The 57,671-nt window shown below is 38.9% G+C and carries 37 protein-coding genes and 1 pseudogene (2 of these 38 cut by a window edge); 9 read left to right on the top strand and 29 right to left on the bottom strand.

What is annotated here, in order from left to right:
- Nucleotides 1-1,000, bottom strand: the 5' portion of a protein-coding gene (locus tag LC455_RS19830) for a spore germination protein (RefSeq protein ID WP_223593315.1). 431 nt of this gene lie to the left of the window's left edge; only the first 1,000 of its 1,431 coding nucleotides appear in the window; its start codon is at nt 998-1,000; the stop codon falls past the left edge of the window.
- A gap of 326 nt (nt 1,001-1,326) precedes the next feature.
- Between LC455_RS19830 and LC455_RS19835 the strand changes: the two genes are divergently transcribed.
- The 4 genes from LC455_RS19835 (at nt 1,327) to LC455_RS19850 (ending at nt 6,469) form a co-directional block, all read left to right on the top strand.
- Nucleotides 1,327-2,766 (top strand): spore germination protein, encoded by a 1,440-nt coding sequence (locus LC455_RS19835; RefSeq protein ID WP_223593316.1) that lies wholly within the window; start codon nt 1,327-1,329, stop codon nt 2,764-2,766.
- Nucleotides 2,763-3,866, top strand: coding sequence for a GerAB/ArcD/ProY family transporter (locus LC455_RS19840; RefSeq protein ID WP_223593317.1), 1,104 nt, complete (start codon nt 2,763-2,765; stop codon nt 3,864-3,866). Before LC455_RS19835 ends, LC455_RS19840 begins: the two co-directional genes overlap by 4 nt.
- Nucleotides 3,863-4,960: a Ger(x)C family spore germination protein gene (locus LC455_RS19845; RefSeq protein ID WP_223593318.1), complete on the top strand. Its 1,098-nt coding sequence runs from the start codon at nt 3,863-3,865 to the stop codon at nt 4,958-4,960. The genes LC455_RS19840 and LC455_RS19845 overlap by 4 nt, the downstream gene beginning before the upstream one ends.
- Before the next feature lie 288 nt (nt 4,961-5,248).
- The gene (locus tag LC455_RS19850; protein ID WP_223593319.1) at nt 5,249-6,469 is read left to right on the top strand and encodes a helix-turn-helix domain-containing protein; all 1,221 of its coding nucleotides are present in this window, start codon (nt 5,249-5,251) and stop codon (nt 6,467-6,469) included.
- Between the two features lie 149 nt (nt 6,470-6,618).
- Here the strand turns inward: LC455_RS19850 and LC455_RS19855 are convergent, their stop codons facing one another.
- The 5 genes and pseudogenes from LC455_RS19855 to LC455_RS19880 form a co-directional block, all read right to left on the bottom strand.
- A complete protein-coding gene (locus LC455_RS19855; protein WP_223593320.1) occupies nt 6,619-14,568 on the bottom strand; it encodes a S8 family serine peptidase in 7,950 nt (2,649 codons plus the stop codon).
- A gap of 452 nt (nt 14,569-15,020) precedes the next feature.
- Entirely contained in the window at nt 15,021-23,621 is an 8,601-nt protein-coding gene (locus LC455_RS19860; RefSeq protein WP_223593321.1) for a S8 family serine peptidase, read from the bottom strand.
- A 587-nt stretch (nt 23,622-24,208) separates the two neighbouring features.
- Nucleotides 24,209-24,388 (bottom strand): annotated as a pseudogene (locus LC455_RS31940) (transposase); the annotation flags it as partial.
- A gap of 123 nt (nt 24,389-24,511) precedes the next feature.
- Nucleotides 24,512-28,063 carry a S8 family serine peptidase gene (locus LC455_RS31750; RefSeq protein WP_317851456.1) on the bottom strand — a complete coding sequence of 1,184 codons (3,552 nt, stop codon included), beginning with the start codon at nt 28,061-28,063 and terminating at the stop codon, nt 24,512-24,514.
- Between the two features lie 635 nt (nt 28,064-28,698).
- Nucleotides 28,699-32,244, bottom strand: a complete 3,546-nt coding sequence (locus LC455_RS19880) for a S8 family serine peptidase (RefSeq protein WP_223593323.1) — start codon at nt 32,242-32,244, stop codon at nt 28,699-28,701.
- Between the two features lie 954 nt (nt 32,245-33,198).
- Between LC455_RS19880 and LC455_RS19885 the strand changes: the two genes are divergently transcribed.
- On the top strand, nt 33,199-33,942 hold the full coding sequence (locus tag LC455_RS19885; protein WP_223593325.1) for a hypothetical protein: 744 nt from the start codon (nt 33,199-33,201) through the stop codon (nt 33,940-33,942).
- Between the two features lie 3 nt (nt 33,943-33,945).
- A complete protein-coding gene (locus LC455_RS19890) occupies nt 33,946-34,392 on the top strand; it encodes a fibronectin type III domain-containing protein (protein ID WP_223593327.1) in 447 nt (148 codons plus the stop codon).
- Nucleotides 34,393-34,545: 153 nt separating this feature from the next.
- On the opposite strand, the gene LC455_RS19895 is transcribed toward LC455_RS19890, so the two are convergent.
- The 5 genes from LC455_RS19895 to LC455_RS19915 form a co-directional block, all read right to left on the bottom strand.
- Nucleotides 34,546-35,247 (bottom strand): anthrax toxin lethal factor-related metalloendopeptidase, encoded by a 702-nt coding sequence (locus LC455_RS19895; protein WP_223593328.1) that lies wholly within the window; start codon nt 35,245-35,247, stop codon nt 34,546-34,548.
- A 377-nt stretch (nt 35,248-35,624) separates the two neighbouring features.
- Nucleotides 35,625-36,203 (bottom strand): TerD family protein, encoded by a 579-nt coding sequence (locus LC455_RS19900; RefSeq protein WP_223593329.1) that lies wholly within the window; start codon nt 36,201-36,203, stop codon nt 35,625-35,627.
- Nucleotides 36,204-36,216: 13 nt separating this feature from the next.
- On the bottom strand, nt 36,217-36,831 hold the full coding sequence (locus tag LC455_RS19905) for a TerD family protein (protein ID WP_223593330.1): 615 nt from the start codon (nt 36,829-36,831) through the stop codon (nt 36,217-36,219).
- Nucleotides 36,832-36,849: 18 nt separating this feature from the next.
- Nucleotides 36,850-37,953 (bottom strand): toxic anion resistance protein, encoded by a 1,104-nt coding sequence (locus tag LC455_RS19910; RefSeq protein WP_223593331.1) that lies wholly within the window; start codon nt 37,951-37,953, stop codon nt 36,850-36,852.
- Between the two features lie 3 nt (nt 37,954-37,956).
- Nucleotides 37,957-39,597 (bottom strand): YceG family protein, encoded by a 1,641-nt coding sequence (locus LC455_RS19915; protein ID WP_223593332.1) that lies wholly within the window; start codon nt 39,595-39,597, stop codon nt 37,957-37,959.
- A 211-nt stretch (nt 39,598-39,808) separates the two neighbouring features.
- Between LC455_RS19915 and LC455_RS19920 the strand changes: the two genes are divergently transcribed.
- Nucleotides 39,809-40,048: a hypothetical protein gene (locus tag LC455_RS19920; protein WP_223593333.1), complete on the top strand. Its 240-nt coding sequence runs from the start codon at nt 39,809-39,811 to the stop codon at nt 40,046-40,048.
- Here LC455_RS19920 and LC455_RS19925 read toward each other — a convergent pair.
- The 17 genes from LC455_RS19925 to LC455_RS20005 all read right to left on the bottom strand — a co-directional run bounded on the left by LC455_RS19925 (nt 40,029) and on the right by LC455_RS20005 (nt 56,024).
- Complete coding sequence (locus LC455_RS19925) at nt 40,029-40,835, bottom strand: hypothetical protein (RefSeq protein ID WP_223593334.1); 807 nt, start codon at nt 40,833-40,835, stop codon at nt 40,029-40,031. The two genes, LC455_RS19920 and LC455_RS19925, sit on opposite strands and share 20 nt — an antisense overlap.
- On the bottom strand, nt 40,835-41,953 hold the full coding sequence (locus LC455_RS19930; protein WP_223593335.1) for a cysteine protease StiP family protein: 1,119 nt from the start codon (nt 41,951-41,953) through the stop codon (nt 40,835-40,837). Before LC455_RS19930 ends, LC455_RS19925 begins: the two co-directional genes overlap by 1 nt.
- A gap of 1 nt (nt 41,954) precedes the next feature.
- Nucleotides 41,955-43,301, bottom strand: a complete 1,347-nt coding sequence (locus LC455_RS19935) for a phosphoribosyltransferase domain-containing protein (RefSeq protein ID WP_223593337.1) — start codon at nt 43,299-43,301, stop codon at nt 41,955-41,957.
- Complete coding sequence (locus LC455_RS19940; RefSeq protein WP_223593339.1) at nt 43,243-44,439, bottom strand: HpcH/HpaI aldolase/citrate lyase family protein; 1,197 nt, start codon at nt 44,437-44,439, stop codon at nt 43,243-43,245. Before LC455_RS19940 ends, LC455_RS19935 begins: the two co-directional genes overlap by 59 nt.
- A 77-nt stretch (nt 44,440-44,516) precedes the next feature.
- The gene (locus LC455_RS19945; RefSeq protein WP_223593341.1) at nt 44,517-45,296 is read right to left on the bottom strand and encodes a TerC family protein; all 780 of its coding nucleotides are present in this window, start codon (nt 45,294-45,296) and stop codon (nt 44,517-44,519) included.
- A 78-nt stretch (nt 45,297-45,374) separates the two neighbouring features.
- A complete protein-coding gene (locus LC455_RS19950) occupies nt 45,375-45,956 on the bottom strand; it encodes a TerD family protein (protein ID WP_223593342.1) in 582 nt (193 codons plus the stop codon).
- Nucleotides 45,957-46,061: 105 nt separating this feature from the next.
- Nucleotides 46,062-46,655: a YpjP family protein gene (locus LC455_RS19955; RefSeq protein ID WP_223593344.1), complete on the bottom strand. Its 594-nt coding sequence runs from the start codon at nt 46,653-46,655 to the stop codon at nt 46,062-46,064.
- A 138-nt stretch (nt 46,656-46,793) separates the two neighbouring features.
- Nucleotides 46,794-47,567 (bottom strand): class I SAM-dependent methyltransferase, encoded by a 774-nt coding sequence (locus tag LC455_RS19960; RefSeq protein ID WP_223593346.1) that lies wholly within the window; start codon nt 47,565-47,567, stop codon nt 46,794-46,796.
- Between the two features lie 55 nt (nt 47,568-47,622).
- Nucleotides 47,623-48,057, bottom strand: a complete 435-nt coding sequence (locus LC455_RS19965) for a BrxA/BrxB family bacilliredoxin (RefSeq protein ID WP_223593348.1) — start codon at nt 48,055-48,057, stop codon at nt 47,623-47,625.
- A gap of 71 nt (nt 48,058-48,128) precedes the next feature.
- Nucleotides 48,129-49,265 (bottom strand): conserved virulence factor C family protein, encoded by a 1,137-nt coding sequence (locus tag LC455_RS19970; RefSeq protein ID WP_223593349.1) that lies wholly within the window; start codon nt 49,263-49,265, stop codon nt 48,129-48,131.
- A gap of 255 nt (nt 49,266-49,520) precedes the next feature.
- Nucleotides 49,521-51,410: an ABC-F family ATP-binding cassette domain-containing protein gene (locus tag LC455_RS19975; protein ID WP_223593351.1), complete on the bottom strand. Its 1,890-nt coding sequence runs from the start codon at nt 51,408-51,410 to the stop codon at nt 49,521-49,523.
- Nucleotides 51,407-52,048 (bottom strand): HD domain-containing protein, encoded by a 642-nt coding sequence (locus tag LC455_RS19980; protein ID WP_223593353.1) that lies wholly within the window; start codon nt 52,046-52,048, stop codon nt 51,407-51,409. Before LC455_RS19980 ends, LC455_RS19975 begins: the two co-directional genes overlap by 4 nt.
- Nucleotides 52,049-52,121: 73 nt before the next feature.
- A complete protein-coding gene (locus tag LC455_RS19985) occupies nt 52,122-52,277 on the bottom strand; it encodes a hypothetical protein (protein WP_223593355.1) in 156 nt (51 codons plus the stop codon).
- Nucleotides 52,278-52,337: 60 nt separating this feature from the next.
- The gene (locus tag LC455_RS19990) at nt 52,338-53,186 is read right to left on the bottom strand and encodes a DegV family protein (RefSeq protein ID WP_223593356.1); all 849 of its coding nucleotides are present in this window, start codon (nt 53,184-53,186) and stop codon (nt 52,338-52,340) included.
- Nucleotides 53,187-53,295: 109 nt separating this feature from the next.
- Nucleotides 53,296-53,787 carry a glutathione peroxidase gene (locus LC455_RS19995; protein WP_223593358.1) on the bottom strand — a complete coding sequence of 164 codons (492 nt, stop codon included), beginning with the start codon at nt 53,785-53,787 and terminating at the stop codon, nt 53,296-53,298.
- A gap of 3 nt (nt 53,788-53,790) precedes the next feature.
- Nucleotides 53,791-54,327, bottom strand: a complete 537-nt coding sequence (locus LC455_RS20000) for a hypothetical protein (protein ID WP_223593360.1) — start codon at nt 54,325-54,327, stop codon at nt 53,791-53,793.
- A 14-nt stretch (nt 54,328-54,341) separates the two neighbouring features.
- Nucleotides 54,342-56,024, bottom strand: coding sequence for a formate--tetrahydrofolate ligase (locus LC455_RS20005; RefSeq protein ID WP_263297849.1), 1,683 nt, complete (start codon nt 56,022-56,024; stop codon nt 54,342-54,344).
- Nucleotides 56,025-56,250: 226 nt separating this feature from the next.
- On the opposite strand from LC455_RS20005, the gene metA reads away from it, so the two are divergent.
- Nucleotides 56,251-57,159, top strand: a complete 909-nt coding sequence (gene metA / locus LC455_RS20010; protein ID WP_223593363.1) for a homoserine O-acetyltransferase MetA — start codon at nt 56,251-56,253, stop codon at nt 57,157-57,159.
- A gap of 80 nt (nt 57,160-57,239) precedes the next feature.
- The gene (locus LC455_RS20015) at nt 57,240-57,452 is read left to right on the top strand and encodes a DUF3892 domain-containing protein (protein ID WP_223593365.1); all 213 of its coding nucleotides are present in this window, start codon (nt 57,240-57,242) and stop codon (nt 57,450-57,452) included.
- A gap of 29 nt (nt 57,453-57,481) precedes the next feature.
- Here LC455_RS20015 and mntR read toward each other — a convergent pair whose 3' ends face one another.
- On the bottom strand, nt 57,482-57,671 hold the final stretch of the coding sequence (gene mntR, locus LC455_RS20020) for a transcriptional regulator MntR (protein ID WP_223593366.1). Its footprint extends 233 nt past the window's final position; 190 of the gene's 423 nt are visible here — the last part of the coding sequence; its start codon lies off the right edge, out of view; it ends in the stop codon at nt 57,482-57,484.

Raw genomic sequence — 57,671 nt, forward strand, 5'->3', positions numbered from 1 at the left:
GGATTTCGAGTATGACCAACATCGTTATCGCTTCGAGTACGGGCGGCAGTGCGATATATTGCATAGAGCTTTGCAGTGTCAGTGCGATTTCGAACGGCACAATCCGGGGATCGAAGGTGACAAGGGCCACGTAAAGGCCGGGCAAACTGATCGTCAAAAGGAAGCCGATGACCCGAAGAAACCTTAGGCTGCTGCCAAACAGCCAGCCGACTTGGTAATCGTCCGGGCTTTGCAAAAATGCCCAAAACGAGACCGGAACGATCAGGCAATCTGGTGAACCGTCCGTCAAAATAGCGATTTTTCCATCCATCAGGTAAGATCTTACCCTGTCCGGTCTTTCAGTTACGAGTATTTTTGGAAAAACAGAGAATTTTTTATCTTCGATCAACTCTTGGAGAAAGCCAGGGGCTTCCACATAATCGATGTCGATAGTTGAAATCCTGTGCTCAAATTCCTTTATGACCTCTTTATTGGCGAGAGAATGCAGGTAAAGTACGGCGACTTTTGTGTTCGACCTGCGGCCAACCTGATAAAACTTTACAACAAGATCGGGCGACGCAATCTGCTTGCGCATTAAATTGAGATTGGTATCCATGTTTTCGATTAACGCTTGGTTGGAGCCACGCAGCACCCGTTCGTTCACAGGAATGTTTACTGCTCGTTCTTTACTAAGCTCGGATCCAAGCAAATACAACTTCGCTTCGCCTTCTATTTGGACTACCGTCTTTCCTTCGACCAGCGCTGTCGACCCAACCGAAATAAGATCAGTCTCGCTGTAATCGAGTATGGACACGGCTTCGCGTACGCTAACGTCCCCGTTATGAAGCAATGGGCGAATAATATGTTCCTGTACTACAGCAAGCTCAATCATTGTATCCAAATAAAAAAGCCGAAAATGTCGGTCACCGGCCACGAAATCACTCGATTGGAAGTCTGAACTATGGAAGAGCATTTCCTGTAGCGACTTCTCGGTTATGTCTAGAGATCGGTCAGCTTTCATTCGAGACTCCTCTTTTCTCCAAATCGGAAATTTAATCCTATTTTCCCCAAGATTTCTTTTCATATTCCGTTTCGAAGGCATTGTTAGGAACATCTCGCAAACCGACCTTCGACTCAAAATTCTCTACCGAACCATCTACTTTGTATGTTTTATACCTTCTAAAATTTTTCACGATGTAATTTGCTATTCAAATTGCTTAATTCTGCTCTCAATCTTGCCCAAAGTAATAGCCGCCCAGTTGGTCCAGATTAGAAAAAAATGTATAGTCACAGATGAATCTGGAAAAGGTAAAAATGCTACTTTAATATTTATGAAAGGAAGAGTATATGAAACCCAGTTCTTCCGTTCAAGACACCTACCAGTATTTCCAAGAAGCTTTTTCATACAGCACGGATTTAACGATGAAAACAATGAGCTTTCCACAATACGAATATTCGCTTTTTTTCTTGGATACGATGGTCGATTCGCAGGTTTTTCAGGAACACATTGTAAAGCCGTTATCACTAAGACCTGATGCAAATGCCCAAGAAGTCATCACCGTCCAGGATTTGAAGGAGACCGATGACATTCATGAGGCCGTGAAGGCCCTCGCTCATGGGAAGACAGTATTGCATAAGGAAGGGGAGAGTGTTTTATTACTTCTCGGAACTGAGCTGCACAAAGAGCGTCAGATTAATTTTCCTACGAATGAACGGGTGCTTCGGGGGTCGAGAGAAGCCTTCGTAGAGACTTTGGAAACGAACATCAATCTGCTAAGAAAGCGGATTGCTTCAGCAGATCTTGTCGTAAAATACTACACCATAGGACGTGTTTCGCAAACCAAGGTTGCTGTAATTTACATTAAGGGGATTGCAAATCCCGAAGTTACTAGCTTAATTGAACAAAGACTGCAAAGGATAGATATAGATAATATATATGCCCCTGGGCTCATCCAGGAATACATTCAAGACAGACGATTTAGTTTATTTCCGCAAATGCTGACATCAGAGCGGTTAGATCGGACGAGAGCGTATTTGATGGAAGGCAAAGCCGCTATCATCGCAGAAGGCTCTCCTGATGTGTCTATTATGCCGGTATCGTTCTGGGCTTTTTTTCAATCTCCGGACGATTATCAAATCAATTGGATGGTTGGCAGTGTGTTTAGATTGTTGCGTATCGCCTGCTTTTTTATTGCTATCGGATTACCCGGATTGTATACTTCGCTTATTGTATTTCAATCGTACGTTCTTCCATTGAAAATGGCTTTGACTCTTCAAGGCGCATTAAAGTATATCACGTTTAATCCCGCGTTTGAGTTGATACTCTTGCTGCTAGCACTAGAAATATTAAGAGAAGCGGCGGTGCGGCTTCCAAGTCCTATTGGGCAAGTGACAGGGGTAGTGGGGGGGATTATCATCGGAACAGCGGTGGTCCAGTCCAATCTGTTTTCCAATACGGCTGTTGTTGTCGCTGCGTTTACTGGCATGGCGTCATTTCTCATACCTTCTTACGAAATGAGCAGCTCGGTCAGGCTCATTAATATTCCAGTGACCTTGCTTTCAGCTCTTTTCGGGCTGATAGGTCTTGTTTTCTCATTTCTAATGCTGAATATTTATTTGTGTCGAATGAACTCCATGGGGCTTCCTTATTTTTATCCGGCGTTCGCGGACAGCGGAGTGAAAGATACGGTTATAAGAGCGCCCATTTGGAGCTTAAGAAGACGTCCGAAGGAAGCTGCTCCAGTCAATCGGCATCGACTCGGAAATCCCGAGGGGTGGAAGGAATGATGAAAGAAGAGACTATTTCCAACCGACATCTTCTATTTCTTGTTCTACTTATTCAAATAGGCAGCAGAATATTGTCTTTGCCTTACACAGAAGCGAAATATGCAGGTACTTACGGATGGATGGCTGCTCTTATCGGAGGAGTTGCCTCTCAATTAAGTATTATCCTGATTTGGAAGCTTGGAAAACGGTATCCAAATCAGCATTTCTTTCAATATGTTCATACTATTGCAGGCAAACCAATCGGCGGTGTCTTAACCCTCCTATATGCAGTGTACTATTCCTATTCAGCGCTCATTGTCACACTTTTATATATAGAAAAGCTAACCCGATGGGTCTTGCCAAAGACACCCTGGTGGGTGCTGCTTCTCTTATTTTTCATCGGTAGCGGTTATGCGGCCATGTCTTCATTGCGCGTTCAGTCTTTTATCAGTCTTTCACTGGCACCGATCCTCGCCGCAGGATATGTAATGATAGTAGTCAGCGGGCTTAAAGAAGCTGATGTCCGTAATCTTTTACCTATAGGGCATAGCGGAGGCTCTTCATTTGCAAGTGCCATATTTCAAGTCTACAGTGCTGGTTTCGGATATGACCTGCTCTTGTATGCGTTTCCTTATGTAAAAAGCCAAAACAGTAGAAAGCTTCTGGGAGCGATGACTTGGGCGAATGGCCTGACAACCCTATTTTATGTAACGGTCGTTTTGATTTGTTCTTTAAACTTCACTCCCGACCAAATAAGCAGGATACCGGAACCAACTATATTCATATTAAAGCAATTAAAATGGGATGTTGTGCAAAGCATAGATATGTTGTTTATTGCGTTATGGTTTACCATTCTTTCGGCTACCGTATATGTTTATCTATTTTTAGCCTCTAAAGCAATAAATCATATCGGATCCGTTGACAAAGAAAAGCATGTCCGCTGGGTTTGGATATGCACAGGAATCTGCTATGTAATTGGATGCTGGTTACCAGAAAAAAGTGTAATTGAAACAGTTTCGGGAAAGTCATATGAAATAATGAGCGTGGTTTGTGTAGTTTTCATTCCGCTCCTTTTATTGCTCATACCTAACCTTTCACGTTTGAGGGGGAGAAATATATGAAAAAGCTCACATTATCCTTTTTGATATTGCTAGTGTTGAGCGGATGCTGGGATCAGCAAAATTTTAAGGACCTCCAAATGATTGATATGATTGGATTTGACAAGGCGGAGAAAGAAGAACAAATGAAATTAAGTCTCGCCATTTCCTCACTATATGAAGCGCATCAAGGCGGAGGGAAGCCCGCTATGGAAGTGACTACGGCACAAGGTTCTAGTTTAGCAGATGCCATTGAAAACACAGATTTCAAGACTCCTGGGCAGCTGACTTTCAATCAAACCCGTTTGTATATCATGAGTAAATCGTTCGCATCCGACAAGCCAATCGAGAAAATGAAAGTCTTAGGACAGGTCTCCACCTGCCCATTAACATCAAACGTCGTTATGTATGACGGTAAAGTTTCCGAATTGCTGGCAAGAAAGAAACTAAAGGGTAAAACGATGGCAAATTATTTGACCATTTTGTTAGAAAGTACAGAGGTTACGAACTACATGCCCAAAGAGACGCTACTCCGGTTTATTTTTGAAAAAAATGACCCCTATGTTGATGTTGCATTGCCATTAATTCAGTCTAGAGGCGATAATATTCAGCTGAATGGGTCTGCTTTATTTCGGGAAGGAAGCTATTCAGGCGTAGATTTGTCTCCAACTCTAACAAAAATAGCTCAGCTTATGAAAGGAGTAGCGCGGCCGGGCATCCATCTCATTGTGGAAATGGACGGATCCCCTTACGATGTATTGATCAAAAAGGCCAGCAGAAAAATTGTAGTTAACTCCAAAGACAATAAGGTTTCTGAAATCATGCTGCCTTTAAAAATACAGGCACAATTACTGTATTCACAAACAAGCAAAAAAGCACTGACACAAACAAAGTTGAACAACCTAGAGAAGATGCTGACGGAAGAAATAAACAAGCAAGCGCTTCAAGCAATCCAGACCTTACAGAAAGCGAATTGTGACTATCTTGGATTCGCACGCGAAATTCATGCTTATTATCATAAGGAATGGAGTCATATGAACTGGCGAAAGGAATATCCGAGATTACCGATTCGGCCTGAAGTCAAACTTCAGATTTTAAACTCTGGAGTGATGCTCTAGAAGACATTATATCCTGCATGTAATATTGAAGCCTTGTAGATTTTCCACAAGGCTTTTAGGGTGTCATCCACCAAATTCCTCCCTCTCCTTTCTCCAACATTAAACCGTTATTTTCGTCCTTTAATGTGATAAATTGAGCTACTTAATAAAGTGGCAGCTTTTATTGTTTGTACATTCGGAATTTATTCTTAAGTATTACTTCACATGATACTCCATTTTTTTAAATGTACTTAATATTTAGAAGAATGTAGAATGTATTAGGGTTACTCGGCTAAGGAGGAAATTATTATGTATGAGGGGAAAATCATAAAATTTTATCGAGAAAAATACAAACTAACCCAAGAACAATTAGGAAAAGATATATGTTCCGTAACACATATTAGTAAAATCGAATGTGGTCAAACAACGTTCGCATCCGAGATCATTTCTTTATTATCTAAACGGCTTGGAATAAATATGGAGATAGAAGTCAAAAAACTTATTAATATAAAACAACAAATATTCAATTGGCATGAAGCGATCATGATTCAATTATTTGCTGATACCGAAAAAATTAATAGTGAACTAGAGCAGGAAGAATTAATCCAAATTTCAGAATATTTTAATATGTATGAATTGCTTCGTGCCAGGTACCATTTAATGCATAATAATTGCCAAGAGGCATTTAAAATCATAAAAAAAATTCGAAAAATAGAAAATAAATTAACACCTTATGAAACCAATTTATTAAAACATGTTTTGGGTATCTATTTTATAGAAAAACAAGACTATATTACAGCAATTGAAACATTAAAAACCATACAAAATGAGAATTATAATAATCCAGAATATTACTATCACTTGGCAATCGCTTACCACACTATTCAATCACCCGTAATGGCATATTATTATGCTGAAAAATCTCATCAATTTTTTAAAGATATGAATAACTATCTAAGAGTTATTGATGCTGAATTGATTATGATCATTCAAATTGAGGATGATGAAAATAATGAAGAAATACTAAACCGTTTTAAGAAATTAATCAAAAGCTGCGAATTATGTAATGCCCCAGATCGAAAAGCAAAAGTAATGCATGACTTAGCTTATGCATATTATAGAAGAAGAAAATATGATCTTGCCAGTATGTATTTTAAAGAATCCATGTCTTTAAAAGAAAAAGAGTCTCCTTCATTCTTACTTTCATTAGAAAGATACATCCGGAGTTCGTATGATGGAGGGCTCCTTCCTAAAGATGAATTAATACAACAAGCAGAAAATGGGTTAAGGATGGCATTAAATAATAATCAGTTATTATTTATTCATATGTTTAGACTACTTCTTTATTTATTAAAATCTAAGGAAGATCAATACTACCAATATTTATCCAATAAAGCATTACCAATGTTCACCAAGTTTGGTTTCACTCATTTAATCGAGCGTTCTAAGAAGGAATTGTTCAATTATTATTTTAAAATGAAGTTAAAAGAAGACGCATTGGAACTAGCACAATTAATAATCAATACTTGAATAGTTAATTGTGTTCATACAAAAACATTCAAGACTAAAGGCATTCGGATGTCTTTTTCATTTTATGGTCTTTTTTAAATGTTTAAATTTCATTTTTCATTGCACAAAAAATACCCCTGAAAATTTATTTCAGGGGTATTTTTTGTTTCTTATTTCTTCACAGTTACTTTTGTCGCATCACTTTCGTTGCCAGCTTCATCTTCCGCTGTTACGTAAAGTTTGGTGCTTACTTTTTGTTTTTCTATGGAAACCGTGAAATTACCATATTTATCGGCAATTCCAGTTCCAATTATTTTTGACCCTACTCTTACATATATCTTAGTTCCTGATTCTGCAGTACCTGTTACTAATGTAGTTGTAGAAGTCACTTTATTCACAAATGGTGCTTTCGGTGCTGTTTTGTCAATTGTAAATTTCACGGTTGTTACATTACCAGCAGCATCTGTTACCACTAATGTGTGATCACCCTCGCCCGTTACTTTCGTTCCACTTGTGAAAGCTTTGCCATCTAATTTAGCTGTAGCTTCATTAAACGTAATGATGACATCCTTGTTGTATTGCCCATTATTTTCTACACCTGTTAACCATTTTGCATAAAGAATAACGTCGCCTTCAACTTTATCAGTCGCAAAATTCCATGGTGTTTTACCTGCAGCATCCTTATACCAACCAAGGAATGCATAACCCTCTCTCGTTGGCGTTGTTGGAGCTGTGGTTGTCTTGTTATAATCTGCTGTCTTACTCTCTACTAAGCTTCCATCTTGTTTATCGAAGATAACAGTAAACTTATGAAGTGACCATTTTCCATAAATTGTTTTTGCAGAATAAATGGAGCTTGTGAAATCCCAGGGAATTGTACATGCCTCATCTGCGAACCAAGTTAAATCATAACCATAAACATTCGGTGCTGTTATTCTGCGTGCTACAATTTGATCTTTTGCTGCATCCTTGACCACAGTAGGAGCATCACTTGGAAGTACGAAATGTACATTATATCCATTAACCACTTTTTGGGTAACTGATACATCCGCATAATCAGTTGCACTGATATTGATAGCGATATCTCCAGCTTTTGTGAAGAGACTCTTATCCAATGTAATCGTATGTGCAGCAGTATCTACTTTGAATTTCGTTCCATCGACAATAACCGCACCAACCTTGATTCTGGAAATAGCCTTGGCCCAGTCAGAATCAATGAATTCAAGTGTCACATCGTTTCCGAGACAGTTATCTGTAGTATCTGGTGTAACTAGAGATCCTGCTAAAGCATATTTGGCATAAAGCGTAATTGGTTTTGTCACAATGCTGGCAAAATCAAATGGAATTGTTAAATTTTGATCCAAATACCAACCGTAGAACTTAAATCCGACCTTTGTTGGATCTAATGGCTTCGTAGCACTTCTATCTACGATTTGAGCCGGAACAGGATCACCGCCATTTGATTCAAATGTTATCTTATAACCGATAACTTGATCTGTAACGACTGCATCCGCATAACCTTCTGAAACAATCACCACATTTACCTTTTGTCCTGCTGTAAATAGGTCATGGTTAAGGGTAATGGTACTATTGGTTAACGTATAATCCTGATCCAAAACCAATTCTTTTGAACCAATTTTTACTTGTTTGATATTATTTTTCCATGTTCCATCATCAGTAAAGTTTAACGTAATATCGCTTCCTACAATGTTTCCAACTGTATCCTTTAAAACGGTTGGAGGAGTTTTAATCCAACATAAATAGTAGGTTGCATTGTCGGTTAGGAAAATGCCGTTGTTTTGTGAAATATCCGAAACCTTGTCACTTGAATTCGCACTGTCCAGATATAATTTTTCACTTAGTGAAAGAGTTCCATTTGTTACACGTGATACTGCTGTTTGCATATTAGGTGCAGTAGCTTTACCATTAACAAGGGTATCGGCAAAGTATAAATCAGTTGAATTCTTTAACGTTCCACCGTTTAAGTCAATGTGACGTCTGTAACCTAGCTTAATATCCGGAATCTCTATCGTTTCACCAGTTGTTGCTGTCACTGTTAACTTATACCCTCTATATGGGCTTCCGTTAGTTAAGCTTGGTGCTGCACTAAAGGCAAACTTTTCATTTGGATGTGCCGTTGCATAGCTTTCCGTTGCAGTTGTAAAGGAAAGCGTTCCAATAGCACCGTCAGAAGACATATCAAATGTGCTTGGATCTAACGTATACGTTGTAGGTGTAGCCTCCGTTGATCCATCGCTCTTTAGTTTATAGTACGATGCTTCAATTTTAGCAATTTTATCCTTACCTGTTAACCAAGGAATATTAGCTGGATAGTCTGGAATGGTGATTTTAAGATTTCCTTCACCAAGAACCCAACCAATTCCGCTAGCACCACTTGTTCCGTCGAACTTGATACCATTTGGTTTCGATATGTCAATTGGTGAATAGTTTTGTGAGTAACTCATTTGCCATTTAGCATAGACGGTTTTATCTGCATTATGCGTAATGCCTACGTTCCACTGACTTGTACCTGCTGGCTCGTTAAACCAACCGATAAATTTATATCCAGGTCTTGTTGTACTAGGATTTACAAGATTCCCAGGACTGTTTGTAATAAAATCCACTCCATTTTTGGTTTTTCCTGGATTATATCCAAACGCTAGCGGATTAACTGGTGCACCACCTTGACTATCGAAAGTAATGCCATACCCAACTGCTTGTTGAATACTACCATCTGAATCAATTCCTATCGTTTTAAGCGGGTAAATTGTACCATCAGTACCCGTTGAACTGATATCAAACTTGTACAACTGAGGTAACCAGTTTGTTCCACCGGGATTGATTGCCGATGTAGGACCAGCAGGTGATGCATTCGTTTTAAATAAATCTGCCTTAAAGGTAATTTGCCCTGGAACACTGATGTCGTAATATTTATTCCCACTGCCATCTTTTAAATCCGTAATATCAAGAACTGTTGAGTTTAATGTTTTCACCTTGATATTATTAATTCCTTGACGCCAATTCGCATCATCCGTAAAGGTAAAGGTTAAATCCTTTCCTAAATGTGCTTTTGCTGGGTCAGTTACTAATGGAATCGCAGGCGTCGGAATAGGTACCGCGGAAACCGTAAAGCTAGTAGTTACATCTTGATAGCCAGCAGCCTTAACGGTAACTGTGTAATTAGCAGCCGTCTTGAATAAAGACCCAGGTAACGTAATTTTTGAAGGCATTGTCTGTGTTACACCATTTTGGTCAAAGTACGTATAGGCTGCTGTGATGTTTACTAAACTTGTTACGTCGGTTGTACCGACCATCACATTCGTGATTGCTTTTCTCCATACCACATCATCAACGAAAACATCGCTTTGAGGGATAAGGGAAATGGTCGCACCATTTTCTAAGTCTTGTAACTTTGGAATGGTCGTTTCGAACATTTTTTGTTTTGGACCTGCAAAATTGAGTTTTTGGATAACCTGTTGTAGCGTGTCTCCCGCATTTAACGTGATGGAACCACCATACTGAGTTGTAATGGTCATATCTTGATCTACTGTCATTTGAGCAGTTGGAACCGTTAAACCTGCATCAATCGCACTTTGATTTTGCTTACCAAAGTTTTTAAAGATGAAATAGAAGTCATTATAATCAATTCCATAACCAAACGCTGTTGGCTTGATCCAATATATATCCGCATTTCTGTTTGTGTTCAAGAATGCCGTTTTGTTGGCAACCGTATTCGCTGGATTATTAAAATTACTTAAGTTCTTATATTGATAATAAATATTGATTTCATCTTTCAAGTCCTTCATGTCAATGACATTGTCGCCATTCACATCTCCACCTAAAAGAATTGGGAAAAGACCTGGAAGATCTTTTATAGTTCCTGATTGATAACCGAATTTGTTTTCACCAATTACTGGAGTTTGAGCATATCCCGTGAAATGACCTGGGACACTCGCTTCAACGGAATATGGCGAATCACTTACATCCATGGTTACGGAATAATACGGGTTGATAAACGCATAAGCCATTGTATTATTTGGGGTTGTAGGGTTATCCGTTGTAAAGCTTTTACCCTTCCCGTCTTTAACCGTCACCTTCGCTCCTGCATCCACTGTAAATTGAGGATATTGATTGTTTATTGTGTTTCTTGCGAAAGCTTCTGCTGCCACACGACCTCTAAGTTGGGATGTGGATTGCCTCAAATAAGGTACATTGGTCGGGAACCATGTAACTTTAGTATTCTCTCCGGACAAGATTAAATCTGCTTTTAATAGCGGAAATTCAAATGGTCCTACAATCGGTTCAATGCTTGTATAGGTTACATCGGCTTCTAAAATATTCATATCATGGTCAAGCGCACCATTTGCACCAATTCCAGATATCGTAACATCCGTGTTTAGACCTATTCCATAAACTGCATGTTTATACGGCTCACCTACGGTTAGAACTGAAGTAGGGTCAATCCCTTTGCTGATTAGAAAGTTTTTATACTCATCTGAAAGTCTGATATTGCTAAAAGAATATACACCAGCATCATTGAGAGTAATTGTACCGCCTGTCATTCCTTTTCCATATTTCGTAGCGATGGCCGTCTTGAAAGGTTTATTCGCATCGACTACAAGCTTATCTTGGTTGCCCTGACCTGCATCCATACCTCCAGAAGAGGTAAGTGTTAGATATGGGGTACCTTTTTTGATAAAATAATATTCCTGTCTTGTTATACCTGGATCTCCATTTCCAGCATAATCATATGGATAGATCCAAAAAGAGCTGCCAAATTTGGAAGCTACGTCCTCAGGAGTAATTCCAAAATGGAAACGTCCCTTCTCATCAGTATCGAAGAATACAGTTGGGAGATAACTATCTTGGAATCCCACAACCCCGTTCAATGCCTGATCTACAGGTACAGGTGTTATACCATCTTTTGGACTTGGCACCGAAGTTTCACCATTATTCTTCATAACTTCGACGTTAGAATCGTAGACTGAACCATAAAATCCTTTTATCTCTTGCCCAGGTTGATAGCCTGTAGGGTCGATTTCATAAATTCCTGGCTTTGAATCACTGTCCATTGCGATTGTTGGCGGTGTTGCGTCTACATAGAGTGTATCTTCTGCTGTGTAGCGTTTCCCACCTTTGTCAGTCGCTATCATCTCAAGAGAATAAGAACCTTCTTTTATCACTTCGGTTTTAGCTGCTAGACCCAATTGATCATACGAGCCCTCATATGGCTTTGTAAATGGAAGATATTGTCCAAATAATAGCGTTAAAAAAGGACCGTATTGGACACCTGGGGAAATCCCACTAGCACTAGTTAAAGTGTTTGTTACTCCTAAATAATTTCCGTTCTTATCTTTTAATAAAATATAGAAATTTTCCATTGCACTATTTACCGAGAAGCGATATCCAGATGTTGAACTTGGTGACATCGCTTTGGATGCAACTTTAAAAGAATCAATTCCTTTTTCCGCAACAATAACAGTGAACGGAATGCGATAAGATTCCGATGAGTCCGCCTTATTTACGAGGTTAATATAACCCTCGTAACTGCCCTCTAATGCGTTTGACGGAACCGTAATTTTTGCTGTTGCGTTAACGGTACTGCCTCCGACCACATTAATGGAAGTAACGTTTGTTCCACCGGTAGAAAAATCGATGTTGACATCATTTCCTGTGCCAGCTCCAACCTTATTGGATCCAGCAAATTTTGTTGAAATAAACTGAGAACTTACATTAAAAGTTTTACTGCTAGTTCCTTGATTGGTTACGGTAAAATCCTTTGATGAGATCACATCATCAGAGCCGTTCGCAGCCCCTTCTCCTCTACCTTTAAAACCAAAGAACATGCTTCCTGTAAGGCTATCAACTTGCCGCAGTGTTGATGAATTGGAATCAACGGTATATGCTTTATCTAAAACTTGAATTTTGACATCCGCATGAATCGCACGAGCAGGATCAACACGTCCTGCACCAACTTGGTAAACACTATAATTCTTAGAATCTGTGCTAATATCCTTAGCTGTATTCATTAATGCCGACTTAACATCTGCCGGAGTATAGTCTGGATGAGCAGCTAAAATCAATGCTGAAATACCTGCAACGTGAGGCGTTGCCATTGAAGTTCCGGACATTATTTCATAAGAATACTTATAATCTCTATTTTCTACACTTACACCAGCTTGTGGCTCCCAAACGTCATATGGGACTGTAGACGAAATGTCAACACCAGGCGCTACCACATCTGGCTTGATTGACCAATCTTTTACCGGTCCAGTTGAGCTAAAGTTTGCCAACTCGTCGCCTTTCTTTGCGACAGGTGCATCAAGTGTATTTGGGAACGTAATCGTTGCTGATTTAGGATCCTTGTAAATGGCATCAGATAGAGCTTGTCCCTGCGATTGAGTCAATGAAACAGAATATACATTATCCATGCTAACGCCTAAACCGTTTGTTATATATCCTTGGTTATCTGCTTCGGCATTATTGTTCCAAATAATCATACCTGCCACGCCGGCTTTATGTGCATTTGCCATTTTTGTCGATAAATACTCTCCGCCACGTTTTACAAGAGCTATTTTACCAGACATATTTAATCCATTATAATCCGCCGCACTACCTAAACCGACATCAACAATAGGAAATGTTTGTCCTTTAAATGCATCGTCAGCTTGTGAGAAGTTTTTACCAAATAAACGAGCTTGATAGGAAGCTGAGCCGTCCTTAAGTGTCATGACTGGAATATCTCCAGGAATCGAACTTGCACCAACCGTTATCGCTAATGGAGATGTTCCTGGTGAGCCTACAGTAGCTGAACCTGGACCAGCATTACCTGCTGCAACATCACACACAACACCAGCTAACGTAGCATTGTTTATAGCGATACTGGTTGGGTAAAGCGGATCATTAACCGTTGCTCCAAGCGAAAGATTGATGACATCCATATCATCCTTAACTGCTAGATCAATACCGTTTAATACAGAGTCTGATGTGCCGCGTCCACCTGGCCCTAGTACACGATAGCCATAAAGGTCTACATCTGGTGCTACACCGTTTGCTGAATAAACGTCGTTATTATTTGTCGTATTTGCAGCAATGGTTCCTGAAACGTGACTTCCATGTGATGTAATATACAGCTTATAATCTGCAGGAGGTGGTCCATAAGCATCTGGATTCGCTTTCGCAGCTACCCAATCATCATAAGTGGTTTCCATTGGGTCAAGGTCATCCACATATTTGATATTTCCATTTGCATCGAATCCTACATTATGGACTAAGTCATGTCCACCTTTATATACAGCCTTCAAATCAGGGTGGTTGTAGTCAATACCAGTATCTAGTACACCAACCTTAATTTTTTGGCCTGCACGAGGACCTGATTTGATAATACCTGTATGGCCTTCAGCTTGAAGTTTATCTAATCCTAATAATGAAAGCCCTATTGTAGGCTTGCCTATAGATGCATTTGCCTCTACTGCTTTTGGAGTAGATCCTTCAGCAACCGTATATTCTACTTGAGACCAAACAGAAGCTACTTCTGGATTTTCAGCAATTTTTTGAACTAAATTTGCAGGTAGTGATAAAGCTACTCCATTAAAAGCTTCTGAATATTCTCGCGTAACACTCATAGCCGTTTTAACAGATTTCCCGCCTATTATTTGCGTTTTAGGCTGTTCATTCACAAAGCTTTTAAATTTAGCATGAGAATCTTTAACCTTTTTTTGTGCGTCTGAATATGCGCTTGCAAAAGCTTGACTATTTACAGTTGCCCTACCTTTAGCCAACGATTGCTTAATGATTTGTATCTTAGCTGGATCCTCTTTAAATTGAACAATCACATTAATATTTTTTTGACTACGCAAATCTTTTTGATCCACATGGATTTTTTGAGCGTTATCTGCTCCAGTGAGTTTATTAATATTTGCCTTTTGCTCAGGAGTAAGACCGTCAAGAATACGATTTACTTCTTTTGCATTAAAGGTTTCACTGGATGTACTTTGCTGACTTGAGTTTGCAGCAGCATGTACGAGTGTTAAACTGTGTGGCAGCGCAAAGTTTAATAGCATAGCAATCAACACAGAGATCGATAACATTCTCTTTTTTCGTCTGATTCTGTTAGTCATTTTTACCCTCCTATTAAAAATATAAAAATAGTTGTTTTGATACCTAAAGCCGTTCATTTTTACATTTAAGTAGTGATTATTTTCTCAATACTTAAATATATTTTAATAGTAATTGAGATTACAAAATTCGTATATTGGGGGAAAATAGGTCTATTTATTTGACAATTTTCGCTAAACTCCGAAGTTTTTTAATTTAAAATGGTAACTTTATTAAAGAGACATCAAATAAATTAAGGGGAATTTTAGTTTAAAATGGAAATAGAAGACTATTAAAATTTGGGGGAATTTTAAATAATCTAGGAGAAAATATTTTTAATGTTTTGCTCGTACCATTATTTACAACCGATTAATTAAGACGAATTTCGTACCAATTTTGAAATTGGATACTAGGTACCAAATAATCTTCCATCAAAAAAATATCCCTGAAAATTATCAGGGATATTTCTTGTTCCTTATTTGCTAACCGTTACTTTTGTCGCATCACTTTCGTTGCCAGCTTCATCTTCCGCTGTTACGTAAAGGCTTGTGCCTACTTTTTGTTTGTCTATGGAAATAGTGAAATGACCATATTTATCAGCAATACCAGTTCCAATTATTTTTGACCCAACTCTTACATAAATCTTTGTTCCTGGTTCAGCAGTACCTGTAACTAATGTAGTTGTAGAAGTCACTTTATTCACCATTGGTGCTTTTGGAGCAGTTTTATCAATGGTAAATTTCACGGTTGTTACATTACCCGCAGCATCTGTTACGACTAATGTATAGGTTCCTTCTTTTTTAACAATGGTTCCACTTGGTATTGGTGTTCCATTTAATAATCCGCCTAATTCATTAAATGAAAGGGTAACATTATGATTGTAGAAACCATTGTTCACTACGCCAGCTACTACAGGAGCAGTTTTATCGATGATAAACTGAACAGTTGTTACATTTCCAGCTTTGTCAGTTACCACTAATGTATGTCTACCTTCTGTACTAACTGCAGTTCCGCTTATGAAGTTATTTCCATCTAATGTAGCAGTTCCTTCATTAAACGTAACGATCATATCTTTGTTGTAAAGTCCATTGTTGTTGACGCCAGTTACGACTGGAGCTGTTTTATCAATCGTAAAGTTTACGGTTGTTACATTTCCAGCAGCATCTGTCACGACTAATTGATAGGTTCCTTCTTTTGAAACAACCGTTCCATTAGTTACTCGTTCACCGTTTAATAATCCAGCCGGTTCATTAAATGCTAGGGTAACATTATGATTGTAGAAACTATTGTTTTCTACACCTGAAACCGTTGGAACCGTTTTATCAATGGTAAACTGAATAGTTGTTGCGTTACCAGATGCGTCCGTTACCACTAATGTGTGATCACCCTCGCTAGTAACTTTCGTTCCACTTGTGAAAGCTTTGCCATCTATTTTAGCTGTTGCTTCATTAAATATAATGGTTACATCCTTATTGTAAAGTCCATTGTTTTCAACACCAGTCGCCCATTTGGCGTAAAGGATTGTATCGCCTGTTACTTTATCTGCCGCAAAATTCCATGCAATTTTACCTTCAGCATCTTTATACCAACCAAGGAATGCGTAACCTGGTCTTGTTGGTGCTGTTGGAGCTGTAATCGTCTTGCCAAATTCTCCAGTTTTGCTATCTGCTAAGCCACCATCTTGTTTATCAAACACAAATGAAAACTTGTGTAGTGACCATTTGCCATAAAGCGTTTTTTCAGAATAGATGGAGTTTGTGAAATTCCATGGAATTGTACAATCCGCATCTAAGAACCAAGTTAAATCATAACCATAAACGACTGGTTCTGTTATTCTGCGTACAACAATTTGGTCTTTGACTTCAAATGGAGCATGATCAAGTACAAAATGTACATTGATTCCGTTAACTACTTTCTGACTAACTGTTACATCTGCATAATCCGTAGCACTGATAACGATAATGTAAGATCCTATTTTTGTGAAAAGACTCTTATCTAACGTAATCGTACCTAAAGTAGAATCTACTTTGTATTTCGTGCCATCAAGGGCATACCCGTTAATGGTAATGCCGGAAATAGCCTTTGCCCAGTCAGCATCACTGAATTCAAGTGTCATATCGTTACCAAGAGCGTTATCTTTCGTATCCGGTGTGACAATCGATGCTGCTAAAGCATATTTGGCATAAAGTGTGATTGGCTTTGTCACAATGCTTGTAAAATCAAATGGTGTTGTTAATGCTTGATCTACATACCAGCCAGCAAACTTATAACCAGCTTGTGTTGGATCTTCTGGTTTGGTTACACGTGAATCGACAATTTGAGAGTCAACTGCATCGCCGCCGTTTGATTCAAACGTTACCTCATAACCGATTACTTGGTCTGAAACGACTGCATCCGCATACCCTTCTGATTGAATGACCACATTGAACTTTTGTCCAACTGGGAATAAAGCTTTATTCAACGTAATCGAATTATTCGTCATGGTGTAGTCGTTATTCTGAACTAATTCCTTTGAGCCAATGAACACGTGTTTGATATTATTTTTCCACGTTCCGTCTTCCGTGAACGTTAACGTAATATCGCTGCCCACAGTGTTTCCTACGGTATCCTTAGATACGGCTGGCGGAGTTTTAATCCAGCATAGATAGTAAGTTGCATTATCGGTTAAACTTACCAAATTTGATAAATCGAGAGCCTTACTGCTTGTTCCTTCACGGTCAAGATAAAGGGTATTGCTAATGGATAGACCACCATTTTCTACATAAATTTTAGCATTGGTCATATCCGGTGGGGTTCCTTTTCCATTCACAAGACTATCATTGAAATAGACATTTCCAGTAGGCAACACTTTTAACGTTCCGCCATTTAAATCAATGTGACGTCTGTAACCTAGTCTAACGTTATTAATCTGTGACGTTTGACCACTAGTAGCTGTCACCGTTAACTGATAGCCATTATAAGGAGCTTTTATGGCTGGTGCCGCACTAAAGGCAAACTTTTCATCCGGATGGGCCAATGCATAGCTTTCAGTTGCCGTCGTAAAGGAAAGCGTTGCGCTGCCGTCTGCGTTAGCGATTAAATCATACGTGCTTGGGTCCATCGTATAAGTCGTTGGTGTCGCTTCGCCTGTTCCGTCACTTTTTAGCTTGTAGTACGTTGCCTGAATATTGGCAATACTATTTTTATCGGTTAACCATGTCAGGTTTGTTCGATAATCTGGAATGTTGATTTTCAAATTCCCTTCCCCAAGTACCCAGCCCATACCTGAAGTAGCCGAATTACCGTCGAACTTAAGCCCATTCGGGTTGTTTTGGTCAACTAGTGAATAGTTTTGGGTAGTGTTCATATCCCATTTCGCATAAACCGTTTTGTCAGCCGTCAATAAAGTAGATGGATTAAAAGAAGTCGTAGCGGCAGGCTCGTTATACCATCCCATGAAGACATATCCAGGCTTCGTCGGTTTTGGATTACTAAATCCTATCGTTAAATCACTTGCGTTTGTTCCATACTTACTCAAACTAGGTCTGTAACCAACCGCTGTCGTGTTAATTGCAGATCCACCCTGAGAATCAAACGTGATTCCATAACCAACCGCTTGAGCCGCATTCAACCCTGAGTCACCTGTATTTGTCCCAACGGTTACAAGTGGGTATACCGTTCCATCCGTGCCTACAGAATTGATTTCAAATTTGTATAATGCAGGCAGATAGTTTGCTCCACTTGGATTGATTGTTGCGTTACTATAGGTTGTTGCATCACTAGTTTTAAGGACTGCGTCTGTCTTAAATAAATCCGCTTTGAACGTAATTTGACCTGGTTGGCTTATATCATAATATTTGTTTCCACTTCCATCTTTTAAATCCGTAATATCTAGACCGGTTGTCACTCCATTTTTCTTCACCACGATTTTATTAATCCCATTTCGCCATTTCGCATCATCGGTAAAGGTATAGGTTAAATCTTTACCTAAATGGGCTTTTTGTGGATCGGTTACTAATGGAATCGTCGGCGTCGGAATCGGTAAAGCTGAAACCGTAAATGATAACGTGACGTCTTGATATCCTGTTGCTTTTACGGTGACCGTTTTATTACCTGTATTGGCAAATAACGAGCCATCTAAGGTAATGGCGGCAGGTACATAAGTCGCCGGGCTGCCATAAGAGTATGCTGCCGTGATCGTCACTGCTTGTTTTGAAGTATTTGGAACCAAGGCATTCGTTACATCGGTTGAGTCAATCAAAATGTTCGTAATCGCTTTTCTCCAAAAGATATCATCTAGATAAACGGTATCTTTTGGGATTAAGGTAATTGCAGTGCCATTTTGCAATTCTTCCAAGGTTGGAATCTTTAGAGCTGTCGTTTTTAGTAATGGGCCCGCAAAATGAAGAGCAGCCAATACTTTATCCAAACCATCTCCAGCTTTTAATTGCACCCCATTAACCAAAGTGTCTTCTGTTAATGTCAGCTGTGGACTTGGCACGTTCACTCCTGCATTGATGGCACTTTGATTCACTTGGTTAAAGTTTTTGAAAATATAGTAAAAATCATAGTAATCAATTCCATAACCAGAAGGATTGGTTGTTGGAACCCAACGAATATCATATTTTCTGTTAACAGGGTTATTTAGGAATGACTTTTTATCTGTTGTCGTCGTAAGGGCTGTATAGTTTTTGTAAGCCTCTACTTCCGCCAAAAGGTCCTTCATGTCAATGACGTTGTCACCATTAACGTCTCCACCTAACAACAGAGGTGTATCATAACTTGCTCGATCAAAGTAACTTCCTGTTATATAACCATAACGGTTTGAACCAATTACAGGCGTTTTAAAATAGTCTTTAAAGTGGCCTGGCATGGAAACTTCAACGTCGTATGGCTTATCGCTTGCATCCATTGCAACCGAATATGTGCCCGCTGTATTCCCAAGATAGGAAACAGTGTTATTGCTGGTCGTTGGATTATCAGTTGAAAAGGATTTACCATTTGCATCTGTAACTGTCACTTTAGCACCTGATGCCACTGTTTCATTCATGAAATTACCACTAAGTATATTCGCTCGGAAACTTTCCGCAAATATACCACCCGTCATCATGGAAGTTGGCGTTTTCAAATACGGCCAATTGGCAAGGAAGGTAGGAACCTTCGTGTCTTTACCTGAAAACCTAAAACTTGATTTTGTGACATCGAATTCATTTGGTCCAATTAAAGGATCAGGATGAATAAAGGTCACATCTGCTTCTAAGATGTTTATATCGTGATCGAGCGCACCAGCAGCATCAATTCCAGATATCGTAATATCGATGTTATTACCGCTTATTTCTGGAGATAGATATGGCGCACTTACGGTTAAAGTAGGTGTAATACCTTTGCTTTCTAAATATTGCTTATACGCATCTGAAAGTCTGATATTACTAAATTGGTAAAATTTTGCATCATTGATCGTAAATTGACCACCTGTCATCCCCACCCCATTTTTCGTTGCGAGTGTTGCTTTAAATGGTTTATTCGGTTCAATGACGACCTTACCTTGACTTTCAAGACCTGAGTCTACACCACCTGAGGATGTAAGCGTTACATATGGTGAACCTTTTTTGATAAAGTAATACCGCAGTTTGTTTAAGAAATGGCCGGCACCTGCATAATCGGTTGGATAAATCCGAACTTCACTTCCTTCTGGTCTAATGTCCTCAGGGGAAATGCCAAATTGGAAACGCCCACTCGCATCCGTTGAGAACGAAGCAGTTGCGTAATCAAAATCTTGGTAAAGCCAAACCGTATTCAAACCCTGGTTTACAGGCACTAGTTTTGACGGATCAGCAAGACCAGGTACCGAAACTTCGCCATTATTTTTCATGACATCGATATTCGAATCATAGACAGTACCACCAAACGTTTTAACCGTCTGTCCTGTTTGATAACCCGTAGGGTCGATTTCATAAATGCCTGGTTGGGCATCCGAATCCATTTTCATCGTTGGTGCTTGATAGTCAACATAGACGGTATCTTCATCTTTGTATTGTTTTCCAGTATTGTCGGTTGCAATCATCTCGACTGAATAAGCACCTTCTTTTGCAGGAACGGGTGTTGAGGCAATTCCGGACTGATCGAGTGAACCGTTATAAGACTTCGTAAATGGAAAATATAATCCGTTTGGAAGCATTGGCTTATTATTGTAAATGACACCTGGAGCCCCATTGATTCCCGTTACATTTTGTACAAGACCTAAATAGTTACCTTCCTTGTCTTTTAACAACAAATACATACTTTTCATTTCACCGTTGAAAGAGTAGGAATAAAGTGACCCAGGCGCACCACCCATTGGATTATAGTTACCTGTATATCTCTCTGTAAGTGTCGTTGCCTTAACTTGTACTTTAAAATCAATTCCTTTTTCAGCTACCGTAATGGTGAAAGGAATGCGATAAGACTCTGTTGAGTCAGAAGCATTGACAAGATTTAAATACCCTTCGTAAGTGCCTTCCATTGCGTTTGATGGAACCAACATTTTAGCCGTTGCTTTAACGGAGCTCGCTCCGCCGACCGTTATGCTTGTCGTATTGGCATTATTGACGGAAACATCCACTTTCACATCGTTCCCTGTTCCAGGACCTACTGGATTCGACCCAGCAAATTTGGTGGAAATAAAGGCTGAACTTACCTTGAACGTCTTACTGCTTGTTCCTTGATTGATGATGTTAAAGTCTTTCGTTGATACCACATCATCTGAACCATCTTTCGCGCCTTCTCCTCTACCTTTAAATCCAAAGAAAATACTTCCCCTAATGTCATCTATTTGTGTCATGGTAGCGTTAGGATCATATTGATATCTTGGATCATCATAGTTATTAGCTTTGTCTAACACTTCGATTTTTACATCCGTATTAATGGCACGAACAGGATCCACACGTCCAGCACCGACTTGGTACACACTATAAGTCGTTGATTCTGTGTTTACATCCTTCGCCGTATTCATTAAAGAGGCTTTTACATCTGCCGGTTTATAATCCGGGTGAGCGGCTAAAATCAAAGCGGCAATTCCTGCTGTATGAGGGGCGGCCATGGATGTACCTTGCATGGATTGATAACAATACGTATAATCATGCGTTTGACCTTCCTGAGGCTCATAAACATCAAAAGGAACGGTGGAAATAATATCAACACCTGGTGAAATGACGTCTGGCTTCATATCATAGTTCTTAACCGGACCGGTTGAACTAAAGCCTGCTAGTTCATCCCCGTTTTTCCAAATGGATTCATCTAGTGAAGATGGGAAAGTCATGGTTGCAGTCGTTGGATCATTGTGAATCGCATCCACAAGAGCTTGACCTTGTGCTTGTGTGATGGAAACAGAATAAATATTATCCATGCTTGTTCCTAAGGTCGGGACCATATAACCTTGGTTGTTTTCATCCGCGATATTATTCCAAATAATCATTCCTTTGGCGCCAGCTGCTTTGGCATTCGCCATTTTGCCTGTTAAAAGCCCATTTCCGCGTTTCACGAGAGCCATTTTCCCAGCCAAATCTTTTCCTTGGTAATCCGACGGACCACCTAAACCAACATCCACAATCGGAAGGGTTTGTCCTGCAAATGGATTGTCATTGTCTTTAAAACTTTTACCAAATAAACGAGCTTGATAAGGAATCGTCCCGTTTTTCATCGTTAATACAGGAACCTCTACTGGAATCGTACTTGCACCAATCGTTATGGCTAGTGGTGCCGTTCCCGGCGAACCAACCGTTGCCGCACCTGGACCATTATTACCTGCTGATACCACACAGGTAACACCTACTATCGTCGCATTGTTAATGGCGATACTGTTTGGGCTTAATGGGTCATTAGTCGCTGAACCTAGCGAAAGATTGATGACTTGCATCCCATCTTTCACTGCTTGATCAATCCCATTCAATATACCGTCCCCTAGACCACGTCCACCTGGACCAAGAACACGATAGCCATGAAGCTCCACATCTGGCGCAACGCCATTTGCGGAATAGGTTGCGTTATTGTTTGTTGTATTGGCAGCAATGGTTCCTGAAACGTGCGTTCCATGCTCTGTAATATAATCTTTGTAATTTTGTGTCGGCGGATTTAGCACCATATTCGGATTTGCTTTCGCATACAACCAGTCTGAATAGACCGTTTCCATTGGGTCTTTGTCATCGATGAATTTTACATTGTCACTTGAATCGATCACTGAATTGACAAAGTCATGTCCACCATATAGATTTCCGTTTGCATCGTGTGTCGCTTTGTAAAGGTCCGGGTGATTGTAGTCAATACCCGTATCGAGCACTCCAACCTTCACTCTTTTCCCAGCATTTGGACCTGACTTAAAGAACCCTGTGTGACCTTCTGCTTGAAGTTTGTCAAGCCCCAATAATTTAAGCGCAGACGTCGCTTTCCCTACAAAACCGCTTGCCTCTGCCGCATTTACTGTGTTACTTGATTCTGGAACTTCTATTGTTTCTACAGACCAAATGGATGCCACTTCTGGATTCTCTGCCAGACTTGTTAAGAGGTTTGCCGGTAGAGATAAAGAAACTCCATTGTATGCTTCAGAGAACTCTCTTGTAATTTTCATCGCCTTGTTAACAGGTTGTCCGCCCATGATTTGCGTTTTAGCCTGTGCATTCAGAAAGTTTTTGAAATTAGCGTGAGAATCGGCCACCCTTTTCTGTGCCGCCGAATACTCATCCGCAAAGGCTTGGCTATTTAAAGTGGCACCGCCGTTTTTTAATGCTTGCTTTATGATTTGAATCTTAGCTGGATCTTGCTTAAACTGAACGATGACATTAATGGGTTTGGAGCTTCGGAAATCCTTTTGATTCACATGGATTTTTTGCGAATTTTCTGCTCCAGTCAGCTTATTAATGTTTGCTTTTTGTTCTGGAGTAAGACCGTCTAGAATACGATTTACTTCTTTAGCATCAAAAGTTCCACTTGACGGACTTTGCTGACTTGTATTAGTAGCAGCATGTACGAGTGTTAAACTCTGAGGGAGCCCAATGTTTAAAAACATTGCAATCAACATAGAGACAGATAATATTTTCTTAGTTCGTCTCATTCTCATACTCATTTTTACCCTCCTTTAAAAATATAAAAATAGTTATTTTGACATCCCTGATCGAGCTTTTTTCTAGATCTCAAAATCATTTAAATATATTTAAGTAGTGATAATGTTCACACTATTTAAATATATTTAAATAGTAATCGAGATTACAAAATTCGTACATTGGGGGAAAATAGTCCTTTTTATTCGACAATTTTTGATGATTCTCTAAGATTTTTTATTAAAAATGGAAACTATTATTATAAACATCAATCAAATTAAGGAGAACTGTAATTTAAAATGGAAATAGAAAACTATTTAAATTTGGGGGAATTTTAAAGAATCCACGAAAAATTATAATTTAAATTATGCTTTAACCATTTTTTACAATCTATTGATTATGCAGGTAATTGGCTCATTTTCTTTAGAACGCTAGATTCGTCTTCAATACCATTTAAATTTAAAATAAAAAAGCTATCATTCCTAAAATAAATAGGAATGATAGCTTTTAAAAAATCTAATAGAATGATTTACGGTTATTGAAGAACCGTTACTTGTTAAGGGGGCGTTGTTACTTTGAAACCGTCTTTAGTAACAGTATCTACTGAAATCGTTTACCTTATTTTAAGCTCAACAGAATAACTTGTATTGGATTTATTAAATGCTTCTACACCAGATTGTTCATAAAGGCGAATCCACCCACTTAAGATTGGAGTACTTACTCCAACTTCTTGCGTAAGTTTTTTAATACTTTCGTTTCCTTTTAAATACCTTAATACAATATGAATCTTTTCTTCTGATGTAAATTAGGCCATAAAAACACCCCGTAAATGTAAGTTTGGTGTCTAACATTTACGGGGCAGTTCATTCCTAAAATAATAGGAAAGATAGCTTTTTAATTGATCCAAGTAAATTATTTATGGTTGTTGCATTACCGTTACTTGTTTCGGTGTTGTTGTTACTTTAAATCCGTCTTTTGTAACGACGTCAGCTGTAATTGAATACGTTCCATTTGGAAGATCCTTATTTGGGGACCATTGTGTTTTTAGTGCATGTTCATTTTTCACTTCAAATGTATCAACGGTTTTTCCACTTGCATCTTTTACATTAATCGTCCAGTCTACTCTAGAATACGCCCAAGCAGAGATCTTTGCTGGATTATTTTGGTTAATATTTGCAGACGGAGTTATACTGATTGTTTGAACGGCCATAGATGGTTTAATATAGCTTGTATCTCCCCAAACTTTGTACGTAATGTTTCCAGCATAATCGTATGCTCTAATAAAAATACCTTTCGGTTCTGCATTAACAAGTTGAGTTTTTTGTCCAATTGACATTTGATAAAATTGTCCATTTACATAAATATCTGCATATTTAAAGTCTGTTGCATTATCTTGCACATTGAAGGAAACTTCATATTTTCCATTTTTTGGCGTTACAGTTATATCTGAAACAGTTGGAGCGATGGAATCTACCGTGATAGGCATTTTAACTACCTGTGGTCTGGCATTTTCATAATCTAAGGTTGTTTTAATCACATATTGGTAAACACCATCAGGTACGAATTGTCCTGATTCGTCCTTCATATCCCACTGATAACCAGCATATTTCAAGTCACCATATGCCATAATATTTTTTCTGAATTTCCATGGTGTTCCAGTATATTCACTAAAATCACCTAAATTATAAATGACATTTCCCGATGAATCTTCAATATACATTTCCACTTTTTCTAAATTACGTAAACTTGTAAAGGTTGAGGAAATTCCCTCAATAAAAGAGTTTGGCGAGAAAGCAATATGGTTAAGGTGGAACTTATTAGTATATGGGTCAAATCCTAACGGATATTTTTCTGAATCTTCGTTCCAAAGTGCTGTATATCCTAAAAATCTATCCGTAGTCCACGCAGGAGCGTCTATATTACGTGGTTCATCCCATTTTCCATAGAAGCCCATATATGGAACGGTTAAAGGTACGGCCTTATCTTGATCTTTAGTTACAGGAACGAGGCGAACAAATCCTTCTACAAAACTGTTCTTCTTTAAGGAATCTGGTAAAGAAACATTTACTGTTAGCATTTTGGATTGGCCTGGTTTGATTTTAATTAAAGCCCCTTCTGAATCAGTTACTTTATTATCATTTACTGTTACAGTGGCACCATTAATACGTTCACTTTTTAAAGTTAAATACTCTTTTTCGTCCAATTGCCCATCATAATCTAGATCAAATGACTTCATTTCAGACTTATCTTTTAGAACATCTACATAAACCTTATATTCAATATCATCACTATTATTGCTAGCTTTAGGAGCATCGAATGCTTCAACATTTAATTTGAAGCTTGTATTTTGACCGATTTCCTTTAATGCCACTGCCCCAGCTTTTTCTAAAGAAGTATCTCTATTTGTAACAATGACCGGAGTCTTAATCGCATTTTGAATTTGCATTAATCCAGACCCTTGTATACGTGGTGAATATGGAACTTCACTATTTGTTCTTGGATCCATAACAATATTCGCTGTGTTCATTAAGGCAATTTTTGATTTTAAAACTGTTTCTTTCGAATGTGATAATCCTTTTTCATATAGTGCCTGCAATAATAATGCAGAACCGCCTGCAACATGAGGAGTTGCCATGGATGTTCCACTCATGATTTGATAATCATTTCCTGGCATAGTGGAATAAATATTTCCACCAGGAGCAGAAATCTCTGGTTTAAAATCTAATGTATGCGGTGAACCGAAGGAAGAAAAATCAGACATTGTGTCTTTCGTAGGACTATCTACCAATGTATCGTTTCCAACCTTCATACTCAAATATTGACCGCTTGGCAGACTACTCATTTTAGTTAGCAATGCTTCACCTATAGCTTTACTCGTTGAAGCAGTTGGTGTCGCAGTTGGTGTAACTGGTAGAGAGGCATAATCTGGCCAATTGTTAGGTGGTATCATAATAATAGCCTTTGCACCTGCACTCTTTGCTGCAAATTGAATCGACGAAACAGTACTATATGAACTTAAAAGTTTCACGATAGCTATGTAGCCCGTTTTGCCTGCAGGATAATCCGAAGCTTTCTTTCCTTCGCCTACATATACCATATCATAGCTAGTATTAGGTAATAGATTCTTAGAAACTTTAAAATTATACGAGTTAGGGAATTGCGTATGATCCTTGAATGGCACTGTAAGCCCATTTCCATCTGTTAAAGTTTTAAAATGTAATTTAGTATTTTCATAGGAAGCAACCGAGAGTGCATATGGACTAACACCTGGTTGACCGACAATTCCGATATCAGGATTATCAGCATATGGACTTAATGAAGAAGCAATTGCATTATTTTTTGTACTATAGGATGCATTACCGGCTGCTACGACAACAAGTGTACCTTGTTCTGTTGCAACGCGAATCTCTTTTTGAACTAGATCATCTTCTTCTCCAACATAGCCAGCATCAGTACCTAAACTCATATTGATGACATCAGCACCCATTGTTACAGCATGCTCAATACCTGCAATAAGATCATCCTCTTTAGCTCCGCCACCCTTATCTGAAAAAACTTTTTCAGCTAAAAGTTGCACACCAGGGGCAATTCCTTGTACACCATTCGTCGTTTCGTCTCCATTTGCTCCAACTGTCCCTGCAACATGAGTACCATGCGGATTTCCAGTAACAGCAGGAATAACATTCGTATCTTCGTCTGCCCAATCATATCCAGTTGGAACTTTATCGCTATACCAAATTTCGTTTACATCTTTTGTCTCAGCAAATTTTGCTTGGATATTTTCTTGAGTCCACTTCTGTTTTGCTATTCCTTTTTCGGTAAGGGTCATATCCTTGTGAGTATAATCGATTCCTGAATCGACAACAGCTACAAGTAATCCTTCCCCTTGATAACCATAATCGTTCCATACTTTTTGAGCTTGTACTAACGATTTACTTGTAGACATTGTTTCATGGAAAGTTCTAGCTATACGAACATTCGTAACTCCTGGAATGGACTCTATATCTTTCAGATTTTGATACTCTGTTTCTAAACTGAATCCGTTAAACCCTTCAAAATAACGGTGTTTCACCTTAAGTGACGAAGTTGATTTCGAAGATTTGGAGTTAGCAATTTGCTCGATGACTTTATCTTGCTCTTGCTTCATTACTGATTTTTTATTTTTTTGAGTCGTTTCCTCATCCGTTGGTTGTTCAACTTCTACGATTAAACGAACGATTTCATTTGGACTATAGGCTTTCGTGAAACTTTCGTTAGCACCTTTACCTTGATAATTATAGACATTATCATTTCCACTCTCTACCTTATCCAGATCAAAACTTCTTCCTTGTTCCACTATGTCTTCAATCGATTGAGAATCGGCTGAAGTGTCATTCGTTTCTGCAAAAACTGTGAATGATGAAAGAAGTAAGGAGGTTACAGCTGCAGTGGTCATCACTTTAAATGCCTTCAATTTATTCTTCTTCATTGACGTCTCCCCTTTTATTTAAATATTAGTTTTAATCTATTTCCCTTCATTTATAGATTAATAATTTAATAAAGTTAAAGAATCATTACTTTACACTTTTCTCAACCCAGTATGAGTAAATAAATATATTTAAATTTTATATACACCATAAAGGACAGTAAATTGGGGGAATCAAGCATAGTTCGATAGGCCCAAATGTAAAAAATTTAATATATCAGACTCTCAATTAAATAAGTTTTCAAGTAAATATCGGAAAAGATCCTTATTGAATGTGTTGAAATTAATTTTCTTAGTTGGATTACTTTCTTTTAAACTTGGGGGAAATAATAGAAAATAATAGAATTTTATGATTTATAAAAAAATAAGTTGATCAAAATAGGTATAAAGAACCATAAAGGGATATGGTATCTTAGTTATAAATTAATATAAATAAAAATACAGATACTGGAATGGTGTAAAAATCTATCCAAGTTATAAGAGTACCCTCAGCCCTCCCACTATGACCCAACCTCATAAAAAAAAGTCAACCCCATTTTTAAGGCCGACTTCCTTTCAACTAAATCTGATTTGGTAAATATAGATTAGGAGATAGAAGGAAAAGAAACTTCAATTTGCTGTTTCCTTTGTTATTATGGTTATTGAAGAACCGTTACTTTTGCTGGCGTTGTTGATACTTTAAAACCGTCTTTTGACACTACATCTGCAGAAATAAAGTAATTTCCATTTGGCAATTCCGGTTTAGGTACCCATTTTCTATGAACTTCTTTCTCATTTTTGTATTCAAACGTATCGACTATATTTCCATTTTCATCTTTAACATAGAACGTCCAGTCTACTCTGTTTTGAGCAAAATAATCAATCTCTGTCGGGGTTTTTTGGCTTAAATTTTTAGTCGGATATACACCGGAATTGGAAAGTACCATCCATTCACTCATATATTTTGGACTTTGATCTCCCCAAACGGTATACGAATGATTAAATGCGTAATCCGCTCCGACAACAACGATACTTTTCGGTTCGTAGTTTAAGACTAATTTTGTGGCATTACCAGGTGTGTAATAATTACCGTTTACCCAAACCATTGAAGCCGCATATCCACTTCCGTTTTCGTTATCTGTACCTTTCCACGTAATCTCATATTTCCCGTTAATTGGAGTTATAATAATGTCTGTCACTTTAGGAAGGGTGGAATCCACTTTAACAGGCATTTTCACTTCTTGTGGTTTTGCTGATGGGTAATCTAATGTCGTTCTAATCACATATTGATAATTTCCATCTGGTACAAATTGTCCGGACTCATCTGTCATATCCCAATAATAGTTCTCAGGGTAATAAGTATCTCCAAACGACATAATATTTTTTCTGAATTTCCACGGTTTACCTGTAAACTCACTGTAGTCTCCTAAATATTTAATGATATTTCCTGATTGATCTTTAATAAACATTTCTGTTTTGTTTAAATTACGTAAAGCTGTAAAAGAAGAATAGATACCATTTAAATGGAAGTTTGGCGAGATGGCAATTTTGTTAAGATCAAATTTGCCAGTTTGGGAATCGTATCCTTTTGGATAACGTTCTGATGTACCATCCCAAAGTGCTGTATAGCCCAAAAAGGCGTCTTTCTCCCATGCCGGAGGATCGATATTTTGCGGTTCATCCCATTTTCCATAGAAGCCCATATAAGGAACCGATAATGGTACAGCTTTATCTTGGTCTTTGTCTGCTGGAACGAGACGGACAAATCCTTCCACGAAACTATTTTTCTTTAAAGTATCTGGTAAAGTTATATTAACCGTGAGCATTTTTGTTTGACCCGGTTTGATTTTAACTAATGCCCCTGTTTTGTCTGTTACGATGTTATCATTTACAGTTACAGTTGCACCCTTAATTCGTTCACTCGTTAATGTTAAATACTCTTTTGAATCCAATTGCCCATCATTATCTAAATCAAATTGCTTCGTTTCCGTTTTATCTTTTAAAAGCTCAACATAAATATTGTATTCAATATCATCAATATTATTTTTACCTTTTGGTGTGTCGAAGGCTTCCATGCTTAATTTAAAGCTAATATTTTGACCAATTTCCTTTAAAGCAACCGCCCCGGCTTTTTCCAAAGGAGTATTTCTACTTTGAACAATGACAGGAGTATTTGTGGCATTTTGAACTTTCATTAAGCCAGACCCTTGTATGCGTGGTGAATATGGAACTTCACCATTTGTTCTTGGATCCATAACAACATCTGCTGTATTCATTAATGCCAGTTTTGCTTTTAAAACTGTATCTTCTGAATGTGATAATCCTTTTTGATATAATGCCTGCAATAAAAGTGCTGAACCGGCTGCGACATGTGGAGTTGCCATCGAAGTACCATTCATCACTTCATAATCATCACCAGGGACAGTTGAATAAATATTGCCGCCAGGAGCAGAAATCTCTGGTTTAAAATCTAAAGTTGTTGGGGAGCCGTAGGATGAAAAATATGACATTTTGTCTTTGTTTTCGTTATCAATCCAAGTATCCCCTGCCAATTTCATTTTAACAGTTTGACCACTTTTTAGTTTTTCAATTAGCGCTTGCCCTGGAGCCTTTCCTGTTGTAGCAGTTGGTATGGAATTTTCACTCAATTTTAGATAGGGATAATCAGACCCCATATTATCAGGTGGTATGATGATAACCGCCTTTGCTCCATATCTTGCTGCGTTAAATTGAAAAGTGGAATAAGAATAATATTGATTGGCTAATTTTATTACGGCAATGTAGCCAGTTTTATTGGCAGGAAAATCAGCTTTGGTCCGTCCTTCGTTTACATACACCATTTCATACTCTTCATTTTGTTTTAAAAATCTTGAAAGTTTAAAGTTATATTTTGCAGGAAACATTGTTTGATCTTGGAATGGAAGCTTTAAACCATTTGTTTCAGCTAATGTATTTAAATGCATTTTTGTATTTTCATAGGATGCAACGGATAAAGCATAGGGACTTACACCAGGAGCACCAACTGTCCCAATATCAGGATTTTCTGCATATGGCTCTGAAGCAGAGCTAAGAAATAAACTATTTTTAGTACTATAAGCGGAATTACCGGCTGCAACAACAACAAGAGTTCCATGTTCAGTCGCTACTCGAATGGCTTTTTGAACCGGATCATCTTCTTCACTAACATAGCCTGCATCCACACCCAAACTCATGTTGATGACATCTGCCTCCATAGTAACAGCATGCTCCATTCCTGCAATAATATCATCCTCGTAAGCTCCTCCGCCGCCATTATCTGAGAATACCTTTTCAGCTAATAGCTGGACACCTGGTGCAATACCAGCAACACCGCCAGCTGCTTCGTCCCCATCTGCTCCAATTGTACCAGCTACGTGCGTTCCATGGGGGCTGCCATTAACACCAGGGATGACATTTGTATCATTGTCTGCCCAATCATAGCCTGTAGGAACTTTATCTGAATACCAATTTTCATTTACATCTGTTTCAGCAAATTTTTGATTGATTCTATCTTGAGTCCATTTTTCTTTCGCTTTGGCTTCATCTGATAGTTTCATATCTTTATGCATATAATCAATTCCGGAATCTACGACAGCAACCAGTAATCCTTCACCTTTAAAGCCATATTGCTCCCAAACTTTTTGAGCTTGTACTAATTCTTTGCTGGCTGCCATCGTTTCATGGAATGTCCTGGCAATATGTACTTTCTGGACGCCAGGAGTGGATTGGATCTCATTTAAGTTTTGATACTCTGTTTCTACACTAAATCCGTTAAAGCTTTCAAAAAAGCGTTGTTTTACTTTAGGGGGAGAATCAGATTTTGACTTATTTTTCTTTGAGATCTCCGCAATTACTTTATCTTGTTTTTCCTTAAATAAAGCCTTTTTGTTTTTGTGGGAAAAGTCATTATCTGTCGCTGGTTCAACTTCCACGATCAAACGAACCGTATCAGTCGGTTTATAGGTTTTATTTACACCTTCTTTTTTATCTCCTTTATATAGCAAATCTTTTTTTTCTATTTGTAAATTTCCATTTTGCACCAATAATTGATTTGTTTCTTCTGTAATTGCCTGATGCGGGGCTGATAAATCATTTTCGTCTGCTAAAGCTGTATAGGATGAAAAGATCAATGAGGTTAAAGCGGCTGTGGTCATTACTTTAAATGCTTTTATTTTTCCACTTTTCATGGGCGCCTCTCCTTTTAGAATGTTTTAAATCTGCAATTCTGTTTATCCTTTTAAATCACTAGATTAAGAGAATAGTAATTAACTATAAATAGCGATATTAAATAAAATAACACCACCCATCATCCCTGATATTTTAGAACCAACTTTTTGCAGCAAGAGTAAATAAAATCAAACAAAATTGTACAATCATGGTAAAACACAGTAAATTGGGGGATTCCCATTTGATTCAAAAGTCTTAGCTTTTGTCGAATTATACTTAAAAATATCAAATATAGGATAGTTTACGAGGAGTTTTTGGTTTTATAGGGAGAAAAATTCGAATATTTGTCGAAATAAATAATTTTTGTAGAGTCGTTCATTTGAAATAAATGGGGGAATATAAGGAATTTCATTTAATTTCATAAACACTAGCAAAGTTTTAAGAACGAAAATGAGCAAAAAGACCTACTATTAGAAAAATATCAAATTCATCCAATTTTTCCGAAGTATTTAGATAATTCGCAGAATTCCCCCAAATTCTATTTACGTAAAAACTTAAATATAAAAACAATTTAATAAAATTCCAATAATTTTTAAGCGTTAAAATCGCCCTTTTTTTCATTTTTTTAGTATCAAAATCCCCCAATTTACTGGACGTTTAGTCCAAAGTAGAATAAAACAAACAAAGAAATGCCAAATTAGCACCGTTAGGCATAACTCAAAAGGACAATACTCTTTGGGGCTACATTAATCGAAAAGACTTACCGAATTTTTCATTCCCGATTGAAGATAACAGGGACACAAAAATCGGGATTGAAAAGTCAGATATTGAAAATGGGCCAGCAACGGCGATAATGTATTATCCCAAGTTCCTATAAGTGAGGAGAAATTTGCTAAGGAAGTACAAAGGGTCAATCAGGAATTTCCTTCAGCCTATTCATTGTTGGATTCTACAATATCTATGAATTCCAAAACGTGAAAGTGAATCCAGAGTTCCAAAAATATGCTCTAGAGCGAGGGTTGAATGTAACAGTAGATCAACCAGTTGTAAAGCCGCACCCAGAGTTAGGATTTAGCAAAAATACAGTTAACGTTGGAGCTCAAATTAGCGGAGATGGATTCCAAGGATTTAGTGGCGACACACCATTCCTTGATGTAACCTTCAAGCTAGTAAACGATTATTTTGATATTATATGGGATGCAATGGACGGAGATCTAAATACGAAAACATTTAGTTACATGCAGTATGGGGAATCTACGCCGAAAAAAATAACTTCTTTCACCCAAATCTACAGCTATAAAGTTATTATGACGCATTCCTTTATAACTTCGTATGCACGCATTGAAGCATTCAACGGCAATTGGGCTAAAGATTTATCGACAGTTGGAGCAAAAGCCTATGCGCAAGATTCTAACGGTGTGAAATACCCGGGTACAATTGAAAAAGATGGTACAGTCAAAGTGAACGATATTCCGTTATCAAAAGATCCTTACAATATTGTTGTAGAAGCACCTGGACATTTAAAGAGTATTCAAAAAGTGACTCTAGGTACAAAAACAACTTGGGGCGAAGATGTCGGAGAAATCCGTTATATAGCGGGTTCTCAGCCTGTAGCTGCTGCCGGTGATGTCAATGGCGATGGCGTGATTGATGTCCTGGACGTCAAGAAATTAGCCAATAAGATTGGCATGCAGGATCAAGACGAGTTCAAAGTGTAAGATTTGAATCAAGACGGCATCATCAATGAGACGGATATGAAGTTCCTCGTTAAGAACCTATATAAATCGAACCCAGATGCGACCGTCAAGCCGAAAGAAGCAGTTGCAGATAAATATAGCACAGATTACTTCAATGAATTAGGAATCGCTTCTACGATTAACACGTTGAAGAATACAGCAGAATCGAAAAATACGGTTTCACTTAGCTGGATCGCGGCTGTCAATGCAACTGAAGTGAAAATTGAGCAATCGAACGATAATGGCGTTACATGGAGCACTTCGACAACGGAGCAACCAGTTACAGTAAGCTCAAATAATGCGGTAGTGACAGGATTATCAGAAAATAACTCCTACCAGTTTAGAGTGAAAGTAGTTGGCGGTTTAAACGCGGGTATTTCTAACGTTGTTAAGGTAATAACAGAAGATGCTTTAGCTAGTAAAAAGAAATAACAACAAACATTTCGTAGTAACACCGACGGCCTAAAAAGTAAGGCTTTTGCGGAAAAAAATAGCAGCACAAACCCATCTAAGGGTTTTGCTGCTATTTTTATTGTGTTTCATATTTTTAAATCACATTGTTGTAAAGAAATAGATAGTGCATACCTAGTTTAGAGTTTTTATAAATTGATACGTTTTTGGAGCTTTGATTCGCAGGAGCTCTTTAGTTTCTTTATTTAAATAATACATCGCGAAGCTTTCGGCAAAGTATTCTTCCGGGTATAAGAAATAGTTGTTTCCAGGAAATATTAGATTGTGTTCCTTTTCCCAAACTTCATGAAATTGGCTGGAGCTGCTGATTTCATTGTAAACATACCTATCGATGGAATGAGCCATTTCATGGAGCTCGAGGTTAACGGATCCGTGTCCTTTCCCTTTTTCACTGGAGCCGATTTTTACAAGGACAACCTTGGAGCCGCCGATTCCCGGAACATCATCCCATGTAACGTTGTTTTGATAGCCTCGTGGTGTTTGCCCAGCCAAATTGCTTGCTGTTGGGTTGTCGGTTAGTTTCCCTGTGAACAGCTTAAGATTAATGCCATGGATATTGATTTTATCTAAAATAGTAACTGGAAGCGAACCAATTCTTGTTATGATCGCGGCAGCTTCTTTTTGGTCAAATGGCTGTTTCGGAAGTATGATAATTTTATTTAATTGATCTAGTGATTTATTTGTAGTAAGAGGTTGATAGAGGATAGAATTTCTCGGATAATCCACAAGTCTAACCCCGTCAATTGCCGCCTGGGATGTGGTATTTATGGATAGGAACAAGCACATCATCATGATTGCAATTACCCATTTACGCATGCATATTCCCCCAATTTGTCTATTATTGTTATTAGTAGAATTATAACATGGTAAATAGTTTGCTAGATTCGGAATTTCATAGGTAAAAATGGGGATTATTGCTATTATAAGTTTTTATTAGGATAGTTCATTTACCTTAACAGCATAAATTTGGCTCTCTCGGTAAATGAAAGTCCGTTTCGTTTACCAGAACAGCAAAAATTTAGCTCGCCAAGGCAATGAAATGGCATTTCATTTACCATAACCGAAAAAATCTATCTCCCTCGGGCAATGAAAGTCCGTTTCATTTACCGTAACAGCAAAAAATTAGCTCCCGCCATTCATCATCTACAAAAAAGAAAAAGCTGCCAATTCGGCAGCATACCATATCAAAAAAATTAAACCTCTAAGCCAAAGTTGCGGCACAACGCAGCTAATCCGCCGGAGAAGCCGCTGCCGACTGCGTTGAATTTCCATTCGCCATTATGGCGGTATAGCTCGCAAATGACGACTGCCGTTTCTACGGAGAAATCCTCGCCGAGGTCGAAACGGAGGATTTCACGATTGGTTTCTTCGTCGACTACCCGGGCAAAGGCATTGCTAACCTGCCCGAAGTTCTGGTTTCTTGCCTCGGCGTCATGAATTGTGACCGTAATCGCAATCCTGCTTACATGCGTTGGGACCTTGCTAAAGTCAATTTTGATTTGCTCGTCGTCGCCATCACCTGCACCGGTGCGGTTATCACCGGTATGTTCAACAGAACCGGAAGGATGAACCAAGTTATTGTAAAAAATAAAATCTAAATCCTGTGTCACCCTGCTGTTTGCATCCGTTAAAAATGCCGATGCATCCAGATCGAAATCATGGCCGCCATGATAACGGTTTGTATCCCAGCCAAGACCGATAATGACCTTCGTTAACCCCGGATTCGTTTTCGTTAAATCAATTCTTTGTCCTTTGGATAAGTTGATGCCCAAAAGTATCACCTCATTATGAATATGATCGAACTACTTCGCTTAGGCTGGCTGCATTTGTGCCGCTGCCGATTGCCGCAAACTTCCATTCATTGTTGTTGCGGTAAATTTCGCCGGTAACAAGACACGTCAGACCACTATAATTATCTGTTAAATTATATTTGATTAACTCTTGATTGTTGGTTGGATTTACAACTCTGATAAACGCATTGCGAATCATGCCAAAATGTTGCTTTCTTTTTACGCAGTCATAAATATTGACAACGAAAACCAGCTTTTGAATATGAGAAGGTACTCTGCTTAAGTCGATCATAATTTGCTCGTCATCGCCATCGCCAGCTCCCGTCAAGTTGTCGCCGGAATGCTGAACGCTGCCGTCACTGCTTTTTAAATTGCCAAAATAAATCACGTCTTTATTATTTTGCAATTTGTCATTGGCACCAAGCATGATGACAGAAGCATCACAGTCCACGTTTGCCGAACTTCCGCCTCCTCCAAATAAAGAGCCTAACAAACCGCCGCCGCCAGAGCTTTGCACAGGGTCCCATCCCAAACCTACCATGATTTTAGTTAGCCCTGGATTCCCTTTTGTTAAATCGACACGTTGACCTTTTTGTAAATTAATTGCCATATCAATCACCTCATAAAATTATTGTTGTTTCATTTTCTTGAAATTATCTTGAAGCTGCTCTAACCGCTTTGTTCCCTCTAAACGCATGCGTTTGTTTTCTTCTTCAATCGCCTTTGTTTCCTGCATGCCCTTGATGATGATATTCCAGGATTCTTCAATCGTTTCAATTTTGATGCTCGGACCGCCGGCAAGCCTTGCGATATCTGTGCTTTGCTGCGAAATGTTTTGCGCGTTTTTCAGGAGCATTTCATTGGTGCGGCGGTCAAGCTCACTCATTGAATCAGCTACAAGCTTTTGCCTTTTTGCTGCCACGGCCTGAATTAAACCATTTTTAAAAATTGGAATCGTTGTCACAAAGGCTGAATTGATTTTTCCAATCAGCTTCGTATTACCTCTTTGTAATAAGCGGATTTGCGGAGCAGTTTGCAACGCTACCATTTTGGCCATTTCTAGATCATAAATACGCTGTTCTAATAGCTCAATGGCATTTCTGAGGGAATCGAGCTGCATTGAGGCCAGCTGATCTCCTGCGGCTGCACGGGCTTCAAGCTGTGGCAGCTGGTTATTTTTCAGGTCCTCCACCTTGATTTCGCCAGCCACTACATATTTTTCCAGCGCTAAGTAAAATTGATAGTTTTGTTCATACATTTGCTCAAGCATATTGGTTGATTCAACCATTTCTTGACGGTATTTTGAAATTTCTACATAGACCTTATCAATTTCTGAACCCATGGTTTGATATTTGCCAAAAATCTTTTCAATCATCTTTTCGCCTTTTTTAAACAGTTTGCCAAAAAGACCGGGAGAGGATTTTTGAAAGTCCTTTGGATCAAAACGGTCCATGATGCGTCCTAACTGTTTGAGCAATTCCCCGGAATCCTCTACTTTTGTTGTCCGCATATTAGCGAGGATTTGATCAGAAAAGCGTGAGACTTGCACGGCTGGTTCTTTCCCGAACTCTAAAACTTGAATCTGGTCGCGTTCATCAATGGTACGGGCCAAATTTTGTATTTCGGGCTCTTTGCGAAGAGCCAGCTTTATATCCGATACTTTTGTTTCTGTAAGTACATCTTCATTGCCTGCCGGTGTTAAGCCGCTTGAAGGATTTGGCGTTAGATTCACTCATTAATCTCCCCTTAAATTTTTTAAGATTCCTTGAAACAGACCTTTTTTAAAAAGAGAAGGCTCTTTATATTCCAAATCAAATACCATGTCTTCGAGCCAGTGTTTATCAAATAAACGGTCATCGAGATAATTTTCGATATCATTGTGCCCGGTGGGATTATACAAAACGATATCTATACCAAATTGATTAAGTAAAAGTAATAAGGCTGCATCAGCCCTTGAAAGCATACCAGTTAATTCATTGTTGAAAATAATTAATTTTGGAACATGTTGGGAATAGTCAAACTTCTCCAATAACTGAATCACGTTCTTAGGGAGAAACATTGCCTGTGTAAACAGGAAAATTTTAACATCTTCCATGGTTTCCATTGGCAATGGCTTTAAGTCCGGTTCATGACAAATTTCGCGGATTGCATTTGCCATTCCTTTCTGCAGTCCCGTTGGTAAAAAAGAATATGGCCAGTAATGGGATTGCATCATCTTATCCGGATTTATTAAGCCATTCCTCCCCATTGCGTTTCGATAATGATAACGAAAATCGCTATTGCTGGATCTAGCAATAGGCAGCTGGCGAATGAGGAGACTATGGTCGAATTGGCTAAGTGATTGCAACCGATCCCAATATTCTTTTCGATTTTTACTAACACCAAGTACTTTGGCGAAAACGGACGGGATTTTGACATGTCCATTTTCGACAGAAAAATCTGGGCGAATCATCGCCAGTTCCTTACTAAGGATAAATAATTCATCATAGGTCGTTTTCAGAGTAATGGATGACGGAGTATACTCCCTTAACTGCCAAGGCTTGTAAAGACCCGACCCCTCTTGATTAAGAATGGTTTCAATCTCTTTTGAAGCCCGGTATGCCACTGTCGTTTTCCGGCTCCGTTTTTCTTTGGGAAACGGTTCTGCCGGCTGCTGGTTTGGATAGTGATGGGTAAATACGGGTTCCTGAATCATACCACCCAATACATCTTTACCCTCAGGATGAAAAATGACAATGTCACATCCAAGCTTTGCTAAATAAAATAAAAAATATTGATGACTCTTTTTAAAATCGCCGTACCACAAAAACTTCGGCATTTCTTTTTCGGGATTGGCTTTTTCGAGAACGGGCTGCAAATGATTGACCGACCACTTGACCACATCTACAAGAACCCGCCTTAGCTCGTGATTTTTCATTCCGTCTTTCTCTATGCTTGCGTATAATTCCAGCAGTGCTATCATGGCTTCTCTCAGCTTTCGATGGATAGCAGGGACCTTTGATTTTAGCAAAAGCTGGTCGCCATCCAAAAAAGCGGTAAATCGATTAATCGATAGCTTCTGTTCCTGATGAATATTCAACACTTTTTGAATCGCTTGAAAGTGGGCATTGTTGATGGATTTATCAAGTGAGTCTTCACTTAACAACTGTAATCCCCATTCGTTCGTATTCACATATTCAAAAAGCTGGTTATAGTATTCATCTGTATCAATGGGTACGCCAAAGAATTTCCCCAGGACCTGACCAATTTGAATCGTTCCATTTTCTAATGAATATTCCGGCCGTTCCGGTAACATTTTTTTTAACAATCCGTGCCAATTTTCAAATGAAAGGGCCCCAATTGGTCGGACGATTAACTGATTATATGATGGGTGCATTCATGATCCCTTCCTCTGAAAGCGAAAGATTTTTCACTTAGCAAATTATGTAAGGCTACTATTTCATCATATCACAGTTATAAAAATGGTTCATTTCTTTATACGAAAGTGTTTGAAAAATGTTTCATATTTAGAGCAATTTCCACCTTTTTCACCTTTTTCCTTGTCCCTACATATTATTGGAGTACTCAAACATAAGTAGGTGACATGAATGCGTTTTTTATATAAGCGGCCCAAGATGGAACTAATCGACGAGGAAATGAATGATGTTCTCGAAGTGATGAGTGCAAGCGCTTTTATTTATCTGGATTTACTTGTGTTCAGTTTAATCTTTACACTACTGCTTGTTCCTGTTCTCCATTCGATTGGACTGTCCATCTTATTTTTTATTGCCTCCTATAGTCTTTTTTCTTCTCTCTATTATTTTGTTTTCACTCGGATATTAAAGTAAAACAGCGCTTAAAAAAATGTTGGAGAATTTCTTCCCCTGCCAATGCCCCTGTGTTTTCGGTTAACGTAAGTCCGGTTTTCTTGGACACGCAGGCCAATTCACCATGGTTGGGGACAAATCGATATTGGCAGATATTTAAAAAGTCCAAATCTAATAGCGAGTCACCAGCGCCGGCAATCGCCTTCATTCCTTCCCGCTGACAAATATATTCAAGGGCGGCGCCTTTACGAACGGCCATCGGCATAAAGTAAAGCTTCTTCCCTTGTAAGGAAATTCTCCAGCCATACTTTGCGGCCAATTCATTTAATTCACCTTTGACAAAGGAATCGGGGAAACCATTTAATATGTAATAGAAAAATAGATTTTCCACTTGCTTTAATTGCCCATCGAAATGGTACCCTTCACGCTCGACAATCGATAACAATTCTTCCGGAGAAGCCGAATCCATTGCTAATGTTTGAAAAATATGATTTGACCATTCCTCTAATAGTTCCCCTTGATATAAAATATTGGCACCATTTGTGGTAATCGCATATTTTAGCGGGATATCCTCGGTAAAAACCGTAAATCGATTAAATTGTTCTGTCGTTCTTGTGGTCACTGGGATAAATAAACTATGACAGGAAAGCTCTTTTAATGTAAAAAAAGAGGATTCCGTCATATAGGCAACCCACCTGCCATCTTTTTTTTCGACAGGTTTAAGACGAGTCCCTTCGGGAATCCCAAGCTCATCAAGCGCTCTTTTTGAATAAACAAGTGTCCGGTCAAGATCAGAGGCAAAAATCATCAGTTTTTCTCCTTCACTGATTTGATTAGACCGCAGCACAAATAGTTCAAGTCAGGGTATTCGACTACTTCAACACCCTTTTCTTTTGCCAGCATAAGAATGTGCTGGACGAAAGGGCTGGTTGAATCACGCATCAATATTTTCCATGGCACCCTTCTAAGCAATACCCTGGTCGTTTCCCCAACACCTGGTTTAATATAATGGGTGCTTTCAATCGCAAATTCAGCCTGGATTTTCTTAACATCCTTCATCCCTAAGAAACCTGGATCAATATTTTCATGTCTTTTTTTCAATGAGAGTTCATGCGCTTCTGCAGAAATACTTGTAAATTCTTCATCTATTAACCTAATAAATTCATTTGATACATCCTCCGCTTGAAGCTCCTTGTAAAACTTCGCACCATGAAAATCTTCCGGTCCAATGTATTGATCATTTAAAACAGTTCGGCTTACAAGTCCCGATACCGTTGAGTTTAAACAAGCGCTTGGAATTAAAAAGTCCTCTCTTGTTCCAAAAAGCTTGGTGCAATAACCTGGGTCTGCCATAACCGCAAGCGTGTCATCAAGGGCAACTCCAAACTTTTGCTCAAAAGCCTGACAAGCATTGGTAAGTTCGATTGAAATCGCGCCTTTTCCGGTCCAGCCATCCACAAATTGAATGATTCCATTCGGATGCTCGTTAAGGATATATAGAATGGCATTTTCATCAATTCCGCGGTCACGGATTATCGAAATACTATAATGCTTGAGTGACACATTGTATCGCCTTTTTAGATACCGCTTGATGAGGATTCCGACTGGTGTTCCGGCACGGGCCAGGGAAACGAGAACCGTTCTTTCTCCCTTTAATTGATAGATTTGCTCCGCCACAATGCCAATGCACAACGCTGCTTTCCGCTTATACTTATGGAGGGTTTTCCAAAATAAATCAACATACTCTTTTGGCGGCTGGTACTCGATTGGCAGCGATTCGCTATAATGACCGCCTGATTGCATTCGAACTTCCCGGTTTTTGGTCGAATCCTCAAGCTTAATGTCACTTAAATCCTTTAATAAGAAAAGAACATCATCTGCAGGATAACTTCCAATAATCGCTGGCTTTTTGATTGTTTTTTGCATATTATTCACCTCTTGCATTAGAAAAAAAGACGAGCTTCACAGACTCTATTTGTAATGTTGCTATTACATCCAGGAAAGGTTGAAAATTTTTTAATTCTACCTCTCTTTCAAAAAATAAAAATAATTCATCATATAATCCTGGCGGGATGTTATAGACAAAATGAGTGACATCCCAATCTTCAGGATTAGGAAATGTTAGGCCGAATCTTGCTCCATATCCTTCTTTATCTTCAATATAAATAGGGCTTCTGGTGGTGGATTGATAGAATACGCCCTTCCCCATAGCTGCTGCTAATTTCATTGGCAGATACATGAATTCTCCCGTTCCAAGACAAAGCGTGTTTTGACCTGACCTTTTATCCTTTAAGAACTTGGCTGCCTCGCCCATTTTTTGTTGATCCGTAAGATGTTCGACACTGTTTAACCCGAAACGCCCCGTATCATAGATATATGAAATGTTGTTTCGATCATGAAAAGGGCTTGATGTAAAATATTGGGCTAATTGTACCTTCTCAATTGACATTTCGATTTGATTGGCCTGATTTAATTCATGGGATTGTTCTTCCAACTCCCTCAACTGCTGGACCTTTACGGATCCTGATAAAAGACTAACCACCCTGATCTTAATTCCAAGCTCATTCTCAAGCCGAAAAAATTCTGCTTTGTTCTCGTCTGACCGCCAATCTAAAATTGACACAACTGTATATTCCTTACGTGGAAATTGTTCGTGAATCGAACGAATAATATTGATGGCCGTCTTTCCGGTCGTCATTTCATCATCAACAAGAATGATTTCCCTGTTATTTTGAAGGAGCTCCGGCGCAACATAACAGCGATGTGAAGTAGCATGTGAGTGCTCTTCCTCGAAGGTAATCCCAGGTGTTTGATTTACTAGTTCTTCTCTCGTCGTATGAAAATAATCGGCATTCTGAAAGCAAGCAAAAAAAGCGTGCCCGAGGGCGGTGGCCGTTTCCGCAAACCCAATCACAACCGGATTAATATTTGGCGGAATAAAGGGATGGTCCATGAACTCTCCTCCCTGTTGAAAGGAGAATAGAAGTCGCTCCTTCTCCCGGCATTCCATACCTTTTATTGATTCTAAAAATCTGGCTGCAAGAAGGGCTGCTGTAGTCAGCCCCTTGTTGGCATCAATAGGCAAATGTTTGCCAAGCACTTTGCTTACAAACAAAAACGAGCGTTTTTTATTAATCCTTGCTGCCATCGTGAAAAGATCGTCAATAGGTAATTGATATGGATTTTCTGTGACTTCAATGTCCGTATTAATCGCGTCAAGAACCTGGAACGTATACTTCTTTTTTGATAAGGTCAATGTTGGTGAATTCTTCATGTAACACCCCGTAAAGCTGTGATTTTAATAGGATTTTCTTGGCCCAATAATAATGAGGTTTTATCTCGTTCATTTTATTAGCAAACTCGCTTTTCATGACCCCAATTTCGCCTGTGGCCGCCTTTACAATATTACTCGCATCAATATACTCCTCGTAGGAAACTACATTTAACGCCTGGACAATCTTGATATGGGAGGGATGAATAATGGTTTTTCCCGTTAAACCGTTGGCGATATCCATAATGGTCTCCCTAATCAGACCATCTAAATGATTGTCGATTAATTTAGCTCTCCATTTAAGCCCTTCATCCCCATAGCGTTCACGAAATGGGGTTTGTCTGAGCTGGGGCTTCAGCATTCTATTTTTAGCCGAAAAATATTCCCAAACAGGACCAGAAATAACATAAGGATTGTCGAATCTCTGAAAAACATTGATAATATCAGTTATGCAATCTCTTAATACCGCAATATCGTAAACTGTCGTATCAGCATTTCGGCGGATCCCATATAATCCACAAAAATCAGTCGCACCAATGCGAATATTTAGAACAATTTCCTTATAGCGGTCGACCTGCTGTTTTATCGATAATAATTCTTCCATCCTTGTTTCTTTTTGAATAACCTTTGCTGTTTCAAGAATCGGCATTGCATAAAATGGATGCTGCTCAGTATGAAGCTTACGTACCTCACTTAATAAGTCTTCTCCATTCTCAGCGTTAAATTTCGGGAGTACAGCACCTGTTAGAAGACGAATGGCATCGCCCAGCTGTTCCGCTAATCGTTTGAGCTGCTCAAGATCACGAATCCTTACAAACATAAGGGGCAAATCTTCAAAGTTTAAAAACCCTTTATTCAACTCTCCGAATAAATGTAACAGCTCCCGGATCAGCAGTTTTTCAGCCCGTTGAACTTCCTTGTCCCCTACCGCATCCTCAAGGTCAATCACAAGTGAAGTTAAACCGTCGTGCTTTTTTGAGAGAATTTCCTGATGAATATTCGGCCGTGTTGCAGGCATATAGAGGGTGGCACCCAAACCATAGGATAACAGCTCACGCTCTGAATATTTACTAAAACTTTGCGGCTTTTGATAAAAATACTGTTCCATTTCATTTTCATAAAAATATGTAAAAAATCTCATTTTTAAATACCTCTCTTTAAAGGTAAAAAATAAGGGAGACGGACTCTCGTCTGCTCCCTAATATTAAAACAACTATGTTATGAATTTCGTTCTTTGCTGCCTTCTTTATTCTTATTCATGAAGTGTACAATAAATGTCGCTCCAAATGTTAACAGTAAGATGATAAAGAAGTAAAGTGACTCAATATGAATATCAAAGACACCGAGGAACATTTTAACGGAAATAATCAGAATTAAGATATAAGCGGATGTTTCTAGCTCAGGTACTTTATCAATTAAGGTTAAGAATACACCGGCCACACCTCGCATCATTAACACACCCAGCATACCGCCAACTAATAATACCCACACTTCGTTACTCACTCCAAATGCGGCAAGGACGCTGTCTACGGAGAAGGCAATATCCATTAATTCAACGGAGGCTACTGTTCCCCAGAAGGTACCAAACATGCGAATCAATAACCCTTTTTGGTTAATTCCTTCAGCCTCCTCTTCACCTTCGTCTTCTCCACCCTTTTGTTTATCAATAAAATACTTAATCGATAACCATGCAAGGTATCCGGCGCCAAGAACCTTCACCCACCATAGCTCTATGAGGTAAACCCCGATTCCAATCGCAATAAAACGGAAAACATAAGCCCCAATTAAACCATAAAATAATGCCTTTTTCCGCTTTTCAGGCGGCAAATGCTTGACCATGACGGCTAAAACAAGGGCGTTATCCGCTGATAGTAACCCTTCCAATATAATAAGTGTACCAATAAGTCCCCAACTGACTGGATCGGTTAAAACCCTTCCCCACATATCTAAATCAAAAAATTGAGCATATGTGTCAATAATTCCCTGCAAAACTGACATTAAAAGAATTCCTCCCAGATAGTAAACAAATTTTTGTAAAAAGACCCAGCCGAGCGCCGGGTCTCTTATTTTTTAAATTTAGCCAACCTGTAAGCCAAAGTCTGTTGCAAGTGCTGCTAATCCGCCTTGGTAGCCGCTGCCAATGGCACTGAATTTCCATTCACCATTGTGGCGGTATAATTCACCTACAACGATAGCTGTTTCAATAGAGAAATCTTCCCCTAAATCATAACGGATAAGTTCTTCCCCTGTAGCCTCATTAAAAATGCGGGCATAGGAATTTGAAACCTGACCGAAGTTTTGGTTGCGGCTGGCCGCATCATGAATGGTAATCGTAAAAGCGATGCGCTGAACGTTTGCCGGAATAGCCGTTAAATTGATGGTAACTTGCTCATCATCCCCATCACCTGCACCTGTGCGGTTATCTCCTGTATGTACAACTGCACCATTTGCACCTTGAGGGTTGTTGTAGAAAACAAAGTCGGTTTCATTCGTCACTTTTCCATTTTCCCCGAGCAAGAATACTGAAGAGTCTAAGTCAAAATCATTTCCGCCGTCGTATTTATTCGTGTCCCATCCAAGTCCAACTACAACATTTGTAAGTCCTGGATTTGTTTTTGTTAAATCAACTTTCTGTCCTTTTGATAAACTTACTGCCATTTTTCATTCCTCCATTTTAAGTAATAGTCTATTTACGAGTCTGTCTTAAAAAAGTTTCATTTATAATATAAATTTTTTTTTTTCTTTTTAGCAAATGTACTCGAGTTAACTCATCCATTTTGGCGGAGTATTTTTATCCCAATAAATGGATCCCAGTTCAAAATGATTTTGAAACTCATCATGGTGGGTATGATAATGAAAATTAAACCAGTAGCCTGCCTGCGGCGGATTATCTCTTCGAACATGGAATCGTAGAATATCTTTTCCATCAATGGCATTTTTTATATTAAATATTTTTTCCGAATGTCCCGTTCCCGGATGTTCAGTGATTGTGAGATTTTTTAAATCCTCTTCAGGATAATGGTCAGCTGTTTGATGCAAGGCGATTTCAATATTAGGTAAAATGATTTCACGAAATTCATCTTCGATAACTGGTTTAATTTTGCTGCCAAACTTTTGGTATGATTGCAATTCTGCCTGCTTCAATAAATTTTGCATAAACTTTTCTCTATCAAACTCTGATTCTTCTAAGTAGGCGGTTGTTTGCGAGAAACTGTTGGCTGGGGCCGGTGTCTCGAAGACATCCCGCTCGCTCAAATTGTCTGCATTTACGGCATTCATCAGCTGTGTTGGCGTGACGAGACCGAAAGTTAAAACAGATACCGTGACAAAAAGTGATTTACGGAGCCATTTCTTCATATTCCTTCACCTAATTCTATTGAGAATTTTGTTGATTTAAAATGTGCCTATGCAAACTATTATACTTCCATTTTCACAAAAATGGAAAAGAACAGATTGTTAATAATAGAAAAACTGAGACCGGCTTTTGTCTCAGTTTTATTTTTCAATATAACCAAAATGAAATTTGGCATTTTGTCTTCGAAACACTTGAAAGCCATATTTTTCGAAGTGGCTGCTTCTAAAATGGTCTTTAAGGACGACGCGAAATTTGGCCACCCGTAAAGCTTCTTCCATCGTTTCTTCATCTAAATCATTATAAATCGCAAAATGGGTTAGCGGTTTAATTCCAACTGACCCAATAATACTTTCTTCAAACATAGGATCAAAATATACACAATCCACAGAGGCATCTTTTAAGCCCTTTAAATAGTCAAGTGAAGCTGATTGAATAACATTGATTCTTTCCATTGCTTCATTCATTTGAGGAATCCCAGTATCCCAGGTTTTAAGGCCCTCTTTTACAATATAGGCCAAGAATTTTTCCCCCTCAATTCCCGTAACAGAACCTTCTTTGCCTACAAGAAAACTCGCGACGATCGAATCGGAGGCTAGTCCAAGTGTACAATCCAGAACGGTCATACCCGGTGATAGCTTTGCAGCATCCGCAAATGGATCATGTTCTCCGCGCATTAGTCGTTTGATCCGAAACATTGCTGAGTTAGGATGAAAGAAAAAAGGTTCTTGTTCTCCTTTTTGAAATAATTCCAAGCGTTCTTTTCCAACCACCAGGCAATCGCTGTCACATTTTTCTTGTAAAAGCTGAACGGATTTTTTCTTTCTTGGTAGATAGGGTACATCGAGTGTCGCGGCAATGTCCATTGCTTTTTCATTTAATTGTTGTGTTGTTCTTCCTGAAGTAGTAACAAACATTTCTTACCTCGTATTGTTTAATTTTATAAAAAAAGGATGTCAATCGACATCCTCATTAGCAGTTTGCTTCAAAAGCAGACTTTAAATTTTCCATAATGACTTCGAGCGGCATGCCTTCGATATCATGACGCGGGATGAAGTGAACGACCTTTTTGTCCTTTAGCAGAGCCATTGATGGCGAGGAAGGCTCGATCCCTTCGAAATATTCACGCATTTTTGCAGTTGCATCCTTATCCTGTCCGGCAAAGACCGTAACTAAATGATCCGGCTTTTTTTCACTATTTAATACAGCCTGAGTTGCTGCCGGGCGTGCTAAGCCTGCCGCACATCCACAAACAGAATTGACAACTACTAGTGAAGTACCTTTAACATTTTCCATAAAATTTTCTACTTCTTCTGCTGTAGAAAGCTCCTGAAAACCTGCCTGTGTTAACTCTTGACGCATCGGTAAAACCATTTGTCTCATATATTCTTCATATGCCATTGACATAATAATCCCTCCATTAATAAGCTTTCCAGTGTTAGAATACTATATTTTCTCTTCCTAATGCAATTTTGAAATCAGTTCTCTGATTTTCTTGCTTCGGTCATTTGCTTCCAAACAGACCCCTTGGCTTCTTCCCCACCTTCGATTCGTTCAATCGCCATTTTGATTTGCATGCTGACTTCAAATTCGGGGTCATTTTCAGCTGCTTTTAGAGCTGGCAGGGCACTTTCATCCCCTTCTTCATATAAAAACATCGCCGCCCGCCAGCGGACTAGTTTACTTTGGTCTTTAAGGGCCGCCATCATTTCATTGCCTGCTTCCGGGAATCCCAAGTCCGATAAACAATCTCCTGCTGTCCTGCGAACCGTTACTGTCTTATCCTTAAGGGCTTTATATAAAAGCGGCAATACGGCACGGTCTTTTATCATTCCGAGATAGACAGTGGCTAGTCTGCGAATGGATGGCTTCTCATCCCATAATGCCTTTTCTAGGACCGGTAAATCCTCGAGCACCGGATCATCCATTTGCTCTAGCAGCTGATAGCGTACCTGCCAGTCGGAATTAGCCAGCGCTTCAAGTGAAACCTTTTTCCGTGTAAGGATTGGTTTTACTTTTGTAATAGAATCTTTTTGCTGAGCACTTTCAACTAGTGCTTCTAATCGCTCTTGAGGATAGGCGGCAATTAATTCTTCCACAACGTCCTGGCCAATTTGGTCAAAGTCTCCGTATCGGACACCCTGGTCAGCCCATTTTCTTAATAAAATATAGTTTTCGTCAGGGAGCTGCGCTTTTTCTCGTGCCTTTAAAAAGTATTCTGGCATTCCGAAGCGTTTTTCGGTCGAGCCATCGGATAACTTCACTTGGAGCGGAATATCCTTAAACATTTGGACTTCGACTTTTATTTCACCGAAATGCTCATTTATTTGGTTTTCAGTCTGAGTGGATTCGGCTGCAGCTTCTCCAAACGACTGACGGACCTGAGGGAGCAATACCTTCCAGTCAAATTTGGCATTCCTTTCAACTGCCAGGAAATCAGCAACGTGATACACACCCTTGATTCCTTCGATTTGAAGGATTGCCTGAATGACAGGAGGAGCCTCTGCAGATGTTTCTTTTTTATAATTATGGCTTTTCCCCATTGGCAGTTCTTGATCTAAAATAATTTTCATTGTATTTGGACTTGGCGTTGGTTCAATCGCCTTAATTTTCAACACAATCACCTAATTCATAATGTTATCTCTATCAAGTTTAACACATTGGTGGTCGTTCATTCATGAACGAAGCTCTTATTTTTAGGTAAGAAATGCAGTTCGCGAGAAAATTACCTTTTTCGGCGAGTAAACTTAAAAGTTTCGCGGGTAAACAGTAAATTTCCGCGAGTAAACCGTAAAATTTCGCGAGTAAATAGAAAATTCCCGTACCATAGAATCTCCCCACCACAAAAAAGCACGCCAGAGGCGCACTTTTTATTCATTTTCCGCAAGTTCAGCTAGATATGACCATCTTTCAATTAAATATTCGAGTTTTTCATTCAATTCTGCTTCCTGTTTCATTAATTCCTGGGCTTTGGTGAAATCACTGCCCGACTTCCCTAATTCCTCCGAAACTTCTTCAATCTTGGCCTCGGTTTTAGCAATGACCTCATCAATTTCTTCCCACTCTTTTTTCTCTTTAAAAGACATTCTTTTCTTTTTTTCCTTTTCAGGAGCTTTAGGAGCTGGTGTCGAAACTTTCACAGTTTTCACTGCTTCTAGAGCGGTTTCTTTCTCTAGATATTCCGTGTAGTTTCCATAAAAGGAATCTATGTTTCCTTCACCGCGTAAAACAAGCAGCTGCTCTGCCACTTTATCGAGGAAATAGCGGTCATGGGAAACGGTGATCACCACACCAGGGAATTCTTCGAGATAGTCTTCAAGGACGGTCAAGGTTTGTGTATCTAAATCATTGGTCGGCTCGTCTAGTAAGAGAACGTTCGGTGCAGTCATTAAAAGCTTCAACAGGTAAAGACGACGCTTTTCCCCACCAGATAACTTACGTATCGGTGTTCCATGGGTAAATGGCGGAAATAAGAATCGTTCAAGCATTTGGGCCGCGGAGATGGTCTTGCCATCCGATGTTTCTACAATCTCGGCCGTTTCCTTAATGTACTCAATCATCCGTTTATTTTCATCCATGTCTTCGCTTTCCTGTGTATAATAAGCGATCTTCACGGTCTGTCCCATGATGAATTCACCTTCATCAAGCGGAATTCTCTGGGCGAGAATATTCAAAAGGGTTGATTTTCCCGCTCCATTCCTGCCAATGATCCCAATTCGATCGCCAGGCTTCACTAATAAATCAAAATGATTTAAAATTGTTTTTTCCGCATACCGCTTGGATCCATCCTTCAGCTCAAAAACCTGTTTGCCAAGTCTGCTGCCATTTAACGAAATATCAAGCTTTTCACTGGATGGCTTTCCTGATGCAACCTTTTCATCTAGCTCTTCAAACCGTTGAATACGCGCCTTTTGCTTCGTTGTTCTCGCTTTGGCGCCGCGCCGGATCCACTCAAGCTCCCGCCGGAAAAGGTTTTTTCTTTTTTCAAAGGTCGCTGCTTCATTTTCTTCGCGAATCGCTTTAGCTTCTAAAAAAGCCGCATAATTTCCTTTGTAGCTATATAAATTGCCGCCGTCTAATTCAAACATCCGATTGGCAACCCGGTCTAAAAAGTAGCGGTCATGTGTAACCAGCAAAATGGAACCTGAGTATCTGCTTAAATATTCCTCCAGCCATTTAACGGAATCAAAGTCTAAATGGTTAGTAGGCTCATCAAGGATAAGTAAATCAGGTTCAGCAATCAAAACCTGTGCTAAGGCGACACGTTTTTTCTGACCGCCAGAAAGCTCACCAATTTTCTTTGTAAAATCCTCGATTCCCAATTTCATTAATATCGACTTAGCATTCGTACTCGCATCCCAAGCATTTAACGCATCCATTTGCCTTTGCAATTGAAATAGTTGTTCTTGAACCTTTGCATCAGCTGGAAATTGCTCCAGATCCATTAGTGTTTTTTCGTATTCCCGCATTAACTTTAAGATGGGCGCTTCCCCATGGAAGACTTGTTCTAGCACAGACTTGTCCGAATCCAACTCGGGCTGTTGGTCTAAATAAGCAATAGAATAATCCTTTGCGGTGATAATTTTACCTTCGTCAGCAATGTCCACGCCTGCAATAATTTTTAATAAAGAGGATTTGCCTGTCCCGTTTATCCCGATTAATCCTACTCGTTCCTTTTCACTAATCGTGAAGGATATATCGTTAAAGAGCTGTTTCTCCCCATAGGTTTTTGACACATTTTCAACTGTTAACATTTTCATGAGCCTTGCCCATCCCATTCTTGGTAAAATTGTTCTAAAAATAAGACCATCATTTGGTGCCGGTTTGCAGCCATATTTTTGGCAGCTTCTGTATTTAATAGGTCTCTTAATTTCAATAATTTTTCGTAAAAATGATGGATGCTTGTCGATTTTCCTTTTCGATATTCTTCCAAACTCATTTCTTTTCTTACGGTAATACTAGGATCGTAAATAGGCTGTCCCTTTTTCCCTCCATAAGCAAACACTCTGGCAATTCCAATTGCCCCGATGGCATCCAATCGATCAGCATCCTGTACAATCTTTGCTTCTATTGATTCTAGGGTGGTTTTTCTTCCGCCTTTATATGAAATCGATTCGATAATTTTTACGATATGATTTTTGTCCGCATCCGTTAATGAGACAGACTCTAAAAAGGTTTCGAGTTTTTGCTTTCCTTTTTCCGCACTTTCATTTAATTTTTCATCTGGTATATCATGGAGAAGCGCTGCCATTTCGATGATAAACGGATCTCCAGCTTTTTCTTCCTTGCAAATATGTAATGCGTTTCGACGGACACGATCCACATGGAACCAATCATGGCCTGTAGCATCTTCACCTAATTCATGTCGAACAAATTCTTCGGTTTGTTTTATGATCATTTAAAGCACCTACCTTCACCCATGTTATTTTATCATGAAAAACAAACAAAAAATAACCCCGAATGTTTCGAGGTTATTTTTTGTTTGCTTGACGTCCGCTTTTTTTCTGGCTTTGTGAACTAGTATTTCCAATTTGAAAGTCACTGCCTAGTTCAATATCATTTCGGTTATCCTGTTTTTCAATTTGATCTCTTGTTTGATTTGCATTCTGCCTTCCTTGTTTACTCATGGCCAATCCCCCTCCTGCTTAGATTTCGTGCAATCTTAGTATGCTCCAGTGGGGGAAAAGTTATTTCATGGCATTATGCCAGCTGATTCCCAGGGTATTTTCACCTGCGTGGACACCGATGACTGCACCTAATGGGCAACAAATTACGTTTAAGTCAGGAAATTGCTTACCAATTTCAGCTTTCCATTCCTCCGTATATTCTTCATGAAGACCATAGAGAATATACACCTCTTTAAATTGTTGCTTCTCATATGCTGCCCTAAAATAGTCAAGGATTTTTTCCTTTGCTTTTTTCTCGCTTCGGACCTTTTCCTTTACGTTCAAGGCACCATCTTCAATTGATATGATTGGCTTTACGTTTAACAAACTTCCCAGGAAAAATTGGACACCTGTCATTCGGCCGCCGCGATGAAGCTGTTCTAGACTGCCAACCAAAACATACGTTTCATTCGTATCCCTAATCTTACTCATTTCCTCAATGACATTTTCAAGTCCTATACCCGCTTCAAGCAGATTCATCCCTTTTTTGAGTAAAGCCGACATAGGATAGGTAAGAATTTTCGAATCAAAGGTTGTTACCGGAATATTTACAAGTTTTGCTGCCTGCTCACTTGAGGATACTGTACCACTTAGTTTGCCTGATAGATGAACGCTGACGATTTGATCATAATCTTTTTCAAGCTGTTCATACAAAGCCTGGAATGCACCAATTGATGGCTGTGAGGTGGTGGGAGGATTTTTTAATTGTTTTAATCTTTCAAATAACTGGGTTGGAGTCAAATCAATCCCATCTGCATACACCTCTCCGTCCAATATAATCGATAATGGAATGGAGTACACATCTGGATGATTTATTAATTCACTATCTAAATAGGCTGTGCTATCAGTTACCCATGCTGTTTTGACCAAGACCATCTCCCCCTATTTTTAGTATGTGGTCATAATACTAAGTTAAAACCATCGTACCTTTATTTTTGAATATTGTAAATATTTAACGATAAAAAATAAAACCGGTTGATTAAACCGGTTTTACTGAAAGTAATGTCTCTATATCTTTTGCGATTTCGCTCGGTTTTGTCTGAGGAGCAAAACGCTTTACGACTTTTCCATTTGAATCCACTAAAAATTTAGTGAAGTTCCACTTAATTGTATTAATGCCCAACAACCCAGGAGTTTGTTCCCTGATGTATCTAAACAATGGATGGGTATATACCCCGTTAACATCCACCTTCGCGAACATCGGGAACGTTACACCATAATTTAATTCGCAAAAGGATTTAATCTCTTCCTCAGTGCCAGGGTCTTGATTCATAAATTGATTGCAAGGAAACCCAAGGATTTCTAACTCTTTATCCTTATAGATTTCATATAGACTTTGCAGCTCTTTAAATTGAGGGGTGAAACCACATTTGCTTGCCGTGTTTACAATCAGTACTACTTTCCCTTCAAATTGCTTGAGCGAAATTTCTTGTCCATCAATCGTTTTAGCGCTAAACTGATAAATTGTCATCCTTTACCCCCTATTTTCTGGCGCCACAATTGCCTGGAGCTTTTCCATTGTGGTGACCATAAAATCAGCCATTTCAATCAAATCATCCATTTGCTCTTCACCAATTATTCTTTCAAAATCAAGCGTAATAGTATTTTTGATTTTTCTAGGTTTATCTAAAGGATTATATTCTACAGATTGAGTAATTTTCCTCTTTTCGCCCCAAATGTCTAAAAATATTGTTTCAATCGCTTGAAAATCAGCTGAAGTATCCAAAAGTTCCAGGAAAAATTGTAATTTAACATAGCTTCCGGCAAGCTTTTCTGGCAGGGAGTTGGACAAAAGCTCCGCTGCCAGGTTAACAAGCTTTGATTCCATTTCAATTTTGGCAGTTACAGAACCTGCTGGCAATTGAAAGGATAGGTCAAACGAACGCGACATTTTCGCCATGTTAATGAAATCATTTCGGTCTGTAATAATGATTTCACCGCTTAGGTCAAAATCATAAAGTGCACCTTCAATAACTACTTTCATATTATCAAAGGCAGTCGGATCAAACATCTTATTTCTCTCCTTTAGAAAAGGCCTAACGCATTCCCGTTTTCATCCACGTCCATATTCAAGGCTGCTGGCTTTTTGGGCAGTCCCGGCATTGTCATTACTTCCCCTGTTAAAGCAACGATAAATCCAGCGCCAATTGATGGTTTAAACTCCCGGACCGTTACGGTAAAATCCATTGGTCTCCCTAATTTGGAAGGGTCGTCAGATAAGGAATATTGTGATTTTGCCATACAGACAGCCAAATTGGACCAGCCGAATTTTTCAAAATCCAGCAATTGTTTTTTCGCTTTTGGGGAGAAATCAACATCCTTTCCTCCATATACCTGCTGGACGATTGCTCTTACCTTTTTATCGATGGAATCAGAGAGGTCATATAAAGAGTGGAAATTATTTTCCTCCTTTTCAATGACGGTTAAAACTTTTTCAGCAAGCTCAATACCGCCTTCCCCGCCCTTTTCCCAAACCTCTGTCAAGGCAACCGGAACGTTTTCGCGTTTACACCACTCTAACAATGTCTCAACCTCTTGGTCGGTATCGGTGATAAATTTGTTGATTGCCACCACAATTGGCAGTCCAAAGCTTTTAATAGTTTCAATGTGTTTCTGTAGGTTCGCAAATCCAAGTGTTAGGGCAGGAATGTTTTCTTTCGATAATTCCGTTTTCGCAACACCGCCATGCATTTTCAAGGCCCGGATTGTCGCTACAATGACAACCGCTTCCGGTTTTATGTTAGCACTTCTAGATTTTATATGTAAAAATTTCTCAGCTCCTAAGTCAGCACCAAAGCCAGCTTCGGTAATGACATAATCGGCAAGTTTGGCAGCAGCTGTCGTTGCAATCACACTATTGCAGCCATGGGCAATATTGGCGAATGGCCCGCCGTGAATCAGGGCAGGAGTATGTTCAATGGTTTGGACAAGGTTTGGTTTTACCGCATCCTTTAATAACAAGGTTAAAGCTCCTTCAACACCTAAATCACCCACCGTTACAGGTTCCTTCTTGTAGTTATAGGCAACAACCATTCGGGATAAGCGTAATTTTAAATCCTTTAAGTCAGTGGCTAAACAAAGTACTGCCATAATTTCCGAGGCCACAGTAATATCAAAGCCATCTTCTCTTGGGACACCCTGCAGAGGACCGCCAAGGCCGATTATCACTTTTCTTAATGCTCGGTCGTTCAAATCCAAAGCCCGTTTCCAAACAATTCTCCGCTGATCAATCACCAGTTCATTTCCTTGTTGGAGATGGTTATCTATAAGAGCCGCAAGGGCATTATTTGCCGTCGTTATCGCATGCAGGTCCCCAGTAAAATGCAAATTAATATCTTCCATCGGAAGAACCTGAGAATATCCGCCGCCAGTAGCGCCGCCTTTTATTCCCATTGTTGGCCCTAATGAAGGCTCGCGCATCGCAATCATTGCTTTCTTGCCAATCCGATTGAAGGCATCTCCCAATCCAACAGTTACGGTTGATTTGCCTTCTCCCGCCGGCGTAGGATTAATCGAAGTCACAAGAATTATTTTTCCACTTTCTTTGGTCTTAATTTTGGCTAAAGCTTCATTCGAAATTTTCGCCTTATATTTTCCAAAAAGCTCTAGATCATCTTCTTCTAAACCAATTTTTTTGGCAATCTCGATAATTGGCTGCATTTTTGATTCTTGGGCAATTTCAATGTCGGACTTAACTGTTGTTTTCATTACCACCCTAATCCCCCACATTCAGCATTTAGAATATAACTACGACTACATTGTATCAAAAATGCGCTTTCAAACCGAATGTTAATTATGAACAAATTATTATCTTTTCTGAATTTATAATATATGTTTATAATAAGAATAATGAATTTTTTAAATATTCATTGACGGACAACGGTGAACCGTTGTATTAATAAATGTATCATTTTAATAATAAGGGGTTGGTCACTTGCCTATTAACATTCCTAAGCTGTTGCCTGCAAGGGAAATTTTGGAGCAGGAAAATATTTTTATCATGGACAATGAGCGTGCTACAAGTCAGGACATCAGGCCATTAAATATACTTATTTTAAATTTAATGCCTGAAAAGGAAAAAGCGGAAACACAGCTGCTAAGATTATTGGGTAATTCACCCCTTCAGGTGAATGTTAAGTTTTTAAAAACAGACTCTTATGAATCTACCAATACAAGTAAACAGCATCTTGAACAGTTTTACACAACCTTTCCGCAAATTCAAAACCAGAAATTTGACGGGATGATCATTACTGGCGCCCCAGTTGAACTTTTAGAGTTTGATCAAGTAAAGTATTGGTCTGAACTTAAAGAAATTATGGATTGGACCAATAAAAATGTAACTTCCACTTTACATATTTGCTGGGGCGCGCAGGCAGCACTTTACTATCATTATGATATTGATAAATTTGAATTGTCTCGTAAATGTTCTGGCATCTATGCTCATCGAATTTTCGAACAAAATGATATCTTACTTAGAGGGTTTGATGATCAGTTCTATGCTCCTCATTCCCGGTATACAGATGTATCCGTAGAAGCGATTAAAAAGAATCCGAAACTAAAGCTGCTGGCTGCTTCTGAGCAGGCAGGGGCCTTATTAATTGCTTCAAGAGATAGAAAGCATGTTATGATTACTGGTCATTTAGAATATGAATCTGATTCACTTGCACAGGAATACGATCGCGATCTAAACAAAGGATTAGAGATTCATATGCCTGAAAATTACTTTCCAAACAATGACCCAACACAGCCGCCAATCAACCGTTGGCGTTCCCATGGTCACCTTTTCTTTTCAAATTGGCTAAATTATTATGTCTATCAGGAAACCCCATTTAATTGGGATTAGAAAGCATCGGCGTAGGCCGGTGCTTTTTGGTTTATTTTGCGTATGATATAGAAAGAATATATCGAAAAGGAGGAATAATCGTGGAGACAATAGTCGCATTGCATCGTAATCATTTTGGTGAAATTATCAGCTTTGTCACTTCAGAAGGACGGATTATATCCTATCGAAAGGCTTTAATCGAGGCAGAATCGGGTGAAATCGATGGAATATCATCCGTTCAGGGTGCTGATGGAACATTATCGTTAACCACAGAGTCCACTCAGTCATTCGACGATTATCCAAACTTATTTTAAAAGCACCCGGCTCAGGCCAGGTGCTTCTTTTAATTTTGTTCATTTTGTTTTTGAATTTCTTTTAATGCTTCCACGCGGTTCGGGTTTTCTTCAAAAAACTGAACCAAGTCCCCGATACGATCGATGGAATCCCAGCTTAAATGATGCTCGATCCCCTCAACATCAGTATAGATGTTTTCATCTTTAACTCCTATAATTTTGAGAAACTGTTCAAGAAGT

The organism is Neobacillus bataviensis (assembly GCF_019969725.1).

Bases quoted from the DNA above. Each gene is read 5' to 3' on its own strand.
- LC455_RS19985 (WP_223593355.1), bottom strand. From the start codon at position 52,277: ATGAGTAAACAAGGAAGGCAGAATGCAAATCAAACAAGAGATCAAATT.
- LC455_RS19930 (WP_223593335.1), bottom strand. From the start codon at position 41,953: ATGCAAAAAACAATCAAAAAGCCAGCGATTATTGGAAGTTATCCTGCA.
- LC455_RS19975 (WP_223593351.1), bottom strand. From the start codon at position 51,410: ATGAAAATGTTAACAGTTGAAAATGTGTCAAAAACCTATGGGGAGAAA.
- LC455_RS19925 (WP_223593334.1), bottom strand. From the start codon at position 40,835: ATGATTTTTGCCTCTGATCTTGACCGGACACTTGTTTATTCAAAAAGA.
- LC455_RS19840 (WP_223593317.1), top strand. From the start codon at position 2,763: ATGATGAAAGAAGAGACTATTTCCAACCGACATCTTCTATTTCTTGTT.
- LC455_RS19935 (WP_223593337.1), bottom strand. From the start codon at position 43,301: ATGAAGAATTCACCAACATTGACCTTATCAAAAAAGAAGTATACGTTC.
- LC455_RS19945 (WP_223593341.1), bottom strand. From the start codon at position 45,296: ATGTCAGTTTTGCAGGGAATTATTGACACATATGCTCAATTTTTTGAT.
- LC455_RS19915 (WP_223593332.1), bottom strand. From the start codon at position 39,597: ATGCACCCATCATATAATCAGTTAATCGTCCGACCAATTGGGGCCCTT.
- LC455_RS19920 (WP_223593333.1), top strand. From the start codon at position 39,809: ATGCGTTTTTTATATAAGCGGCCCAAGATGGAACTAATCGACGAGGAA.
- LC455_RS19850 (WP_223593319.1), top strand. From the start codon at position 5,249: ATGTATGAGGGGAAAATCATAAAATTTTATCGAGAAAAATACAAACTA.
- LC455_RS19855 (WP_223593320.1), bottom strand. From the start codon at position 14,568: ATGACTAACAGAATCAGACGAAAAAAGAGAATGTTATCGATCTCTGTG.
- LC455_RS19895 (WP_223593328.1), bottom strand. From the start codon at position 35,247: ATGCGTAAATGGGTAATTGCAATCATGATGATGTGCTTGTTCCTATCC.
- LC455_RS19995 (WP_223593358.1), bottom strand. From the start codon at position 53,787: ATGACAATTTATCAGTTTAGCGCTAAAACGATTGATGGACAAGAAATT.
- LC455_RS19845 (WP_223593318.1), top strand. From the start codon at position 3,863: ATGAAAAAGCTCACATTATCCTTTTTGATATTGCTAGTGTTGAGCGGA.
- LC455_RS20005 (WP_263297849.1), bottom strand. From the start codon at position 56,024: ATGAAAACAACAGTTAAGTCCGACATTGAAATTGCCCAAGAATCAAAA.
- LC455_RS19905 (WP_223593330.1), bottom strand. From the start codon at position 36,831: ATGGCAATTAATTTACAAAAAGGTCAACGTGTCGATTTAACAAAAGGG.
- LC455_RS20000 (WP_223593360.1), bottom strand. From the start codon at position 54,327: ATGTTTGATCCGACTGCCTTTGATAATATGAAAGTAGTTATTGAAGGT.
- LC455_RS19955 (WP_223593344.1), bottom strand. From the start codon at position 46,655: ATGAAGAAATGGCTCCGTAAATCACTTTTTGTCACGGTATCTGTTTTA.
- LC455_RS19960 (WP_223593346.1), bottom strand. From the start codon at position 47,567: ATGTTTGTTACTACTTCAGGAAGAACAACACAACAATTAAATGAAAAA.
- LC455_RS19835 (WP_223593316.1), top strand. From the start codon at position 1,327: ATGAAACCCAGTTCTTCCGTTCAAGACACCTACCAGTATTTCCAAGAA.
- LC455_RS19950 (WP_223593342.1), bottom strand. From the start codon at position 45,956: ATGGCAGTAAGTTTATCAAAAGGACAGAAAGTTGATTTAACAAAAACA.
- LC455_RS19860 (WP_223593321.1), bottom strand. From the start codon at position 23,621: ATGAGTATGAGAATGAGACGAACTAAGAAAATATTATCTGTCTCTATG.
- LC455_RS19880 (WP_223593323.1), bottom strand. From the start codon at position 32,244: ATGAAAAGTGGAAAAATAAAAGCATTTAAAGTAATGACCACAGCCGCT.
- LC455_RS19965 (WP_223593348.1), bottom strand. From the start codon at position 48,057: ATGTCAATGGCATATGAAGAATATATGAGACAAATGGTTTTACCGATG.
- LC455_RS19940 (WP_223593339.1), bottom strand. From the start codon at position 44,439: ATGAGATTTTTTACATATTTTTATGAAAATGAAATGGAACAGTATTTT.
- LC455_RS19980 (WP_223593353.1), bottom strand. From the start codon at position 52,048: ATGATCATAAAACAAACCGAAGAATTTGTTCGACATGAATTAGGTGAA.
- LC455_RS31750 (WP_317851456.1), bottom strand. From the start codon at position 28,063: ATGAAGAAGAATAAATTGAAGGCATTTAAAGTGATGACCACTGCAGCT.